This window comes from Candidatus Hydrogenedentota bacterium, from assembly GCA_018005585.1.
GTDB lineage: Bacteria > Hydrogenedentota > Hydrogenedentia > Hydrogenedentales > JAGMZX01 > JAGMZX01.
In genome coordinates this window covers 1-43,394 of sequence record JAGMZX010000020.1, presented here as the reverse complement: position 1 = coordinate 43,394, position 43,394 = coordinate 1, and the positions used below count along the sequence as shown (strand labels likewise).

Here is a 43,394-nt window from a genome sequence, read left to right as displayed (position 1 = left end):
CGCCGGTGCTGATATCGACAAGCAGCATGCTCTCCGCCCTGCCCGCGGCGATACGACGCACAGGCGCGGGCACGCTCATGGGGATGCGCCACGTGCGCCGCCGTTCCGCGCCGCTGATGTTCGGCGCCCGCATCAGAATCAAGGCGCCGCCCGGTTCCCGGGGCCGGATAATGACGCGCGTGTAGAAGGAGCATGCGCCTTGGGGCGTCGCGAATTCGAGGCTGACGCCCATCCCCTCGTCGGGGAAGGGTTCCGTGTCCATTGTCACGCCGACAGTGTCCTGCGCGACTGCCAGAATGCGCGACGGCACGCGCCGGCCCGGCAGGCACAAGGTCACCTCGCGTCCCGCTTGCAGGAACTGCGAATTCACCGCGTTTTCTCGCCTAACGTGCTATATCGGCCCGAAAAACGACAGGTACGGCTCATTGCCTATCAGCCGTTTCAGGTAGACGGCCAATTCCATCGCATGGTAATCCCCCCACATCGACGATTCGCCGCACGGCACGCGCCGGCCTTCGGGTACGTGGTCCCACCCGTTGGGGCGGTGGTACACCGAATGCAGGATCAGACCCTGATGTTGCGGGTCTTCCGACACGTATGGCGGCGCATAGAGCGTGTGCGCCACGTTTAATCCCGCGCGCCAGTAGCGGTCGCCCTGTTCCGGGCCCAGATAACGTCCAAGCCGCAATAGTCCTTGTGCGGCAATCACCGCGGCGGAGCTATCGACCGGCTCATAGTCGTTTTCCGGTTCCGATGCACGCTCTCGATAATTGCCCAAGTGCGCCAAACCCGGCGCGCCCGTGTCCCAGAAGGGGATGCCGTCTTGCGCTGTGTTCTCGATGTAGAAATCCCCCGTGGCGCAGGCGCCTTCGGTCAACAGGTCCAGCAGAGTCTCGTCCGGTTCGGATTCCTCCGCGAAGAACTCGATCTGCTCCGCGCAGCCCAGAAGCACCCACGCGAGGCCGCGCGTCCATGTAGAAAACGGGGAATACCCCTGCTGCGTGCTCGGGCAGCGATAAGCGCCGTCCTTGATGTTGAACAGGCCCTCGTGCGCGACGCGTCCGCGCTCGTCGTAGGCGTCGCGCCCTTTGCCGTAGAACACGTTGTACAGCAGCGTGTTGCGGATGTGCTCGATGGCGCGCGCGCGCAGCGAAATCTTCCGGTCACCCTCGCCCATGAGGCAGTGGCCGAGGGCATCCGCCAGTACCAGGCTGCGGCACGACCGGACCGTGTCGCTGAAAAGCGAGTGGGGGCCATTGAACGAGTGAATGAAGCCCGTGCCGTCCGCGATGGCCGTCCAGCGCGCGGCCTGCACGGCTCCGGAGACCTTCAGGGCGAGGTCGAAAAGGGCGCGCGCGTCCGCCTCTTCTTGGGTCTTGCCTTCGATGGCCAGCCGGCGCAGGTTGCCGTACGTCGAGATGTTGTTGAACCCGTGATCATGCACGCCGGTGTGGCTGACGTGGGACGCCATGTGTCGCAGTGTGTTTTCACGGCCCATGCGCAGGAAGGAGGCGTCGCCGGTTCCGTCGAACTGGAGCAGTTGTGCTCCGTAGAGGAACCCTTGCGTCCACTCGGTCCAGCCGCGCGTTGTGTACTTGCCTTCGCGCGTGAACACGGGTGCGCCCTGCGCCGGATCCCAGCGTTCCTGCAGATTTCTGGTCTTGTCGGCGCTCAGGCGGAAGAACGCATCGAGCGGCGCGCGCAACATGGATAACGTAATAGACGCGTCGATCCTCATGACTTGCCCATTTCCTGCGGCACCGGGCCGTGTTCGCGCCACATCAGGCGCGTTTCGCTTCCTTGAGTTCGTCGAGCTCGTACTCGATGCTTTGTGTCACCGGGAAACGGAACCCGGTCTTCGGGTCCAGGTCGAGGTCCAGCACTTTCAGGCTCACCGGATGCTGGTCGCGTTTCCACTGATTCAGTGCGAAACGGCGCCCGAAATCGGCGGTCCAGCGCCGTAATTGCTCGGGCTCGAAATCCGGATGGCGCAAGCAGACGATGCGCCAGCAGTCGGCCAGGGAGAGCCGCCGCTTCGCATAAAGGTACAGCAAGTCGTCCAGCACGATGTAAGGCATCAGGTCGCTCTCATCGGTCTGGTTTGGCGCGAGTTCCGCGCTGGGCGGGATCGCAAGCACCTTCTCCAGCGAGCGGATATGGTCGCGTTCCGCGATGTATTCGCACAGCCGCGCGACAAGCGTCTTCGGCACGTTATTGATCGGCGAATAGCCGCCTTCATTGTCGCCGCCGGTCGTTGTATAGCCAACGCCCGCCTCGCTCAGGTTCGAAGTCACCAGGAGCAGCCCGCCCGCGCTGTTCGCCCAATTCAGCATCATGTTCCCGCGCACGCGCGCCTGCAGGTTCTGGCGCGCCAGCGGCGTGACCGCGTCCGCGCCGCCGGCCAGTTCCGCCGCTTTCTCCAGCGCTATGCCCGCTTCCTCGCCAATACTCACGACCTGGAAGGGCACGCCCAGTTCCTCCGCGAGCGAACGGGCCGCGTCCCGCGTTGCGTTGCTGCTGTAGGCTTCGTTGGGCAAATAGACCGCGCTTACGTGTTCCGCAAAGCGCTCGGCATCGGCGCCGCCCTTCAACGCTTTTGCGGCCTTTACCGCGAGCAGCAGGCAGAGCGCGCTGTCGCGTCCGCCCGACAGAGCCACGAGGAAGCGCCGGAACGCGCCCACCTTCTCGAAATAGTCGCGCAGCCCGAGCGCGAGCCCGTCAAACAGTTCGTCCAAATAGCGGTCCCGGGCGCTGCCGTCGCCCGCCTCCGATTCCTGCCAGTAAAAACTCCTGGGAAGCTGCTGTACAAAAGACGCCAGCGGGGCGGGGCGAAACGGGCCTTCGCTCGCGTCCACCAGCAGCGTCTTTTCCGCATCGCTGCGGTCCGCCGCGCCGATCCGCCACGTTGTGTGCTCGGCGCGAACGCGCGCCACATCGTCCAGGTCGACCACGCCGTCCGTGAGTGTCCATGGCTCCCAGGAGAGCGTGGGGCCTTCGGCCACGATGCCCTCTGGCGTCGCGATCATGCCGCCGCCGTCGAATACGAGGCGGCTGTTGTCGCAGCCGAGCACGTTCGCGTAGGCATATACCGCCTTGAGGCTGGCCGCCGCGCCCAGAATGAGCCGGCGGCGTTCCTCGTTTTTGCGCGGCGTGAACGGCGACGCGCTAGGATTGCAGATGATCTCCGCGCCGGCCGCCACGCGCGCCCAGGCGGGCGAGTGGGCCGACCACAGGTCTTCGCAGATCTCCGCGCCGATGATGCCGAACGGCAGCCTGAATACGAGGTCGCCCGCGGGCACACCGTGGATCTGCGTCACGCCGCCCGACCAGGGTGTCCAATGGCGCATCTCATAGAAGATGCTGTACGTTGGCAGGTGTCTCTTCAGCACGAGCCCCAGCACGCGCCCATCGTGGATCAGCGCCGCCGCGTTGTAGAGCATGGCGTTGAAACGCACGGGCAACCCCGAAAACAGGGTCATCCCCGTGCAGGATTCCGCCAGCTCCATCAAGGCCGCCCAGCTGTGCCGCGTAATGTCCGGCCAGAATATCCGGTCTTCGAGGCTGTAGCCGGACAGGCACAGCTCCGGCATGACGAGGAGGTGCACGCCTTTCGCGCGCGCCGCTCCCACCAACTCGCGCAACCGGCTCAGATTCCCCGTGAAATCGCCCACCTTCACGGAAACCGCGCCAACTCCAATGCGCACCAGCCGCATGGTGCAACTCCCTTCCTTTTGGTCAGTATACCGCACGTGCGAGGGAGGAAAATAGCCGTTATGTGCGCCGGCCGGCGTCAGGCCAGGTCCGGATTGTCCAGCATCGCGTCCTTCATCGCCCCGATTTCGGGCGAAAGCAATACGTGGTAGATCTCCGGGTTGCGCAGGCGCTTGAACTCCTCGGGCAGCGCGCCGATCTGTTCCTGCGCCCTCGCGCGCGTCGCCTGGATGTCCGGCGTCTCGCCGATGCGGCGCCCGCCCTTGAAGACAGGCTGCAGCAGCGCCTCCGCGCGCGCCGCGGGCTCGGGCAGGTGCGCTTCGTGATGCGGGCGCATGCGATGCCGGCCGGCAATGATGCCGTCCTCGGCCCGGGGCTCGCCCGCGCGGCAGATGAGGTCGCCGACGGGCGCGCCGGCCGCGTTGTAGTAACGCACCAGTTCCTTGCGCGCGGGGTCCGTCGCCTTGTCCAGGTTGGACGATATCTTCATGCGCGGCGTCCAGTTCCCGTTTTCTCTCACTGCGACCAGCTTGTACACGCCGTTGAGCGAAGGGCATTCGAACGAAGTGATCAGGTGCGTGCCGACACCCCAGGCGTTGATTTTCGCGCCCTGCCGTTTCAGGTCCGCAATGATGTCTTCTTCCAGGTCGTTCGATGCGACGATGAGCGGGTTTTCGAAACCCGCCTCCCGAATCATGCGGTGCGCGATCTTGCTGAGTTTCGACAAGTCGCCCGAATCGAGCCGGATCGCCGGCCGCACCGGAACGCCGCGATCACGCATTTCCTGAAATGCCCGAATCGCGTTGGGCACGCCGCTCTTTACCGTGTCGTAGGTATCGACCAGCAGCACGCACCGGTCCGGATACAGCCGCGTGAACGCGCGGAACGCGTCCAGTTCGTTAGGATAACTCATCACCCAGCTATGTGCATGCGTGCCCGTCACTGGAATGCCGTATACCTTTCCGGCGAGCACGTTTGACGTCGCCGTGCACCCGCCGATATACGCCGCGCGCGAACCGCTCACGCCGCCGTCCGGGCCATGCGCGCGGCGCAGGCCGAACTCGATGACCGGCTCGCCGTTCGCCGCGAGACAGATGCGCGCCGCCTTGGTCGCGATCAGGGTCTGGTAGTTCATGAAATTCAGGAGCGCGGTCTCGATCAGCTGTGTCTCAAAGATGGTCCCGTCGACTTGAAGGACCGGCTCAAAGGGGAACACGAGCGTGCCTTCCGGCACGGCGCTGACCTCGCAGGCCGGGCGGAACCCGCGGAGGAATGCGAGGAATTCCGCCTCGAACAGATTCAGCGACGCGAGATAGGCTATGTCGTCATCGGTGAACCGCAGGTTTTCCAGGTATTCGAGAAACGGCCCGAGCCCCGCAGCGACGCCAAAGCCGGCGTGGGGGGGGAGACTGCGGAAGAAGTAGTTGAAGCACGCCTGCTGCTCGATGCGGCCTTCCTTCCAATAGCCCGCCATCATCGTGAGTTCGTAGAAATCCGTCAGCAGGGCGAGACCTTGGCGCGCGAACCAGGGGTCGGCGGGACGGCTCATTCGAAGTCTCCGGAATGCGTCATCCGGACGCCCGCCGCGCGGAGTTCTTCGAGCGCGGCCTCCGCCGTCTCGCGCGCGACGCCGCGGCATCCGTCTTGGAGCAGGCATGCCTGAAACCCGAAGCGGATGGCGTCGAGCGCCGTCGCTCTCACGCAATAATCCGTGGCCAGCCCCGCGATAAAGACCCGGTGGATGCCCCACGCGTGGAGCCGGTCCGCCAGGGGCGGCTCGCCGTCGAAGGCGCTGTAGGCCTCGCGCTCGTGGTCCATCCCCTTGCTTACGATGAGCGCGTCCATCGGCAGCATGAGGTCGCCAATGAATTCGGCGCCCGGCGAATCCGCCACGCAATGCTCCGGCCAGCTGCCGTCCCGGTATTCCGGCGTCTCGCTGAAACTGCAATGGTCGCGCGGGTGCCAGTCGCGCGACAATACGACCCGATGGAACTTGGGCATGATCCGGTTTATCGCGCGCGCCACGAGATGACCGTCGGTGACGGGTAGCGCGCCGCCCGGGCAGAAGTCATTCTGAACATCCACGACAATCAGCGCATCGGTGTCTTCCACTGTCATGACGCTCGCTCCGTGCTCCAGCACGCAAGAGCGTACTCCACTATGTGCGCATGGTCAAATGCCAGCGGCGGCAGCGCATCCACGGGAAACCAATGCGCCGCCGCGGCGTCGTCGCCCGCTTGCGGCTGCGCCTGCCGCGCGTCCGCCTCGCCCCAGAATGCCACTGCGATCGAGCGGCCGCGCGGGTCGCGTCCGGGGTCGCCGAAAGCCCCGAACTGGCGCAGTGCAACCCCTGAAAGCCCGGTTTCCTCCTTCAACTCGCGGGCTGCCGCCGCGGCGAGCGTCTCCGTCATCTCGACGAAGCCGCCCGGCAGCGCCCAGGTCCCCGCGAACGGCGGATTCCTGCGTTTGATGAGCAGCACCTCGCGGCGCCCGTCCCGCACGGTGAAAACTACCGAGTCCACGGTCACCATCGGCCTCGGATAGGGGTAGACGTATTTTGTCTGCGCATGTGCCATCAATGTTACTCCAGTCTTGATTCCGCCCGCACGGGACAAACGCCCGGGGTCACCCGGACGGGCCGGTTCCGTTTCAGGGCCGCCGCGGGCGTTGCCTGCCCGCGCTGTATCCTATCCGAACGCCCGATTTTATCCCAAAGCGCCCATTACGCTATGCTCGCGGCGCCGCCGCACAGCGAGGAACAAGAAATGCGCGCTCCCATCGGCATCGGCGTCCTGAGCTTCGCCCACGGACACGTCCAAACCTATGTCGACGTGATGAGGCACTTCGACGACGTGAGGCTCGTGAGCGCCTACGACGATAATGAGGCGCGGGGCAGCGCCGTTTGCGCAGGCGCGGGCATGCGCTACACGCCGCATGTCGAGGACGTGCTCAGCGACCCGTCGGTCCAGGCGGTCATGGTCGGCGTGGAAACGAGCCGCCATGAGGAACTCGCAGTCGCCGCCGCGCAAGCGGGCAAGCATATCCTGCTGCAGAAGCCGCTTGCTTTTACGCTCGAGGCCTGCGACGGCATCATCGCCGCCGCCCGCCGCGCGGGCATCCATTTCACGGTTGCGTTTCAGATGCGCCACGACCCGGCCAACCAGCGCATGCGTGAAATCCTGCGGTCCGGCGCGCTCGGGCCCATCGCGGTAGTGCGCCGCCGCCACTGCATTGGGTGCCTGCTCGATCCCGGCTTCGTATCGGGGTGGACCAAGTGGCATACGGAAGCGGCCAAGAACAAGGGCATGTTCATGGACGACGCCGTGCATGCGGCGGATTGGTTTCATTGGATGCTGGGCCGGCCAGTGAGCGTCATTGCGGAGATTGACAACGTGGTCACGCATGTCGCGCCGGACGACAACGGCGTGGCCGTGTTTCGCTTCCGGCGCGGGGAAATGGGCATCCTCCTCAACAGTTCCACGGTGCTGGCCGCGGAAAACACGACGGAAATCTATGGCGCGCGCGGGTGTCTTGTCCAGAACTACGGGGACGCGCCCTCCTGCGCCGTGCCGCGTTGCCCGGACGGACCCGCGCTCAAGATGTTCCGCTACGGTCAGGCCGCCTGGGAAGCGTTGGACGTGCCCGTGCCGCCCAATCACGGCGAACGCATCCGCGCCGTGGCGCGGCCTTGGGTGGACAGCCTGCTCCACGAGACGCCGCCGGTCGTTGGCGCGGAAGAGGGGCGCATCGCGACCGAGATGATTCTTGGAGCTTACCAGGCAGCCGCCGAAGGGCGGCGGGTCGCGTTCCCGTTATGACTGCGGCGTGGGCCGGGCCGTGACGACAGCCGTGAAATCGCCTTCCACCAGTACGGGCACGGAGCCCGTTGGCACCGTGAAATACCAGGTCCCTTCGAGCGTATCCATGAACCCGTCCTCGTCCGTGTCGGCGGTTGCGGCCTGCACGGTCGCGACGCTGGTGAACCCTTCCAGATTATCGGAACAGACCAGATTCACCGTGCCGTCCGGCTGCATCGAACCCACGACGATGTCGTAGGAAACCTGCTGCGGCAGCCCGAGCAGGAGCAAGAGCACCGACACCAACGGGCAACTGAAATCGAATGTGACCTTGCCTTGGATGTAGTGGTTGAGCGGATAGACGTTCAGCAGGGTTTCCTGTTCGAATTCGAGTTTGAGCGTGCAGACGACGGGCTCATCGCCGAGCACGGGGATGTAAGAGCTCCAGTCGCCTTCATAGGTGCCGCTCGCGTTGTAGGGGGGCACCGGATAGAGCGGGCAGCCCGCCAGCACACATGCCGCCGCGCCCGCGAGTGCGAGTATGAGTTTGTGCCCGAACATGACTTGTTCCTTTCTCTGGGCGGCGCTGCTCGCGCGGCGCGCCGCCCGTCCGCGGTCAGGAGCCAGCCGCTTCTGCCGTCAACACGCCGCGCAACATCACGATATCCGACGCGAACACCGCGCCGAACGCCCACGCGCCTTCCACGGTGTCCATGCGGCCGTCGTCGTCCGTATCCGCGCCAACGGCCGATAATACGATACCTTCGCACACCAATTCCGCGCAGTCGCCTGCCGCGAAGTACAGCCGCCCGTCCGGCAACTGCACGCCCTCGATCTCCAGATGGACGATGCCCGGAAAACCGAGACGCCCCAGTTCGCGCGACGCGTCCGGGCACGTCATATTCAGCGTGATTACGCCCCGGATGACATGGTCTTCCGGGAAGGCCAGGATGAGATTCTGTTCCAGGTCCAGTGCGCAGGTGCAACGGATTTCATCCGTGGAGCCTTCCAGCGCCGCTTCCCACGACCCTTCATAGGTCCCGGAACTGTCGAACGGCGGAATGACATAGCCCACCGGACACCCGGACAATGCCAGGAAGGGGGCCAGCGCCAATGCGGCCCGAAGCCCGCGCGCGGCGCGTTTGCAGGGCGCGCGCCCCGCCGCGCCGTCGCGCCGTGGTTGCGGCGTGGTCTCCAAAGCGCGTTGCGCCAAGCGCGCCTCGCCTCCTGTCACCATGATTCCATTCCTCTCGTTCCCGCTTCCCGTTGAAGAAGAAGCGGGTTACCGGCCGCGGGGGCCGGCAACCCGCGCTGTCATCCGGACTCTATTGCCCGATGCGGATACTACTTCCTCCGCCGCAGCGCCATCGCGCCGCCCAACGCGCTCAACGCGCTCAACACCGCCAGACCGAGGGCGCCCGCGGCCGGCACGCCCGCCGACGCCGTCAGCGTCGCGACGTTCGACGGTAACGACTCGTAGTTATCCGAGACGACCACCTGGTAGTCGCCCGCGTCGCCGGCGTTGAACGGGTCGATGGTTAACGTGGCCGTATCGGCGCCGGAGATATTGCCGCCGTTCAGCAGCAACTGCATCACCTTCAGGCCGTCGTCCTTGTACCACTCGTACGTCAGCGTGCCGAGGCCGCCGTCCACCACGATGGTCATGTCGTGGGACGACCCGATGACCACCTCCGCACTGTCGATGTCATCGGTGATGCTCATGTGGTTGGCGACCGCCACGTCGGCGGAATCCGACTGTGTCGTGCCGACTTCGTCGGTGACGCGCACGAAGTACTGGTACTGGCCAACACCCACCGTAGCCGGGTCGACCGTGATCGTGACCGTATTGCCCGTGACCGGCTGGACGCCGAGCGGGGTCGTCGTGGAGTCTTCCACGCGGGACCACTCGTACGTGGTCGCGTTGTAGCCGCCCGCGAACTCTGCCGACAGGTCGAAGGCCGGGTCGTCCACATAGGCCTCGTCATCCTGTGGCTGCACCGGGAACGCCAGCGGGTCATACACGTGGACCGTGAGATAAACCGTCGGCGCCGAGTTGCCGTAGCGGTCCGACAAGTCAAACGTGACGGTGTAATCGCCCAGGGTGTCCGTGGGTACCGGGTAATCGCCGCCGATGACCAGACTGAACAGGATGGTCGGGCCGTCGCAATCGTCAGACGCGGTGATTGCCGGCGCGGTCCACGTGGTACCCCTCACGACATAGAACGTGGTGGGCCCAATTACGCTGAAGACCGGCGCGACGCTGTCCACGACCTGGACAATGCGGGTTTCTTCGGTTGTGACGCCGAAGCTGTTCGTGACGCTGTAGACGACCGGGTAATTGCCCGTGTAGGTGGTGTCGACCGGCAGACCGGTTGTGATAATGCTAGCCGTGAGGTCGCCGTCCACATCGTCGAACGCCGTTGCCCCGTCGTCGTTGTAGACGCCCTTGCACTCCACCGTCGCCGGGTTGGAGCCGATGATGGTGATAACGGGCCTCGGCACCACGCGCACCGTGCGCGACACCGTCGTGGAGACGTTGCCGCTGCCGTCGGTGTAGTCGTAGTCCACCGTGTAGAAGCCGAGCGTGTTCACATCCACGACGTCGCCGCCGACGACTGCCGGCTGCTGCCCGTCGCAGGCGTCATCGGCAACGGCGCCCAGTTCGGTATACGCATCGCCCTTCGGAACTTCGACGTAGGCGTCGCCGTTCAGCGTGATCACCGCGGGCGTCACGTCATTGACCGTCACAATCGCGGAGCAGGTGTCGCTGTTTGCGTAATCGTCTTCGGCCGTCAACACGACGGTGTTCGGGCCCAGGTTGGCGCACGTGAACGAACTGACGTCGAGCGACAGGTCGAGGGCCGTGTCGCAATTATCCGCCGTCCCGTTGTCCACGTCTGCCGTCCCGATCGAAGCGTTGCCTGAGGCATCCAGGTCGACCGAGATGTCCTTGCACGCCATCACGGGAGCGAGCGTGTCTTCCACTGTAACCTGCGCCAGGCACGTATCGCTGTTGCCGTCCAGGTCGACGACCGTAAGCGTCACGGTGATCGGCGAATCCTCGATGTCGGCGCAAGCAAAGGTGTCGGGCACGGCCGTGCTCGAGCCCCAGTCGATGCCGCAGTTGTCGGTGCTGCCGTTGTCCACATCCTGCGGCGTGATCGACGCCGCGCCCGTGCCGTCCAACTGCACGGTGATGTCCTTGCACGCCGCGACAGGCGGCTCTTCATCCGTGATGGTTACCGTTGCCGTGCACGTGTCGGTCTGACCGTGATAATCGATCACGGTCAGCGTGACCGGCTGCGGGCCGAGGTCATCGCAACCGAACGTCAGCGAGTACCCCGGCGTGCCGCCATTGTCGATCTTGATGCGCCACTGACCGCCCGCGGGCACCGGCATGGCCGGGTCGCGAACCATCTGCGGCGTCACTACCGCCTGCGAGGACTCATCCAACGGCAGCGTAAGGTTCTGGCACATTGCCACGGGCCCCACAGGCACGTATTCATACGCGCCCATGTCGACGAGGGCCTGTTGCGGCCGCGGCGCGCCCGGCAGGTCGCGCAGCGGCGCCGGGTTGGCCGGGTCGCCCGCGTCGATGCACGGAGAGACCGCCGGAGTCAGTTCGAATTCCTGACCCGCGGGGGTCAGGAACACGGGGTCAACGCTGATGTTGCCCGGACCCGGGCCGACGGCCGGCGCCTGAGCATCCGTGTAGGTCACTATGGCGGCGTTGGTGCTGCCCAATGCGCCCTGGTCCTGGATGCCCCCGCCCGCGTTCGCCCAAACGATGCAGCTGTTCACCGCGGGTGCGGACTCCCAGTCGTAGATGCCGCCGCTCAGATTGCCGAACGGGGTGTAGGCCGGTGTGCCGAGCGAGTTCAGCGTGAGCGTGCAGTACGTGATCTTCGGCGCGGCGAAGTCGTTGAAGATGGCGCCGCCGCCGCGAATGGGATTCGGCGGCAAGTTGTCGTCGGCCTGCCGGTCCGCATGGTTGGTGAAGAACACGCAATTCACGATCTCGGGCGTCGGCGTAATTACGCCGTCGATGCCTTCGTTCGCGATGGCGCCGCCCGATATCGCTGCTGCGTTCCCGTAGAACGTGCAGTTCGCAATCGTCGGGCTGGACAGCCAGTTGTACACGCCGCCGCCGCGCCACGTGTGGTAAGCGCCCGCGGTGCCTGCCGCGTTGCCGCCGCTGATGTCGAAGCCATCGAGGCGCACGCCGCCACTCGGGTCGCTTTCTCTACCGATAACCACGACGTGATACGCGGGCACGCCGCCGCGCGCCACGGAGCCGTCGATGACGGTGATGGCGCGCCGTACGCCGCGCTGCGAGCGGGTCACTTCCTTGCGGCCCCAGTAGCCTTCGAAACCGCCATAGAGTTCGACGCCGTCCTTCAGCACGAGCGAACCCGTAACCGGCGGGTTGCCCCACGGTTCCGTGCGCACTTCGTCATACACGTAACCGCCGGGTTGCGGCCCGCCCGCCACCCAGACTTCGCCGCCGCCCGCGCCCCATGCGGCGTCGACGCCCTCCTGGATGGTTTTGAAGGCCGTATCCCACGATGTGCCGTCTTCCGTGCCTGGCGCGGCCGGGCTTTGCTGGTCCACGTAGAAGACCAAGGCCGTGCCCACGCGCACGAAGACCGTGTTGCTGTACGTCAAGTGGCCCGGGAAGGTGTCGGACGTAATGCGGCACCGGTAGTTGCCCTGGTCGTCGCCGCCCGCGTTCGTGATGCTGTAGGTCTTGCCGGCTGCGCCCGGTATGTCCGACCCGTTCAATTGCCACTGGTAGGTCAGGCCGCCGGTGGAGATGGTTGCGTCCGTCTGCAGGAGGTGCGAGCCGCCTTCCGGTATCGTGGCGCCCGACGGCTGCACGGTTACGGTAATCGGCGGCGCTTCGACGTCCACGAACGCCTGGTCCGAAATCCGCTGGTGGCCGGGGAACGTGTCCGAGGTGATGACGCAGCGATAGTAACCCTCATCGCCGAAATCGGCGTTGGTGATGGTGTAGCTGGCGCCGGTTGCGCTGGGGATATCACCGCCGTTCAATTGCCACTGATAGGTCAACCCGCCGACGGCGATGTTCGCCGCCACGCTCAGGCCGTAGTTGTTCCCGTAAGTCACGGTCGCGCCGTCCGGCTGGTCCGTGATATTGATTGGTGGCGGGACCACTTCCACGTTCGCGGCGCTGCTGGTTCCGGAACCGCACGCGCCGTTCGGCGCCGTCACGGTCACGCGGTAGCTGCGCGTGCCCAGGAAGTTGAGCGGCAGCGTCCAGCCGAGCGTCGTCGCGCCCGCGATGTTCTCCCATGCGCTGCCGTTCCACCACTGCCACTGATAATTGGTCGGTTGGGTCACGTCGGCAAGCCCCGACGGCGTCAGTTGCAGACTCGCGCCGAAGTTCCAGTTGGAGCCGCCGTAGTTGAGGGCGGAGACGGGGCTCTGCGGCTGCGGGTTGAACCCGAGGGCCGGGTACCCCGCCCATTCGTTCAAGAAGAACGAAGTGCGGTCGCGGCCATAATTCGTATAGGAAAGGACGTTTATCGCTCCGATCTCGTTCAGGCTGCCCGCCGCTGAGAGCCACCCCGGATACCCAACAAACCCGTTCCCGTTTGCTTGATAATTGCCCAACCAGCCTTCAAGCCCGTTTTCGACGCAACTCCCCAAAATCCTGCCTACGAAGCGGAGTATTCTGACGTACTCGTAGTCCGGGGAGCCGCACCCGTCCCCGATTTGAATCTGATAGCCCGGCGAGGGGAACGTGACGTCGATGTTTATGTCGCCTTGTGCGGGCAGGTCGTAATTCTTTGAATTAATGGTGTATGCAAGGGTCTCCTCGTCAATATCCCATCCTTGCTTCTCGCCGCTCTTGCCTATTGCGTCGAGAATAATGGTGGCGATGTTCGGAAGCACGCCCCGGGCGAAAACCTGCGCAATTACGGCCTGCATGTAGTCCACGTTATTCTGGTCGCCTATGGTCAGCCACGCCGCGAGCAGGTTCGCGATATCGCCGGAGAAACCCGTGTTCACTGCCTCCAGAATGCCGTCGCCGCCCCACAGACTGGGGATGTCGGCGGACTGATTCAGGGTGTAATTGCCGATAATCCCCGTATCCACGGTAATGCTTAAGGTTGCCGGCGCGCCCGTGGTGATATAGGTATTGCCCATCCATGCGGGCCGGTTGCTGAGGGATATGCAGCCGATGAAGGTAATACCGGAGTCAATGCGCGCGCTGATCCTGGTGGAGTTCAGGATTTCCAGGCAGATGCTCAACTCGAATTGCTGAACACGCGCAACATTGGCGGCGAAGGCCGCTTGGATGGCGTTCATCTTGGCGTCGCCAAGCAACGCCCGCGTGCACGCGTCATTATTCAGAATCTTGGCCAGCAGCGCGAGCTGGTCGTCGTCGTCGATGCCGTCGCCCGTATGGTCCTGGCCAACAAACGTTGCGCTGAGTTGTTGCCAAGTCCCCGACCCGTTGGGCACGACGTACTGCCAGACCTGCGCGCCGGCGGACCAGTTGTTGACCGTGGCCACATCTAGCCGCGCGGGCAGGTTCGTCAGTATGGCGTCGAAATCATACTGCGCGTAAGCCAGCCCCGGCGCCGCCGCTATCAGCGTCAAACACAGTACCAGAATGCGCTTCTTCATCGGCTGATTCCTTTTCCCGATACCCCGGACACCCGGTCGCCGAGGTCTCGGCACTGATGTTGCCTATGAACCATGATACCCTGAACACTATTATTCCCGGGGGACGTCACGGCCGCCCACCCAAGATACGAAACCAACATCCAACTACCCAACCCCGCGGACATATTCACAGACCGCACCACAAAGCGATACGATCACCTGCAGCCTGATGCCTCTAAATCTAAACCTTCACGGCTTCTATTGCGCCGTCAGCATCCTACATGAGCTCCGGAAGTTTGTCAATAACCGTACTTTCTACTGACCCGGACCGGTCTTTCCCGAGGACGCGTCATCGCCGGCGCGGCCCAGCCAGGGCATATGCGGCGTATCCGGCAGGGCGTGTTCCAGCAGCACCCAGACCGCCAGGACCGTCGGGTGGCCGTGTCCCGGGTCATCGCGGTTTTGCTCGGGATCGTAAACCCACCCGCCGCTTGGCAATTGTCGCGTGGCCAGGACTGCCACCCACGCCTCGTTCACGCGGTCCCCGAAACCCAGATAGAACAGGAATGCCATCGCTTCAAAAGCGAGGTCCGTACTTGCCTTCTCTTGCTCTACGATGCCGCACAGCACGTCCGCGAAGCTGTCTCGCGCCGCGAGAATCTGGGGAAACGCGCCTGCGCAGCCGTTTTCCGCGAGCCATTGAAGACTCATGATGAAATGGGTCTTCACGTAACCGGCGAGCTGATTGTCGGGCGGAGTTGCCTGGGCAATAATGGACAGAGTCCGGTCCACGAAAGCGGCATCGACCGGATACAAGTCGCAGTACATCGTGCGCGCCATCGTCTCCGTGATTGGGTCGCCGGCCGCGTCAAGGTCTGCCTGTTCGATACGGTGCGCCGGGTCCACGAATCGGCCAAGCAGGTGCGCTGTCTTGCGGTCCTCCACCTCCAGCAACTCCGGAGGGCACGTATTCGCTATCTCGTATTTATCATCCAGCCCGAATTTCCGCCGCAAAAAGTCCAGGATACAGTAGATCTGCCAATCCCGGCGATGGTAAAGATGATGTTCCGCGGCAAAGGTCAATCCGTCTTCTATCGCGGCCGCATACTCGCTCTTGCCATAGGGAGCGGTGATTACGCGAGGCGCCTCGGCCGCGGGCTGTTCCTCAATGACAGGCGCGGGCGCGGACGGCGCGGATGGTGGGGGCGGGGTCTCCCGGGCGGGTTCACGGAAAAGGATAAGGCCGACGGCCAGTGCGACCACTCCCGCGCCTATCACCACGATGAGCAGGGCCTTCAGCGCAGACCCTCTGTCACCCTTCGAAGTCGCCGCGCGCGTCATGGCAAAACACTCCTTCTAGCCTTCCCGCAGCCTTCACCTTGATTGTAGCATCATGGCGGGCTGCGATGGAAATCGCAAACGGCGCAGGCCCGGCGTTGCCGGCTCATGGAAACCCCGTCTCACGGCGGCGGTGGGGCGAAGTGGGGGAAACGTGCGCGCGGGTGCAGGAATTGTCCCCACGATCAACCACTTTCCTTTCCAGTATTCAGGTGCATGAAATGTGCAAGAATAGCAACTTCCGCAATTTCGACATATTGCGTTACTATAAACTGCTTTCGCCCAATCGAACACTACATATTGTGGTCATAATCTTCTCAAGGATGTGCGATTTCGAGTACGGCGAACAAGCGGTCCCATCGTGATGAAAAAAAGACTCTTGACAATGAGCAGCAGAATTGCTACAAGAAGTCCTATGAAGTGGGTTGTCGTGGGGAAAGATGGTTAGCCCCATGTATTACGGCGAGACGAAAACAACAATAGACGACAAGGCAAGGATTACGATCCCGGCGCGCCTGCGGCAAACCATGCGTGTGCTGAAGCACTCGGACTGGTATATGGCTTGCGGTTATGACCACTGCATTTTCCTTTACCCACATCAAGAGTGGCAGAAGGTCGTGGACCATTTCGGCCACTACGCGCCGATGGACCCGTACGCGCTCGATTTCCGGCGGCTTCTCTTCGGTAGTGTAACAGAAGTTGCGCTGGATGGCCAGGGCAGGATGCCTCTCGCGCCCTACCTGCGCGACCACGCGGGTCTGCAGCCGCGCACGGAAGCGGTGGTTGTCGGCGTTGGAGAGCATATAGAAATCTGGAATCTGGAGGCATGGCGCGCCTTCCGGGAGGTTCGTGAACCCCAGCTGAAGGATATGGCTCGGGGTATTAGCGCCGTGCCCAGCGATCAGGGGCGTGCCGTCGTCGCGGTAGGCGCCGGCACTGACAATACCTCAGACCTGTAACGCGAGGGAGAAAGGGCGCCAACATGAACGTGCACAGACTGGAATCGGGAGCGGTGACGGTATTGCGGCCGGTGGGCGACCTCGACGAGGAAGGCGCGAAGGACTTGCGCCTCAGCCTTGGCGGGTGCCTGCAAGACCAGCGCGCGCGGCTGGTCGTGAACCTGACGGATGTAAACTTTGTTAGTTATCTAGGACTGGGTCTTCTGGTCGAGTGCCTGCGCCAGTTCCGCGCCTGCCGCGGCGACTTGAGGCTTGCGGGCGTGAATCTCTACACCCGGCGCATCATGCGCATGGCGGGGATTCTGCACCTTTTCGAGATTTACGAAGACGAGACCGTCGCCATCGACTCGTATCGCAAGGCGGCGTAGCGGCCGGTTCCCCGGCCGCCGCGCCTCGGAGAACGCCCCATGCCGGGCAAGGCCGATTTGCCGCACGTGCCCGTCATGGCCGGCCCCGCCATCGAATGGCTGCGGGTCCGGCCCGAGGGGACATACGTGGACGGCACCGCCGGCGCCGGCGGGCATGCCGCGCTCATCGCGCAGCGCCTGACTACCGGCCGGCTGGTCGCCATTGACCGGGACCCGCTCGCCGTGGCCCTGGCGCGGGAGCGGCTCAAGACATTTGAATGCGTGACCGTCGTGCATGGCAATTACGGCCTGCTCCGCGAAATCCTCGACGGGCAGGGCGTGGCACAGGCCGATGGCGTGCTTCTGGATTGCGGCCTGAGCAGCATGCAGATCGCCGGGGAGGCCCGGGGCTTCTCGTGGACCGTCGACGCCCCGCTGGACATGCGGATGGACACCACGGCCGGGCGGACCGCCGCTGATTATCTCGGGGCGGTCTCATTCGACGAACTGGTGCGCGACCTGAAGGCCTTCGGCGACGTGCGCCCGGCCCGCCGGGTCGCCAAGGCCATCCTGCGGCGCCGCGAGGCGGGCTCGCTGCGGACCACCGGCGACCTTGCCGCGGCCGTGCGCGAAGCGCTGCCGTTCGCGGGCCGCGAACCGGACGAACTGAGAACAGTATTTCAAAGTCTGAGGATGAGCACGAACTCTGAGCTGGAATTTCTCGATGCGGGCCTGCGCCAGGCGATTGACGCGCTGCGGCCTGGCGGCAGGCTGTGCGTCATCGCTTTTCACAGCGCGGAAGACAGGGTCAGCAAGACCGTGCTGCGCGATGCCGCCCGGGAACAGCGCCTGCTATGGCCCGATGGCCGCGTGCGCGAATGCGTCCCGCCGCGGATACGGTTGTTGACGCCCGCGCCGCTCCGCCCCGCTGAGGAAGAGATACGGGACAACCCGCGCGCCAAGAGCGCGCGGCTGCGAGTAGGGGAACGACTATGAGCGACCATGTAAGAGCCGTGCGTATGCGCGATAAGCGCGCGCGCCATGCCACGCTGTACGGCTGGGTCCGGTGGGCGCCTCTGTTCATTGCGCCGTTCGCATCCGCCTTTTACGAGGTATGGCTGAACACGCAGATCTGGCGGTCCGACTACCAGATTCTCGAGGCGACGACGGAGATTGGCCGGGTCAAGGAGCGGCTGCGGGACTTGTATGTCGAGCAGGCCCGCTGGCTTGCCATCGAGAAGCTCCAGAACCGCGCGCCCGACCTCGGGCTTGTCGAGCCGCAGCCCGACCAGGTGGCGACGATCCTGGTCGACCCCCTCGAGGAGGCGCTGTACGAGAAGCCGCCCAAACTCGAAATCGCGAGCAGCTCATCGTCCGCGCCGGACGCTCCGGCCGCGCCCGCGCTCCCTGCCCGGTCATCGGGTCCCGGGCGCGCGGCTGCCGGCCCTGTCGCACCCTGGATGCTCGACGAATCGCCGGAAAGCCAGCTCGGCTCGTTCTGACCGCCGGCTGCTGGAGGACACATTATGTCTTCGTTGCATGGAATTCCCGGAAGACAGCGTGCGCGACGCGACGACGACGTGTTTCACGCGGCCATGCCCGATAAATGGCGCCGCGCGCGTGTTTACGCGACCATGGGCTTCTTCGCCTTCGCTTTCGGCGCCATCATCGTCAAGGTCCTGTTCGCGCACCTGTTGCCAGCCGCGTATCTGAGCAAGGAAGGCGACGTGCACAAGGGGCTGGTCTCCGTCCATGTTTCCCGGGGCAACATCTACGACTCCAACGGCATTCTCCTCGCCACCGACGACAAGATCCCGGCGCTGTGCGCCGACCCCAAGACGGTCGAGGAGCCGGAACGCGTCGCCTTGCTCCTGAACCTGGAATTGGGCATCGACGAGGACGAAACGATCGCCAATCTCTCAAAGCGCACCAAGGATGGCAAACCGCGCCGGTTTGTCTACCTGCGCCGCTGGGTCACCGAGGTTTCCGGCGAGGAACTCAAGCAGATAGCCGCGGTCGCGGGCAAGGGCGTCTTTGTCGTTTACGAGCCCATGCGCTATTACCCCCAGGAGATGGTGGCCGCGCCGCTCCTGGGCTTTGTCAACCGCATCGGCAACGCTTGCGAAGGTATCGAACTCGAATTTGACAAGTGGCTGCGCTCGGTTCCCGGCGAACACCGGGGCCGAAAAGACGGGCGCAGCAACCTGCTTTCTTCTCTTACACTCGAATCCAGGCCGCCGGAAGGGGGAGACCACGTCTATCTGACCATCGACGCGGTCATCCAGCGCGCGCTCGAGCAGGCCATCGAGGCGAACATGGCGCGCTGCAACGCCGCGCGCGGCATGGGCATGATTATGGATGCGCGCACCGGCGCTATCCTGGCCCTTGCCTACCGTCCCGCGTTCGACCCCAATCATTTTGAAGAGTACGACGAAAAACTGTGGAAGAACGGCGCGCTTCGCGACGTGTTCGAGCCCGGCTCCGTCTTCAAGATTGTCACGGCTTCCGCCGCGCTCGAACAGGGCATTGTTACGCCCGGAACCCCCGTCTTCTGCGAGTGGGGCCGGTACAATCCCTATGGCCACTGGATCCGCGACGTCCATAAGATGGGCGAGGCGACCTTCGCGGAGGTGTTCGCCGAGTCGAGCAACATCGGCCACGTGAAAGTGGCGCGGGACTTGGGCCCGGACGCGTTGTCCGAATGGATTCATCGGTTCGGGTTCGGCGTGCGCTGCACGCAGGACCTGCAGCCCTTCGAAGAACCCGGCATCGTCCATCCGCGGGAAAGCTGGACCCGCCTCACCATGGGCGCATTGCCCATCGGCCAGGAAATCGCCGTGACCATGCCTCAAATCGCCCGTGCCATGGCCGTGATTGCCAACGGCGGCTTTCTCATCCAGCCGTACATGCTGGACCGTGTGGAAAGCCGGGACGGCGAGGTCCTGTATCGCGGGGGCGGCGCGCCGGCGCACCCGATCCTCTCGCCGGAAACATCGGCCACCATGCGCGACTTGTGCCATCAGGTGGTCATGCACGGCACCGGCACCATGGCGAGCATCCCCGAATACCGTGTCGGCGGCAAAACCGGGACCGCGCAGATAGCTTACAAAGACCGTCGCGGCTTCGACAAAGACCGGTTTACGGCCATTTTTGCGGGTTTCGCGCCGGTGCGCGACCCGCGTCTCGTCGGCGTGATCATCATTCACGAACCTATGATCAAGCGGCATTTCGGCGGCTACGTGTGCGGGCCGGCTTTCCGGGAAGTGATGCGGGAAGCACTTATCCGCCTTCAGGTCGAGCCTGACCCCGTCCAGGAAGACATCGACACGGAAGCGGGCACCGAGGAGGACATCGATGTCATGGGGCCCCGCGTCGTGCTCGCCAAGGAAGAGAGGGCGCGCACCCTTTTCCTGGATTCCTTCGACGACGTGGAACTTGTCACGCGCGAGCGGGATGGTACGGAGTGGGTTCAAGGACTGCCTGATTTCACCGGCATGACGAAAGCAGAAGCGCATCAACGGTTGATGGAACTGGGCTTGGATTGGACCCCTCAGGGCATGGGGCGCGTGATCGCCCAACAGCCCCCTGCCGGCACCCCGATTACTCAGGTGGGGGTGTGCCGGCTCCTGTTCTCGAACCGCCATATGGGGCCCCAGCATGACCAGACAACAACTATGTGAGACGCTAGGTCTCGGCCCCTCGCCGGGGCGTGACTTCACGTTTGACGCTGTCACCGAGGATTCCCGCAAGGTTCGGCCCGGCAGCCTTTTTATAGCGGTGCAGGGCGAAACCGCCGATGGCCACGCATTTGCACCCCAGGCCGCGACCGCCGGCGCCGTGGCCATCCTGGGCAACAGAACGGAACTTGCGGAACTGTGCGGGCTGCCCTACGTTGGGTGTTCCGCGCCGCGCGCAGCCGCGGGGATTATCGCCCATGCGCTGCATGGAAATCCGTCGGAGCATCTTGTCGTCATCGGGGTGACCGGCACCAACGGCAAGTCCAGCACGGTTTTCCTTATTCATTCCATCCTCCAGGCCGCGGGATTGCGCGCGGCCAAATTCGGCACGCTGGGCTATGAGGTCGCGGGCCAAGCCAGCCCCGCGCCGCACACGACGCCCTTCGCCGAAACTCTGGCCGAGCACTTTGCGCTGGCGCGCGGAAAGGGGATGACGCACGTCGTGATGGAGGTCAGCTCCCACGCGCTGGACCAGGACCGCGTCGCCGGCATCGAATTTCAGGCCGCCGCTTTCACCAATCTGACCCAGGACCATCTCGATTACCACCAGGACATGGACACCTACCGGCACGCCAAATTGAAGCTCTTTCACCGCCTGCACGGCCCGGGGCGGTTTGCCGTGGTCAACCGCGATGACCCTTCTGCGGACTGTTTCCTCGCGGCATCCCAGGTTCCCTGCTACACCTTCGGGAAACGCGGCGATTGCCGCGCCACGCGCGTACGGGCGGAACTGCGCCGGACCACGTTTCACATGGAATCCCCCTGGGGCGAAGCGGAAGTCGCGATGGCGCTGCTGGGCGAGCACAACGTAAGCAACGCGTTGTGCGCCGCCGCCGTTTGCGGCGGTTTCGGTATCCCCGTTGGCGTGGTGGCCGAGGGCATCGCGGCGATGCCCTGCGTGCCCGGGCGTTTCGAGCCCATAGACGCCGGACAGGACTTCCAGGTCGTGGTGGATTACGCGCACACGGATGACGCGCTGCGTAACGTGCTCACCGCGGCGCGCGCCTTATGCAACGAGCGCGTAATCCTCGTCTTCGGATGCGGCGGCGACCGGGACCGTGGCAAACGTCCGAAGATGGGCCGCGTCGCCGCCGAACTGGCGACCTACGCGGTGGTCACCTCCGACAATCCCCGCACGGAAGACCCGCTGCGCATCTTGCTCGATGTCGAGGCGGGCATCCAGTCTGCGAACAAGCGAAAAGGCGAGGACTACGCCGTCATCGAGAATCGCGCCGAGGCTATCGCGCATGCGCTGGGCATGGCGGAGACCGGCGACCTGGTCCTTATCGCCGGCAAGGGGCATGAAGACTACCAGATCATCGGAAAGACGAAGCATCACTTCGATGACCGTGAGGTGGCGCGCAAACTGCTCGAGGAGCGTTGCTGATGCCTTGGGAATACACAGTGACTCGCCTCGCGCAGACCGTCGGCGCGCCCACCCCCGCGGCGGATGCCGCCTTTTCGTCCGTGTCCACCGATACCCGCCAATTGCGCCCCGGCGACCTGTTCGTGGCCTTGCGCGGGCCGAATTTCGACGCGGAAGCGTTCGTGCCGGAAGCGTTCCGGAAGGGCGCGGCGGGGGCCTTGTGCCGCGGGGTCCATCCGGAAGGCCCCTGCGTGGTCGTGGACGAGCCGCTGCGCGCGCTTCAGGCATTCGCCGCGTATCACCGCGCGCAATTGGACATTCCGGTGCTCGCCATAACCGGATCCTGCGGCAAGACCACGGCGAAGGACCTCACCGTTTCCGTGCTCGGCTCGCGTTTTCTCGTTGCCGGAACGGAAGGCAACCTCAACAACGAGATCGGCTGCCCAATTTCACTGCTGCGCATGGACGCCGCCACGGAATTCGGCGTGCTCGAACTGGGCGCCAACCACCCGGGCGAGATTGCGGGCTTGTGCATGCTGGTTCAGCCCGACGAATCCGCCATCACCCTCATCGCGCCCGCCCATCTCGAAGGATTCGGCAGTATCGAAGCCGTGGCACGCGCCAAGGGCGAAATCGTCGATGCGCTGCCCTCGGACGGCTGCTTCTATGTCAACACGGACGACACACGTTGCATGGAAATTGCAGGCCGATTTCCCGGCGAGAAGGTGCGTTTCGGCGGTTCGGGCGATGTCGTGCTGCGCTCGTGCGGCTTCGCCCCCTCCGGCGAAATGGCGCTCGAGATCGAGCCGGTGGGCCGGTTGCGCCTGCCGCTGGCCGTGCGCGCTCATGCCGTCAACGTACTGCTGGCCGTCGCGGTGGGATTGCGCCACGGCATAGACGAATTCGAAGGCCCCTTGCGCGAAGCCTGCGCCCGGATGGCGCATTTCCGTGTCGTGCGCATGGGCCCGCTGGAAATCCTGGATGATTCGTACAACGCGAATCCCGCGAGCATGGCCGCCGCGCTCCAGGCGCTGGCCGACAGGCCTTCGGCTGGCGCGCGCTTCGCGGCGCTCGGGGAGATGCTTGAATTGGGCGGCGCCGCCCGCGAACTCCATGGCGAGGCCGGCGCGCGCGCGGCCGCGGCACGGGTCGCGCACCTTTACGCGCGCGGTCCTCACGCCCCCGATATGACTGGCGCGGCCCGTGCGGCGGGCGTCCCGGACGCGGCCGTCATAGACGAACACCGGGCCATGGCCGAGGCGATCGCGGCGCAGGCGCGGCCCGGCGACGTGCTTCTGGTGAAAGGTTCGCGCGGCATGCGCATGGAGAAGGTGATTGAGGCGCTACGCGTCATCTACGCGGAGCAGCCCGGGGAGAACGCGCTATGAACAGCTTGGTAATGGCCTTCTTGACGATGGCGGGGGTGGTGGCCGTAGTCTGGCACCGGCAGATCAGGAACGTTGCCGCCCAGGTGCGGCGGCTCGCGCAGGGCATGCACAAGGAATTTCACCAGTAATTTCGAGGCGGTAACAGCGGTTATGCTCTATTATCTGGCGATGCAACTCGTGCCCCTTTTCGGGCCGTTCAACGTTTTCGCCTATCACACCGTTCGCGCGGGCGGCGCGGCCGTCACCGCCTTCCTGTTCTGCATCTTTTTTGGCCCCGCCATTATCCGCCTGCTGACCTCGCTCAAGATCGGCCAGTACATCCGCAAGGAGCACGTTTCGGACCTGCACGAACTCCACAAGGGCAAAGCCGGCACCCCCACGATGGGCGGCGCCATGATTATCCTGGCAACCCTGCTCGCGCTGCTGCTGTGGAGCACTCTGGCGAATCGTCTGTTGTGGCTTGCGGTTTTTGTATTTTGCGCCCTGGGCGTCGTGGGCTTCATCGACGACTATACCAAGCTGCGCCGCAAACGCAACGAGGGGCTCAGCGCCCGCGCCAAATTTATCGGCCAGATTGCGACCGGCGCCGTCCTCGGCGTGTACCTCGTGGTGAAACCGATTACCGTCGGAGCCATGGACGTTGCCCCGAACGACGTTCGGGACTGGCCCGGCCTCGTGAACGCCCTCGCTGCTGGCGCGGCGGCCCCGGCGGACTCGCCGAACGGGCGTGTCTGGGAATGGCTCGACGAGGAAGCACAGCAGGCCGTCCGCGGGGCGCTGGGCCAATTGCGCATGACCGATACGCAGGAACGGGCGATCATCCGCGGCCTGGACCGGCTCCTCGACCAGCCGGATTTCTACGAGCCGACGGTCTGGGCGGGCCGGGAGATGTCGGAGGAACTGGCCAGCCTGGCCGGGCGCGATGCAGCGTCCCTGGAGCGCCCCGAGCTGCTGCGGCGGAACCGGATGCTTCTCGAAACCGCGCTTCCGGCTCAGCTTGTCGGCAGCGGTTCCGACCTGCACACGAAGATCAACGTGCCCGGTTTCAAGAACCTGCTCATTCCACTTGGCTTCTTCTATCTGTTCTTTGTCATCTTCGTGATAGTGTCAATCTCGAACGCGGTGAATCTCACGGACGGGCTGGACGGTCTCGCAGCGGGCGTTTCCATCATTTCGCTCATGGCTTATACAGGCATCGCGTACATCGTCAGCCGTTCTGACTGGTCGCACTACTTGTACCTTACCTACGTGCCCGAGGCGGTGGAACTGTTCGTTTTCGGCGCCGCTATTCTCGGCGCGGGTCTCGGGTTTCTCTGGTTCAATGCGCATCCGGCCGAGATCTTCATGGGCGACACCGGTTCGCTGGCCCTCGGCGGCGCTCTCGGCACCATGGCTATCCTCACCAAGCAGGAATTGCTTCTCCCTATTGTCGCGGGCCTCTTCGTGCTAGAGGCGCTCAGCGTGTTGGTCCAGGTTGCGTCGTTCAAGCTCACGGGCCGCCGTGTCTTCCGGATGGCCCCGTTGCACCATCACTTCGAACTTCTAGGCTGGTCCGAAACCAAAGTCACCATGCGCTTCTACATCATCGCGATCCTCTTCGCGATTATGAGCATGGGCACACTGAAACTGCGTTAGGAAGCCGCGTTGGAGCTGCGAGGAAACAGAGTCGTCATTATCGGCCTGGGCGAAACGGCCGTGGCGCTCGCGCGGCTGCTGCTCCAGTGCGGCGCGCGGCCTTTTGTGAGCGAGTCTGGTCCGGGGAAGCCCGCGTTGTGCGCGGCCCTCGACGGCTTGGGCGTCGCCTACGAAACCGGGCGGCACACCGACCGGGCCATAGACGGCGCGGACCTCTGTGTGCCCAGCCCCGGCGTGCCTCTTGATGCGATACCGCTGCGTGAAATCCGGGCGCGCGGCGTGCCCGTCCTTGGAGAACTGGAAGTTGCCTCGTGGCACTGCCACTCCCGCGTGCTCGCCGTCACGGGCACCAACGGCAAGACGACCACAACTGAACTCCTGCGGGCCATGGTCTCGGCCTGCCGTCTCTCCGTGCTGCTCGCGGGCAACAACGCCCTGCCCTTTTCCGCCGCCGTCATGGCGGAGCCCATTCCCGAATTCATTGTGCTCGAGGTGAGCAGCTATCAGCTCGAAGCCGCCGCGTCGTTCCGTCCCTGGATCGGTTGCGTGCTTAACCTGACGCCGGACCATCTTGCCCGGCATAAGACGATGGAGGGCTACGCCGCCGCGAAAGCGCGCCTGTTCGCGTTCCAGCGCGAAGGCGATATTGCCGTTCTGAACGAAGACGACCCCTGGGTCGCACCGATGCAGACGCGCCCGGGCGTCGAGCGGGCGGGGTTCAGTCTGGAACGCCCCGTTGCCGCGGGGGTCTGGTTTGACGGGCGGGTGTACCGCTGGGGCTCTGAACAGGTGGCTGCGGCGGCCGATTCGCCTCTTCCCGGACGCCACAACGCCCAGAATATCGCCGCGGCGCTTGCCATGATGCGGGCGGGAGCCTTTCCGCAGGAGGATGTGCTTGCCGGACTGCGCGCGTTCCAGGGGGTCGAGCATCGTATCGAGTACGTAGCGACTGTTGACGGCGTAGATTATTTTAACGACTCGAAGTCCACCAATATCGACAGTCTGCGGGTCGCGCTCGAGAGTTTTGCGCGGCCTGTGGTCCTGATCGCCGGGGGGCGGGGCAAGGGGAGCAGTTACAGCGTCCTGGGGCCGCTGGTGCAGGCGCGCGTTAAGGCGATTATTACGCTGGGCGAAGACGCGGCGCGCATCGAGGACGAACTTGGCCCGTTCGCGCCTACGACACGCGCGGCGGACATGGAAGATGCCGTGGCGCGCGCGCGCGCGCGCGCCGCCGCGGGGGATGCGCTGCTGCTATCGCCCGCGTGCGCGAGTTTTGACAGGTACAAGAGTTTCGAGGAACGGGGCCGCCACTTCAAAGCCTGCGTGCGGGCCATCGCATCCCGGGCTCATACCGAGGAGGTCTAGTCATGCAACGGGAAACCACAGCCCTCATATTGATCGTTTTGATCCTGGTCGCCTGCGGGGTGCTCATGGTTTACAGCGCCACCGGCGCCAGCGACGGCTACGGCCTGCTGCACCGCCAGATTGCCTATGCCGGCGTCGGCCTGCTGGTGTTCTTTCTGCTCGCCCGATTTGACTATCACCGGCTGGGCGAAGCGAAGTTCTACAGCGTCATCAACCTTGCTGCTCTCGTCATGCTGGTGCTGGTGCTCTTTCCGCCTTTCGGCGTCGAGGTTGACGGTGCGCGCCGTTGGCTCAAAATAGGAGCGTTCCAGTTCCAGCCCTCGGAGATAGCCAAGTTCGCGCTCCTGCTCTGGCTCGCCGTCAAGCTCACCATGAACCGCATGCATGCCAAGGAACTCTTCCGGGGCTTTGTTCCGCCCTTCTTCATGACCGGCCTGTACGCATATCTCATTTACAAGGAGAATGACCTGGGTCTGCCCGCCGTGCTGCTCGGCGTTTCCCTGATTGTGATGTGGAACGCGGGCATCCATTTCATCTATCTTGTGCTGACCGGCGTGGCCGGCGTGGCCGGCGTGATTTATATCGCGATCAAGACGCCGTACCGTTTCGACCGGCTGCTCGCGTTCCTGGACCCGGCCGCGCATCGCGATGACGCGAGCTTCCAGTTGGTCCAGTCGCTGCGCGGGTTTGCGCAGGGAGAGCTCTGGGGGCAGGGGCTCGGGGCCGGGGAACAAAAATTGGACTACCTTTTCGCCGCTCACACGGACTTTATCTTCTCGGTGATTGGCGAAGAGCGGGGCCTCTTCGGTTCGCTCTTTATTGTGGCCCTGTTCATGGGGTTTGCGTTAGCGGCATTCCGGATTGTACTGAAAGCGCCGGACATGTTCGGCAGCATGCTTGCCTGCGGCTGCGCCGTCTGGACCACCTTTCAGGCGGCGTTCATCATGGCCGTCACCGTCGGGCTCCTGCCGACCAAGGGCATGCCGCTGCCGTTCATCAGTTACGGCGGCACGGCTTTGGTCGTGTTTCTGGCCTGTGCGGGTGTGCTGGTGAACATCGGGGCCCAGGTCCATCAGGAGGAAACGGGCGGCCGTTCCATCGTGCCGGGTCAACAGCCGCTTCCGGCCTACTAATTCGAGAGGCCAAATTGGTATCCTGCGAGAGAAGGCAGCAGATGTCATAAACGCAATTGGCCGGCATTGAGTCTGTTGCTCACGCGGAGGCGGCCCCATGAAAGTCATGATTACCGGCGGCGGCACGGGCGGCCACACTTCGCCCGCGCTCGCTATTGTCGAGGAACTGCGCAAGCGGGACCCCCAACTGCTCTTGCAGTGGGTCGGACGCGAGGGCGGGCTGGAACAACGGATTGCGGCGGCCAACGAGATTCCCTTTCGCACCGTGCCTGTCGAGGGTTGGCCGCGCAAAGCCATTGTGCGTCGCGCCTGGGTCGCCGTAAAACTTGCCGCGGGACTCGCCCGCGCCACAACGCTGCTTCGCAAGTTCGACCCGCACGTCGTTATCGGAGTCGGCGGCTACGTCTCGCTGCCGCTGTTGTGGGCGGCCCAGCGTTTCGGCGCGCCCACCGTGCTGCACGAACAGAACAAGCGCATTGGCATGGCCAACCACATGCTGGCGGGGAAAGCCCGGCGCATTTATCTCAGCTTTCCCGATACGCTCGGCGACTACCCGCGTGAAAACGCGCGCGTGGTCGGCAATCCCGTGCGCGCGGGCTTTGTCCAGCCGCCCGGCGCGGCCGAGGCCAAGCGCCGCCTTGAACTCGACCCCGGCAGGCCGGTCGTGCTCGTGACAGGCGGCAGCCAGGGCGCGGGCGCCATCAACCGAGCCATGACCGGCGCACTGCCTGCCTTCGCGCCCGAGGATGCTCAATTCCTCTGGATGACGGGCGCCGAGGACGCCTCCGCCGCGCGCGAACTTGCCGCGGAACTCAAGGCGACCGTGCGTGTCTTCCATTTTATTGAGGACATGGTGACCGCATCAGCCGCGGCGGACCTCATCGTCGGCCGCGCGGGCGCGTCGACCACCGCCGAAATCGCCGTCCTCGGCAAGCCGTCCATTCTCATCCCGTATCCGCACGCCACCGACAACCACCAGGAAGAGAACGCGCGCGCCTTTGCCGAAACCGGCGCCGCGCTCATGCTGCTCAACGACGACTGCACGGGCCCGCGCCTGGCGGAGGAAATCCGGCGGCTGCTCGCCAGTCCGGAAGACCGTGAGCGAATGGGCCGCGCCGCGAGAAGCCTGGGGCATCCTGACGCCGCGGAAGCCCTGGTCGACGACTTGTTTGACCTGCTCTTCAGCGCCGGGAAGCCCGCCGGTTCCTGACTATCCGGTCGCGGTCGGGGCACCAGGCCCGCGCGGCCATGCGGACGCAACCGGTTCCGAACTCGGCGACAAAGGCAGATTCATTGTTCCCCTGTCTGTTCTTCGACGGGTTCGCCGAAGAAGAGCATGAGCGTAAAGAGCAGGCCGACAACCAGCGCAAACAACGCCTGGATTCCGAGAATGAGCTCCAGCAGCGCTTTCGAAGCGTCTAATCCCCGGTTGGTCATTGGGGCGCCTCCCTGAAGTTCTGGCGTGTTCAGCGCGATTGCAGTATAAACCCGTCCAGGCCGAAGTAATACCCGTCGCTTTCCTTGTTCTTGCCCTTGTTCTCGAATTTCAGCACGTGGGGACCCGCGGTGAGCGTCCCGGCGGCGAAAATGTGTTCCTCCGTCTTGACGCTTTCGCTCCAAAGGTCCATGGGCACGCCGGCGGGTTTGCCGTCGATCAGCGCCTGGTATATGCCGTAGTCCCAGGAGTGGGTCATGAGCAGCGTCAATTCGTAGTCGCCGTCTTCCTGCACCGACACAGGTAGTTCGAGCGACTCGCCCTCAGCCTGCGGCTGCCACCAGAACTGCTTGCCGCCGCTCCAACTGCCGTCTTGTGTCAGAACGGGGCCCTCGCTCGCCTTGGCCTGCTCAACAAGCGATTCGCCCTCCACCAGGTTCGCGTAGTCCACGTACAAGCGGTCATACGCGGGCGGCAGCGGCTCGAACGGTTTGTGCGGCTCGACCTGATACCAGAACGCCACCGACGAGAAGTCGTCCGCGCGTTCCTCGAAGCCCGATTTCACCGACCCGTCTTCATTGAAAGTGACGCCTTTGTGCTCGATTTCGACCCGCAAAGACCGCTCGAAGGAGACCGAATCGGTCAGGTGCCAGCGATACGCCGTGATCCTGCCCATTTCCTTGAAATTGTCCCACACGGGCACGCCATAGTACGGTCCGTCGAACTTGCGGAAACCCCACGCGTCGCAGAAGTAGTCCTCGCTGCCCGTGCCGCGCAGGCTCGGCTCCGTCTCGCCGTCGATGAACCAGAAGTCGTCGCCCTCGCCGTACCAGCTGCCCGTGTGCTGCCGCACGTTCATGACCGTACCGACATAGTGGCCCCGGCCCGCGATATCCGCGATCTGGTAGTTGCGCGCCGGTACCGCCGGGTGCTCCTGCCGGTACATGGCGTGGAAATACGCCGCATCGCCGGGCAGCTCCGGCAGCTTGCGCCAATCGACATACCAGTAGAGGGCGCTGACCGCCTTGCGGCCCTCGTTGGTCACGGTGATCTTTGCCGATTTCCGGAACGGCATTGGCCAGTAGCAGTTGCGCGCGCGCCCGTCCGACGAGACCGTTACCGGCAACGACTCGAAGGGAACGTCGATCCCGTGACCGATCACGAAGAAATCGCCGATCGGCGCCTGGACCGACGGCGCCTCCTCGCCGTCCCAGTACATGCGTATTACCAGCAGCCGCGAATAGCCCGGTTCCTGCGCGGCAATCGTGTTCCAGATATGCGTGATGATGCCGGGGCCTTCCAGGTCCGCGATGACCAGCGAGCCGCCCGGCAGGATAGGCCGCGCATCGCCGTTGCCGTTCACCCAATCCGGGTCGGAAGAGGACGAACGCATGGACCGCCCTTCCTTCAGCCGTTCCAACCCGTCCAGCGGCGTGCCCGGTGATTGCGCCAGACTCGCGCCCTGCACAAGCAGGGCGGCAACCATACACAAACAGGTCGTCACAACCGGTCTTGTTCTTGATTTCATGGTTTCACCCTATCTTCCGTTGTTCTCCCTTCGCCAGCGACGCTGTACCGGGAAAGAAAGTATGCCAAGGGCGCTTTGCCGGTCAACTTATTGAAAGGGAATTGACGGGGTGTTAACCGCGTTGTCTCCGCATCTGGAGGCTGTCCCGAAACTTGGTTCCCGCTTCTTGCGGGGGCGAGGCATGCCCCGCCTTTGTGGGTCGCGGGGAGGAGCCCTCATGGTCCTTCCAGTCGCATCCTCATATCGAATACGCGGTTTCCCGCGTCACACGGGTATTGGGCTAGCCTCTGGTGTCCGTATTCCTCCCGAGTATGTTCCTGGCGGTGGCGTTAACTCGTGCAAAAACGCTACCATGTTCCTGGAGACCACGAGATGAGCCTTGCACAATTAGAACCGATCCTTGCTCTGCTCCGCGAACGCGCGCGCAATCTGCCGGCGACGCTGGAAGGCATGCGCGCCGACTTTGAAACCTTCGCCAGCGCCATGCCGGTTCCGGAGGGGCTGCAGTGCCAGGCCGTGGACCTGAACGGGCTGCCGGGCGAGTGGCTTGCATTCCCTGACACGGCGGGCAAGACCAGGCTCTTGTATCTGCACGGGGGCGGATACGTCATCGGGTCGATTGACTCGCACCGCGCGCTAATGGCGCGCTTGACCAAAGTGGCGTGCGCCCGGACGTGCGCCATCAATTACCGCCTGGCGCCGGAACACCCTTTCCCCGCCGCGCTTGGGGACGCCGTCGCCGCATACCGCTGGTTGCTGAGCCACGGCAATGACCCGAAGCGCGTCGTTCTCGCGGGGGATTCCGCGGGCGGCGGACTTGTTCTCGCCGCGCTCGTCGCCATTCGTGGTCAGGGTCTGCCACTTCCTGCCGCGGCCGTGTGCATCTCGCCATGGACGGACCTCGCCTGCACGGGTGAATCGATGCGGGCCAAAGCTTCCGTGGACCCCCTGATTCAGAAAGCGGGCGCCTTGCTGTATGCGCAGGCATATCTGGGCAGTCACGACGCAAAGACTCCCCTGGCATCGCCGCTGTACGCGGACGTGCGCCATTTGCCGCCCGTGCTGATCCAGGTCGGAGGCCGCGAGACGCTCCTGGACGACGCCACGCGGATGGCGGAGCGCCTGCGCGCCGCGGGGGTGGACGCGCGCATCGATATCTGGGATGACATGATCCACGTGTGGCATTTTTTCGCCCATCAACTGGACGAAGGAAAGAGGGCCCTCGACGCCGCAGGCGCGTTCATCCGCGAGAAAGTCCGCGCGGCGGGACGCTGACCTCCGTCTCAGCCGCGCCCTTTGACGACGGCTATAGCCAGCACGAGCGGGATGGCCACGAGGAACCACCACTTGTTCGCGGCCACGAACGCGGCCACACTATCCACGATTTCCATTGCTGCCGTCTCCGTCGCGTGTGCGTCAGCCGGTTGCCGCCGGGGTTCGGACCAGGAACGCGACCAAGGCCGCCGCTAATCCGATAGCCGCGCCCATAAGGCACAGCCAGCGCTCTTTTCGCGGACCCTGCCCCAGCGTTCCGGCGCCGGCCCACAGCATGGTGCCCAGCCCGAGGAATACAATACAATACGACATCCAGGGTTGCGCTGCGTGAAAGATGTTGCTGCGGGATGTGAACGGAACCAGAGGTATCAGCAACACCCAGGACATCCCGCCCGTGAATAGACTCGAAACCCACATGGGCGTCGGTTTTGGGGAACTCCCCGTGAGCGCCTTTGCCGAGATTTCCTTCTGTCTAGGGCCCCGGTCTGCGGTTTCCGGGTAGTCCCGTTCCACTTCCGGCAGCGTCTCGTGAAGCGCGGCGAAACTCGTTGAGGCCGGCGCCGGCTCGCGTTTTGCGGGCGGCGGCTCCGGCCGCGGAACACGATTCTTCTCCGCGCACTTCTTACACAACGCCTGCCCGGACGTGGTCCATTGTGCGTGACCGCCGCACGAGGGCCGCCCACAGGCCTCGCATAGCGTTCCACACATCTCGCACAGCGGCCGCCCACAAACCGGGCACCTCCCGGCGGCCAGCCGTACCTCACAAACCACGCACTCCATGGGGGAACTCCCTCTCTTCCCAACGTCTTCACTCTATCAGAGCGGGGAAAAGACCGCAACGCAGTTCTTGGAGGTCTCGGCGGTACGTTTCCGTGCAGGCGGTCTAATATACGAAAAATGATAATAAGCCGTTTAGCATGTTGCCAACGCTCCGCTGTTCCTGCAATAAGCGGAATGTGCGTGGTGTGTTTTCCTCGATTTTGTGGTAGGCTATAGACAGCGGAGCGTGCGTTTTCGGGCCGTTGAGGGCTAAGATGCATGGAGAGGTCGTGGTCAGGAGAGGGTTGGCGTGAGCATTCTTGAGAATCGTTCGATAAAGGTCAAGCTCATTTTCATCGTCATGGTATGCACCTTGGTTGTGCTGCTGTTGGCGTGCGCGTTGCTTGTCCGCTTCGAAATCTCCTTCCTGGGCCAATCCCTGAAAAATGAAATCGTCCTGAGCGCTACCTATGCCGGTTCCGAGATGGTGCGGCCCTTCACGCCGGAGTTCCACGGATTCGCCCAGGACAAGCTGCACAAGCTCGAATCGAATCCGCGGATCGAGGCCGCGTGCCTGTACGATGAGAAGGGCGCGCCATATGCTCACTACTCGCGGATGCAGGCACGCGAAGTGTTTCCGGAACGGCCCCCGCTCGAAGCGCGTTCCTATTTCCAGACCGGCCACCTCCACGTTTTTGAGCCGATCCGAGACCACCTCGAACGGGTCAAGGGCACGCTCTACATCCGGGCGGACGCATCTTTCCTGCGTTCCACGATTTTGACGTATGTCGTCAGCGCGTTTGTGATTGTCGTCATGTGCGCGCTTCTCGCCTTCGCGCTGTCCTTGAGTATGCAGAAGATGATCACGCGGCCCCTCGCGCACCTCACGCTGCTGTCTGAACTGGTGTCGCGCGAGAAAGACTTCGCGATGCGGGCCGTGAAGCAGAGCAACGACGAAATCGGCGAGCTTGCGGACAAGTTCAACGACATGCTGGCCGAGATTGAGCGCCGCGAGCATGCATTGATGGACGCGCGCTCCGAATTGGAGGACCGGGTCGAACAGCGCACGCACCAGTTGCGGCAGGAAATCGAACAGCACAAGCGGACGGAGGCGGAATTGGGCCGCGAGGTGCAGGAACGCAAGAAGGCCGAAGCGGAACTGCAGGCGGCCAAGGACGCCGCTGAAGCCGCGAGCCGGTCCAAGAGTGATTTTCTTGCCACCATGAGCCACGAAATCCGCACGCCCATGAACGGCGTCATCGGCATGACGGAATTGATGCTCTCGACGTCGCTCACGGCGCGGCAACGCAAGTTCGCCGAAGCCATCCAGCGCTCCGGGCGCGACGTGCTCAAGGTCATCGGCGACATTCTCGATTACTCCCGGGTCGAGGTGGGCCAACTCGTGATTGAACCGATCGCGCTCGACCTTCAGGTGGCTTGCGAAGACATCATCGAACTTCTGTCGCCGCGCGCCGAAGAGAAAGGCCTCTCGCTGATCCTGCGCTATCCCCCGAGCGCGCCGCGCCGCCTGGTCGGCGACGCCGGGCGCATCCGCCAGGTGCTGACCAACCTCGTGGGGAACGCCATCAAGTTCACGCATGAGGGATACGTGCTCATCAACGTGGAATGCACGGGCCTGACGAGCACCACGGCCTCCATGCGTTTTGTCGTCGAAGACACCGGCATCGGCACGCCCGAAGACAAGCTGAACGAGATCTTCGGCCGCTTTGCCCAGGCCAGTCCCGAGGTTGCGCGTGAATACGGCGGCACGGGGCTCGGTCTGGCTATCTCGAAACATCTGGTGGAGTTGATGGGCGGCACGATTGGCGTCCAGAGCCGCGAAGGGGTCGGTTCCCGCTTCTATTTCACGCTGTTCCTCGAACTCGATAAGGGCATCCCTGCCGCGTCCGAGCCGCGCGCCGACCTCGCGGGCATCCGCGTGCTGATAGTGGATCCCAGCGCGGTGAACCGGCGCGTCTTTTACGAGCAGGTTACCGCGTGGTCCATGGAAGCGAAGACGGTCGCGTCCAGCACGGACGCGATCAAGGCGATGCGCTCGGCCGTGGAGGAAGGCAAGCCGTTTCACGTGGCTCTCATTGACGACCAGATGCCCAGTGTCGGGGGGGAATCGCTCGGGCGCACCATCAAGTCCGACCCCATCCTGTCTGATACGCTGCTGATTCTCGTCACGGCCTTTGGCCAGCGGGGCGATGCGCAACGCATGCAGGAACTCGGATATGCCGCTTATCTCACCCGGCCCATCCGCCAGAGCGAACTGATGGACGCCATTGCCATGCTGTGGTCCGCACGCTTGCGCGGCGAGGATATCGGGCTTATCACGCGCCACACCATCGCCGAGAACCGGGGCGCCTTGGCACAGGCGCGGGAAAAGCTGACTCCGGTCATCAATGCGCGCGTGCTTGTCGCGGAAGACAACTTCGTGAATCAGCAGGTAGCCCGCGAGATTCTGCAGAGTTTCGGGTGTCTCGTCACCGTGGCGTGCGATGGAGAGCAGGCCATGATCCTGCAGCGCAGCGAGAAGTACGATATCATCTTCATGGACTGTCAGATGCCGAAGATGGACGGGTTCGAAAGCACGGCGGAAATCCGCAAAGTAGAAGGCGAAGAGCGGCACACGCCCATCATAGCCATGACCGCCCACGCGATGAAGGGCGATCGCGAGCGCTGTCTCGCCGCGGGCATGGACGACTACATCAGCAAGCCGGTGGACCCGCAGAATGTCTTGAAAGTCCTGCACCGTTGGCTGCCCGAGCGCGGCGCTCAACCGGAAGGCGATACGGGCCCGGGCAAGGATGCTACTGCACCGGAGCAGGGCGAATCGCTGGTGCTGAATACGAAGCAGGCGATCTGGGTGACGGGCGGCAAGCTGGGCATGTTCAAACGCATTTCGAGCGTATTCCTGCAACATATGCCGGCGCGTCTGAGCGAATTGCGGGATGCCATTGTCAATCGCGATGCGGAAGGCGTGCACAGGCTCGCGCACTCGATTCAGGGCGCCGCTTCGTCCGTAGGCGGCACGCGCGTTCACGAGATAGCGCTCGAAATCGAGAAGCGCGCGCAGACGAATGGCATGGACGCGGTTTCCGTGCTGGCGGAGGACCTGGACCGTGAGTTTCACGAACTGCGCCAGGTGCTTGAAGGCAATGCCTGGGAAGGCGAATTCCTCAAGGCCGTAATTGCGGAAACCGCCAGCGAATAAGACTTCCGCGTGCAACCCGCCGCTGACGAGAGGCACCGCCTTGAACGCGCGGTGAGATTGAAAAGCGCCGTGCGCTCCATTACCCTTGCCGCCAGCAGTGCGACTCGATGTGTCCGGCCCTTTTGGAAACAGGGCCAAGTGGGTTGTCTTGCAGGTTCGCTAACGTATTGCTGCGTTTCATGGGAAGTGCCCCGGCTTGCCGCCCGGAGACCTGCTTGCCGCGGAGCGTGTTTCGCGAAGGACAAGGCGCCAGCGGGCTTGCACACACACGTGAGCGCATTCCTGAAATGGAGTATTTGATGCCGGCTCTTGACGATGTCCGCGTGACCTGTATCGCAACCAACATCCCCGGTCCCGTCACTGCGGCGCGACTGCGGGATCTGGGCGCTCACGTGACGAAGATTGAGCCCCCTTCAGGAGACCCCCTCGCCTACGCGTGTCCCGCGTGGTATGCCGAAATGACCCGGGGCATGCGCGTCGTGACGCTCGACCTCAAGGACCCGGAACAGCGCGTACAACTAGGGGAGTACCTGGCGGCCGCCGACCTGCTCCTGACCTCGAGCCGTCCCGCCGCGCTGGAGAATCTCCGCCTCGACTGGGGAACGCTGCACGCTGCATATCCCAAGCTGTGTCACGTCGCCATCGTCGGTCACCTAGCGCCTGAAGAGAATCGAGCGGGGCATGACCTTACCTATGTTGCCGCACACGGCCTCGTGGCGCCGCCGCGCCTGCCACCCACGCTGATTGCGGACCTTGCCGGGGCGGAACGAGCCGCGCTCGCGGGTCTCGCGCTGCTCCACGCGCGCGACCGCGGTTGCGGCAGCGGACAGTGCCTTGTGGCGTTGGCGGACGCCGCGGAGGCGTTTGCAGCGCCGCTGCGGCATCGCGTCACGACTCCTCAAGGACTGCTGGGCGGCGGATTGCCAAATTACAACTTGTACAAGACGAAGGACGGTTGGCTGGCCGTGGCGGCGCTCGAAACGCACTTTCTTGAGCGCCTCAAACGTGAATTGAGCCTCGCGCGTGCGGAGCACGAAGACCTTCAGGCGGTATTTGCCACGCGCACCGCCGCGGAGTGGCAGGCATGGGCTGCCGCGCGCGACTTGCCGATCGCGGCCGTCCAGGCCGCGCCACCAGCCGGAATCTCATAGAGTCTGAAGGAACCAAGATGGGAGGAAGACGTCATGGAATTGCAGGGCAAGACCTTTATCGTCACGGGCGGCGGGTCCGGACTCGGCGAGGGCGCGGCGCGCGTTTTCGCGCAGGCCGGCGCGAACTTGGTCATCGCGGATGTCAATGAGGGGAATGGACGGGCTGTCGCGGACGCATTGGGCGCGCAGGCGCGTTTCGCGATGTGCAACGTGACCGAGGAGGCTCAGGTTCGCGCCACGGTCGCCGCCGCGCTCGAGACGTTCGGCGCACTTCACGGCGCGGTGAACTGCGCGGGCATCGGCGCCGCGCAACGCGTTTGCAGCAAGGCGGGCCCGCACCCGCTTGACCTGTTCAAGATCGTCATCGAGATTAATCTGGTCGGGACGTTCAACGTCATCCGTCTCGCGGCCGATGCCATGCTCAAACTCGAGCCCGACCGCAACGGCGAGCGTGGCGTCTTCATCAATACCGCATCGGTTGCCGCGTTCGACGGCCAGATCGGGCAGGCGGCGTACGCGGCGTCGAAGGGCGGCGTAGTAAGCATGACGCTGCCCGCGGCGCGCGAGTTTGCGCGCAGCGGCATCCGTGTTGTCACCATTGCGCCGGGCTTGTTTGATACGCCCATGTTCGACCAATTGCCGCCAGAAGCCAAGCAAGCGCTCGCTGCTTCCATACCTTTCCCGTCCCGGCTGGGCCGCCCGGACGAGTTTGGCGCGCTGGCGCGGCACGTGGTTGAGAATGCCATGCTGAACGGCGAAACGGTTCGCCTCGATGGCGCTCTCCGTATGCCGCCCAAGTGACAAGCTGCGGGCACGGGAGAGGGGGTGGAAGATGCCTTCGGAACGGTTCTGGTATACGCCCAATTCCCAGGATACGGCGTTCCCCCGGCGCGCGCATGGGGATAGATGGTGATTTACTGATAATCCTCTTGTTGAAGTTATTGTATGTAAAACATTAAAACAAAACCATTTAAACAAAAGAAGACCGGACGGTCTGTTTTTCCAAACTACTGATAAGCGGGGTGTTTCCGGCGGCAAAATCCCGGCAATTGCAGCTTGGAATAGGCAAGTTTCTGCGCTTACTCCACAAGATCAGGTATGTCAATGGGTTACAAAGCGCAAAATCTTGCGTTTTTGCTTGTTTTGCGGGTCTCGTTTTGCTATAATATAGCCACTTCCAGGAAGCCTCTCCGAGGCTACACATATATGCCGAGGTAACTCTAATGAGTGAAAAAGGTTACGATGCAAAGTCCATCCAGGTCTTGAAGGGCCTGGAGGCGGTGCGCAGGCGGCCGGCGATGTATATCGGCGACACGAGCACGCGGGGTCTGCACCACCTCGTGTATGAGGTCGTCGACAACAGCATCGACGAGGCGCTGGCGGGCTATTGCGACCAGATCAACGTAATCATCCACATTGATAATAGTGTGACGGTCGCGGATAACGGACGCGGCATCCCCGTCGACAATCATCCCGAGTACCGTGGCAAGTCCGCCCTGGAGATTGTGCTCACCATGCTGCACGCGGGCGGCAAGTTCGACAACTCATCGTACAAGGTTTCCGGTGGCCTGCACGGCGTGGGCGTGTCGTGCGTGAATGCGCTTTCGAAATGGCTGGAAGTCGAGGTCAAGCGCGACGGAAACACCTACTTCATGGAGTTCGAGCGCGGCAGACCGAAAGGGCCGCTCGAGCGCCGGGGCCGGGCGCGGTCGACTGGCACGCGCGTCACGTTCCTCCCCGACGCCGAGGTTTTCGAGGACACCGTCTTCAACTCGGAGACGGTTCTGACCCGTCTCCGCGAATTGGCGTTCTTGAACGCGGGGCTCAAGATCACGCTGGAAGACCAGCGCGTCGACACCGAACCGGTGGTGATGCAGTACAAGGGCGGCATCGTTGAGTATGTCCAATACTTAAACCGCAGCCGCGAACCGCTCCACCGGAAACCAATCTACCTGGAGCTCAAGCGCGACGAACTCGAGTGTGAGGTCGCGCTCCAGTACACGACCGCGTACTCCGAGAGCGTCTACAGCTTCGCGAACAACATCAACACGCACGAAGGCGGGACGCATCTCAGCGGGTTCCGCGGCGCGCTGACCAAGAGCCTGAACGATTACGCCAAGAAGAACAATCTCTTCAAGAAGGCGAACATGTCGATTACGGGCGATGATGCCCGCGAAGGGCTCACGGCCATCGTGTCCGTGCGCGTGCGCGACCCTCAGTTCGAAGGCCAGACGAAGATGAAACTCGGCAATAGCGAAGTGCAGGGTGTCGTCAGTTCGCTGGTCTATGAGGGGCTCCAGACCGGATTCGAGGAAAACCCAACGATCGCCAACCGGATCGTCGGTAAGGTGTTCGAGGCGGCCCGGGCGCGCGAGGCCGCTCGCAAGGCGCGCGACCTGACCCGGCGCAAGAGCCCGCTCGAGTCGCTGGGCCAGGCGGCGAAGCTGGCGGATTGCTCCGAGCGCGACCCCGCGCATTGCGAGTTGTTCATCGTCGAGGGCGACAGCGCGGGCGGTTCCGCGAAACAGGGGCGGGACCGGAAATTCCAGGCCGTGCTGCCCTTGCGCGGCAAGGTGCTCAACGTTGAGAAGGCGCGCGCCGACAAGATCCTGAACAACAACGAAATCCGCGCGCTCATCACGGCCCTTGGCGCGGGGTTCGGCGAAGAGGACTTCCAGGCGGAAAAGCTGCGCTACCACAAGGTCATCATCATGACCGACGCCGACGTGGACGGCGCGCACATCCGCACGTTGCTGCTGACGTTCTTCTTCCGGCAGATGCCCGAGATCATCCGCCGGGGCCATCTCTACATCGCGCAGCCGCCCCTCTATCTCATTCGCAAGGGCAAGAAGGCGCGGTACGTCAATACGGAAACGGAATTCGAGAGCTTTATCTTTGACACGGTCTTCGACGCGATCAAGGTAATCGCCAGCAATGGCGAGGGCAAGCGCACCGATATCGACGCAAAGGCGCTTGCCCGTTCCATCCGGACCGCGCAGGAACGGGAAAAGATGCTGTCCCGGCTTCAGCGGGTATACGGCGTGCCCCGCGATTCTATCGAGAAATGCCTGCGGCTCGACCGCGAAAAGTACCTGAATCCCGCGCTGTTGTCGGAAGCCGAACGGCACGCGTTGTTCGGCGAGGGCGTCCCGTTTATCAACACCGCGGAACGCCAACTGGAAATCGCGGACGGCTCGGAGTCCAGCGGGCGTGGCAACGGCAATGGGAACGGCAACGGGCGCGAGCAGCGCACGCGCAGGAAAGGCGAGATCGACCTGGCCTTTTTCCGGAGTCATGAGTTCTCGGCCCTGCTCAGCCACGCCGACCCGCTGGCCGAGATTGGCCAGCCGCCGTTCCGCGTGCGTGACGCCGAAATGACCCAGGTCCTCTTTGAGTCGGACGACCTGCTGGCATTGCGCGACTACCTCATGGAAGTGGGGCGGAAGGGCCTGCAAATTCAACGGTACAAGGGACTCGGCGAAATGAACCCGGAGCAATTGCAGGAAACGACGATGGACCCGGGCAAGCGGACGATTCTACAGGTCAAGGCCGAGGACGAGGCTGTCGCCCGCGAGCTGTTCGAGCAGTTGATGGGCGATATTGTCGAGCCGCGCAAGGAATTCATCGAGCGCCACGCGCCCGAAGTGCAGAACCTGGACGTCTGACCCGGGCCCGTTGCGGCTGTGCGGGCCGATGGAAAACGCGGGCAGGGTGTCCGCGCCGTTTCGTTGGACCAAGTGAAGGAAAGTGGGAATGGCTTCGTCTCATGAACGAGTGAAGGCAGTCGCCATCGAGCAGGAACTCAAGACCGCGTTCCTGGATTATTCGATGAGCGTCATCGTGAGCCGCGCGCTGCCCGACGTGCGCGACGGTCTCAAGCCGGTGCACCGGCGCATCCTTTACGTGATGCAGCAGATCGGCTTGCAGCACAACCGGCCCTACCGCAAATGCGCGGCCATCGTCGGCGAAGCCCTTGGCAAGTTCCATCCCCACGGCGATCAGTCCGTCTATGACGCCCTCGTGCGCATGGCGCAGGACTGGAACATGCGCTACCCCCTGGTGGACGGGCAGGGCAACTTCGGGTCCATCGACGGCGATAACCCCGCGGCTTACCGGTACACCGAAGCGCGCATGACGTCCATCGCGGCGGAAATGCTGGCCGATATCGACAAAGAAACCGTCGACATGCAGGACAACTTCGACGGCAGCCAGCAGGAGCCCAAGGTGCTGCCCTCGGCGATCCCGAATCTGCTCGTAAACGGTTCCTACGGCATTGCCGTGGGCATGGCCACGAGCCTGCCCCCGCACAACCTGACCGAGGTGTGCGATGCGGTCATCCACTTCATCGGGCGCCCCGACGCCACGTCCGACGACCTGATGCGCTTTGTGCGCGGGCCCGATTTTCCGACCGGCGGCATCATCTGCGGCGTAGAGGGCATCGTCGAAGCCTACCGCACCGGGCGCGGCCGCTGCACGGTCCGCGCGCGCGTCCTGACCGAACAGGACAAGAAGTCGGGCAAGGAAAGCCTCATCGTCACCGAGATTCCCTACCAGGTGAACAAGACGACGCTCATCGAGAAGATCGCCCTGCTCGTGCACAACAAGGTCATCGAGGGCATCACGGACCTGCGCGACGAGTCCGACAAGGACGGCATGCGGCTCGTGATCGAACTGCGCAAGGGCGAAGAGCCGCAGGTGGTCCTGAACCAGCTTTACAAGCATACGCAGCTTCAGAGCAACCAGAGCATCATCATGCTCGCGCTGGTGAACAACGCGCCGCGCGTGCTGCCGCTGCGCGAGATCATTTACTTCTACGTCGAGCACCGGGCCGAGATCGTCGAGCGCAGGACGCGCTTTCTTCTGCAGAAGGCCGAGGATCGCGCGCATATCCTCGAGGGGCTGCTCAAGGCCATCGACTTCATCGACGAAGTCATCCACATCATCCGTAGTTCGGCGGACGTGGACGAGGCGCGCGCCCGGCTGATCCAGCGCTTCGAATTCAGCGAAGCCCAGGCCAATGCGATCCTGGCCATGCGCCTGCGCCAGCTGACCGGCCTCGAACGCGACGAACTGCTCAAGGAATACCGGGAACTGCTCAAGGAAATCGAGCGCCTGCGGCATATCCTTTCCGGGCGCGACACGGTCCTGGCGGAGGTTCGCAAGGAAATCGAGGAAGTGAAAAAGAAATACGGCGACGCCCGGCGCACCGTTATCGAGGGGAGCGCGGAAGACCTCTCGATTGAAGACCTGATCGCCGATGAAAACATGGTGGTTACCGTTTCGAGCCAGGGCTATATCAAGCGGCTACCGGTCGATACCTACCGCAAGCAGCGGCGGGGCGGGCGCGGTGTCGCCGGCATGGAGACGAAGGAAGAGGACTTCGTCAAGGACATATTCATCGCGAGCGCGCACCAGTACATCTTGTTTTTCACGAACAAGGGCAAGGTGTACTGGCGCAAGGTGCACGAGCTGCCCAAGGCCAGCCGCACGGCGCGGGGCCGCGCGATCGTCAACCTGCTCGAACTCACCGAAGGCGAGCAGGTGACGGCTTATCTGGCCGTGCGCGACCTGAGCGAAGAGGGCAAGCATGTCTTCATGGTCACGCGCAAGGGCGTTGTCAAGAAAACGGCGCTCAAGTACTTCAGCAACGTGCGGGCCATCGGCATTATCGCCATCGAACTCGACCCCGACGACCAGTTGATCGACGTGCAAATCACCTCGGGCAAAGACAACATCCTCATCGCCACGCACGCGGGCATGGCTATCCGCTTCCCCGAAAAGGACGTGCGGTCCATGGGCAGAAAGACGCGCGGCGTCATCGGAATCAAGCTTGCCCGTAAAGAGGACTACGTCATCGGCATGTCGCTCGCCCACGACGAACGCACCGTGCTCAGCGTGTCCGAGAACGGCTACGGCAAGCGCACGACCGTCGGCGAGTACCGCATGCAACATCGCGGCGGCCAGGGCATCATCAACATGAAGACCACGGAGCGCAACGGCAAGGTGGTCGAAATGCTCACGGTGGATGACGAGGACGACATCGTCATTGTCGCCACGGACGGCGTCGTCATTCGCACGCCCGTGCGCGATATCCGCGCCATCGGGCGCAACACGCAGGGCGTGCGCATCATGCGCCTGGACGAGGGCGCAAAGGTCAGCGCCGTGGCCCGCGCCGTCGCCGAGGAACAGGAAGAAGCCGTCACGGAGTCTGCCCCCGCCATGGCCGAGCCGCTGCCGCCGCCGCGCCCGGTGGACGATGACGCCGAACCCGACGACCAGCCCGGCGACGAGGAGGAATAAACGCTATCCGTGGCATGGGCGTCCCGCCCATGTTCCTCAATCACGGGCAAGACGCCCATGCCACGATATGTTTGGCTGGCGCGCCGGCTATTTGGCCGTGGTTGCGCCGGGAGGCAGCGTAACGCCGTTGGAATACACCCCTCCCGTCGTCATCATGCGCCACTCTTTCATGATTCCCTGCACGTCCGTCGGCTCGCCGTTCCAGCGTATGGCAATGGCCCCGTTCTTCTTGTTATCGTTGCCGCCTTCCGTGCCCATGGGCCGGTCCGGCACGGCGTTGCCTACCGGGTCCTCCTGCCCGCCGGGAGTCGTGGAGG

At 63.8% G+C, this 43,394-nt stretch carries 32 protein-coding genes; 18 read left to right on the top strand and 14 right to left on the bottom strand.

Annotated elements, in window-relative coordinates; genetic code table 11:
* From KA184_05420 to KA184_05395, 6 genes are all read right to left on the bottom strand, one after another.
* Nucleotides 1-370 (bottom strand): hypothetical protein (locus KA184_05420; GenBank protein MBP8129000.1); only part of this gene is annotated, 370 nt, incomplete at its 3' end.
* A gap of 21 nt (nucleotides 371-391) precedes the next feature.
* Nucleotides 392-1,738, bottom strand: a complete 1,347-nt coding sequence (locus KA184_05415) for a glycoside hydrolase family 88 protein (protein ID MBP8128999.1) — start codon at nucleotides 1,736-1,738, stop codon at nucleotides 392-394.
* 43 nt (nucleotides 1,739-1,781) lie between these two features.
* The gene (gene nadE / locus KA184_05410; protein ID MBP8128998.1) at nucleotides 1,782-3,713 is read right to left on the bottom strand and encodes an NAD(+) synthase; all 1,932 of its coding nucleotides are present in this window, start codon (nucleotides 3,711-3,713) and stop codon (nucleotides 1,782-1,784) included.
* Between the two features lie 77 nt (nucleotides 3,714-3,790).
* Nucleotides 3,791-5,260: a nicotinate phosphoribosyltransferase gene (locus KA184_05405; GenBank protein ID MBP8128997.1), complete on the bottom strand. Its 1,470-nt coding sequence runs from the start codon at nucleotides 5,258-5,260 to the stop codon at nucleotides 3,791-3,793.
* Complete coding sequence (locus KA184_05400; GenBank protein ID MBP8128996.1) at nucleotides 5,257-5,829, bottom strand: nicotinamidase; 573 nt, start codon at nucleotides 5,827-5,829, stop codon at nucleotides 5,257-5,259. The genes KA184_05405 and KA184_05400 overlap by 4 nt, the downstream gene beginning before the upstream one ends.
* On the bottom strand, nucleotides 5,826-6,287 hold the full coding sequence (locus KA184_05395) for an NUDIX hydrolase (GenBank protein ID MBP8128995.1): 462 nt from the start codon (nucleotides 6,285-6,287) through the stop codon (nucleotides 5,826-5,828). Before KA184_05395 ends, KA184_05400 begins: the two co-directional genes overlap by 4 nt.
* A 189-nt stretch (nucleotides 6,288-6,476) precedes the next feature.
* Here KA184_05395 and KA184_05390 point away from each other — a divergent pair, with 189 nt between their 5' ends.
* Nucleotides 6,477-7,529: a Gfo/Idh/MocA family oxidoreductase gene (locus KA184_05390; protein MBP8128994.1), complete on the top strand. Its 1,053-nt coding sequence runs from the start codon at nucleotides 6,477-6,479 to the stop codon at nucleotides 7,527-7,529.
* Here KA184_05390 and KA184_05385 read toward each other — a convergent pair.
* From KA184_05385 to KA184_05370, 4 genes are all read right to left on the bottom strand, one after another.
* Nucleotides 7,524-8,069: a hypothetical protein gene (locus tag KA184_05385; GenBank protein ID MBP8128993.1), complete on the bottom strand. Its 546-nt coding sequence runs from the start codon at nucleotides 8,067-8,069 to the stop codon at nucleotides 7,524-7,526. The genes KA184_05390 and KA184_05385 overlap by 6 nt on opposite strands.
* 55 nt (nucleotides 8,070-8,124) lie before the next feature.
* A complete protein-coding gene (locus KA184_05380) occupies nucleotides 8,125-8,745 on the bottom strand; it encodes a hypothetical protein (protein ID MBP8128992.1) in 621 nt (206 codons plus the stop codon).
* 107 nt (nucleotides 8,746-8,852) lie between these two features.
* The gene (locus tag KA184_05375) at nucleotides 8,853-14,162 is read right to left on the bottom strand and encodes a DUF5011 domain-containing protein (GenBank protein MBP8128991.1); all 5,310 of its coding nucleotides are present in this window, start codon (nucleotides 14,160-14,162) and stop codon (nucleotides 8,853-8,855) included.
* Between the two features lie 294 nt (nucleotides 14,163-14,456).
* A complete protein-coding gene (locus KA184_05370) occupies nucleotides 14,457-15,482 on the bottom strand; it encodes a hypothetical protein (protein ID MBP8128990.1) in 1,026 nt (341 codons plus the stop codon).
* Between the two features lie 449 nt (nucleotides 15,483-15,931).
* On the opposite strand from KA184_05370, the gene mraZ reads away from it, so the two are divergent.
* The 11 genes from mraZ to murG all read left to right on the top strand — a co-directional run bounded on the left by mraZ (nucleotide 15,932) and on the right by murG (nucleotide 28,619).
* A complete protein-coding gene (gene mraZ / locus KA184_05365) occupies nucleotides 15,932-16,438 on the top strand; it encodes a division/cell wall cluster transcriptional repressor MraZ (protein MBP8128989.1) in 507 nt (168 codons plus the stop codon).
* A 23-nt stretch (nucleotides 16,439-16,461) separates the two neighbouring features.
* Nucleotides 16,462-16,806, top strand: a complete 345-nt coding sequence (locus KA184_05360) for an STAS domain-containing protein (GenBank protein MBP8128988.1) — start codon at nucleotides 16,462-16,464, stop codon at nucleotides 16,804-16,806.
* Nucleotides 16,807-16,845: 39 nt separating this feature from the next.
* Nucleotides 16,846-17,781, top strand: coding sequence for a 16S rRNA (cytosine(1402)-N(4))-methyltransferase RsmH (rsmH, locus tag KA184_05355; protein MBP8128987.1), 936 nt, complete (start codon nucleotides 16,846-16,848; stop codon nucleotides 17,779-17,781).
* The gene (locus tag KA184_05350; GenBank protein MBP8128986.1) at nucleotides 17,778-18,287 is read left to right on the top strand and encodes a hypothetical protein; all 510 of its coding nucleotides are present in this window, start codon (nucleotides 17,778-17,780) and stop codon (nucleotides 18,285-18,287) included. The genes rsmH and KA184_05350 overlap by 4 nt, the downstream gene beginning before the upstream one ends.
* Before the next feature lie 24 nt (nucleotides 18,288-18,311).
* Nucleotides 18,312-20,465 carry a transpeptidase family protein gene (locus KA184_05345; protein ID MBP8128985.1) on the top strand — a complete coding sequence of 718 codons (2,154 nt, stop codon included), beginning with the start codon at nucleotides 18,312-18,314 and terminating at the stop codon, nucleotides 20,463-20,465.
* A complete protein-coding gene (locus KA184_05340; protein ID MBP8128984.1) occupies nucleotides 20,443-21,909 on the top strand; it encodes a UDP-N-acetylmuramoyl-L-alanyl-D-glutamate--2,6-diaminopimelate ligase in 1,467 nt (488 codons plus the stop codon). Before KA184_05345 ends, KA184_05340 begins: the two co-directional genes overlap by 23 nt.
* On the top strand, nucleotides 21,909-23,276 hold the full coding sequence (gene murF, locus KA184_05335) for a UDP-N-acetylmuramoyl-tripeptide--D-alanyl-D-alanine ligase (GenBank protein MBP8128983.1): 1,368 nt from the start codon (nucleotides 21,909-21,911) through the stop codon (nucleotides 23,274-23,276). Before KA184_05340 ends, murF begins: the two co-directional genes overlap by 1 nt.
* 150 nt (nucleotides 23,277-23,426) lie before the next feature.
* On the top strand, nucleotides 23,427-24,911 hold the full coding sequence (mraY, locus tag KA184_05330) for a phospho-N-acetylmuramoyl-pentapeptide-transferase (protein MBP8128982.1): 1,485 nt from the start codon (nucleotides 23,427-23,429) through the stop codon (nucleotides 24,909-24,911).
* 9 nt (nucleotides 24,912-24,920) lie between these two features.
* Entirely contained in the window at nucleotides 24,921-26,276 is a 1,356-nt protein-coding gene (gene murD / locus KA184_05325; protein MBP8128981.1) for a UDP-N-acetylmuramoyl-L-alanine--D-glutamate ligase, read from the top strand.
* A gap of 2 nt (nucleotides 26,277-26,278) precedes the next feature.
* Nucleotides 26,279-27,409 carry a cell division protein FtsW gene (locus KA184_05320; GenBank protein ID MBP8128980.1) on the top strand — a complete coding sequence of 377 codons (1,131 nt, stop codon included), beginning with the start codon at nucleotides 26,279-26,281 and terminating at the stop codon, nucleotides 27,407-27,409.
* 97 nt (nucleotides 27,410-27,506) lie between these two features.
* On the top strand, nucleotides 27,507-28,619 hold the full coding sequence (gene murG, locus KA184_05315) for an undecaprenyldiphospho-muramoylpentapeptide beta-N-acetylglucosaminyltransferase (GenBank protein ID MBP8128979.1): 1,113 nt from the start codon (nucleotides 27,507-27,509) through the stop codon (nucleotides 28,617-28,619).
* An 80-nt stretch (nucleotides 28,620-28,699) separates the two neighbouring features.
* Here murG and KA184_05310 read toward each other — a convergent pair whose 3' ends face one another.
* Nucleotides 28,700-28,846, bottom strand: a complete 147-nt coding sequence (locus KA184_05310; protein MBP8128978.1) for a hypothetical protein — start codon at nucleotides 28,844-28,846, stop codon at nucleotides 28,700-28,702.
* A 29-nt stretch (nucleotides 28,847-28,875) separates the two neighbouring features.
* A complete protein-coding gene (locus tag KA184_05305; GenBank protein ID MBP8128977.1) occupies nucleotides 28,876-30,372 on the bottom strand; it encodes a DUF2961 domain-containing protein in 1,497 nt (498 codons plus the stop codon).
* A gap of 372 nt (nucleotides 30,373-30,744) precedes the next feature.
* On the opposite strand from KA184_05305, the gene KA184_05300 reads away from it, so the two are divergent.
* A complete protein-coding gene (locus KA184_05300) occupies nucleotides 30,745-31,647 on the top strand; it encodes an alpha/beta hydrolase (GenBank protein MBP8128976.1) in 903 nt (300 codons plus the stop codon).
* Between the two features lie 141 nt (nucleotides 31,648-31,788).
* On the opposite strand, the gene KA184_05295 is transcribed toward KA184_05300, so the two are convergent.
* On the bottom strand, nucleotides 31,789-32,160 hold the full coding sequence (locus KA184_05295; GenBank protein MBP8128975.1) for a hypothetical protein: 372 nt from the start codon (nucleotides 32,158-32,160) through the stop codon (nucleotides 31,789-31,791).
* A 556-nt stretch (nucleotides 32,161-32,716) separates the two neighbouring features.
* Here KA184_05295 and KA184_05290 point away from each other — a divergent pair.
* The 5 genes from KA184_05290 (at nucleotide 32,717) to gyrA (ending at nucleotide 43,077) form a co-directional block, all read left to right on the top strand.
* On the top strand, nucleotides 32,717-35,626 hold the full coding sequence (locus tag KA184_05290; protein MBP8128974.1) for a response regulator: 2,910 nt from the start codon (nucleotides 32,717-32,719) through the stop codon (nucleotides 35,624-35,626).
* 299 nt (nucleotides 35,627-35,925) lie between these two features.
* Complete coding sequence (locus KA184_05285) at nucleotides 35,926-36,777, top strand: CoA transferase (GenBank protein MBP8128973.1); 852 nt, start codon at nucleotides 35,926-35,928, stop codon at nucleotides 36,775-36,777.
* Nucleotides 36,778-36,810: 33 nt separating this feature from the next.
* Nucleotides 36,811-37,578, top strand: coding sequence for an SDR family NAD(P)-dependent oxidoreductase (locus KA184_05280; protein ID MBP8128972.1), 768 nt, complete (start codon nucleotides 36,811-36,813; stop codon nucleotides 37,576-37,578).
* A gap of 422 nt (nucleotides 37,579-38,000) precedes the next feature.
* Nucleotides 38,001-40,442, top strand: a complete 2,442-nt coding sequence (gene gyrB / locus KA184_05275) for a DNA topoisomerase (ATP-hydrolyzing) subunit B (GenBank protein ID MBP8128971.1) — start codon at nucleotides 38,001-38,003, stop codon at nucleotides 40,440-40,442.
* An 88-nt stretch (nucleotides 40,443-40,530) separates the two neighbouring features.
* A complete protein-coding gene (gene gyrA, locus KA184_05270; GenBank protein MBP8128970.1) occupies nucleotides 40,531-43,077 on the top strand; it encodes a DNA gyrase subunit A in 2,547 nt (848 codons plus the stop codon).
* Between the two features lie 87 nt (nucleotides 43,078-43,164).
* Here gyrA and KA184_05265 read toward each other — a convergent pair.
* A partial coding sequence (locus KA184_05265) for a hypothetical protein (GenBank protein MBP8128969.1) occupies nucleotides 43,165-43,394 on the bottom strand: 230 nt, incomplete at its 5' end.

What these genes read in the sequence shown, in the direction of transcription:
- nadE (MBP8128998.1), bottom strand. Translation starts at nt 3,713, where the DNA reads ATGCGGCTGGTGCGCATTGGAGTTGGCGCGGTTTCCGTGAAGGTGGGC.
- KA184_05345 (MBP8128985.1), top strand. Translation starts at nt 18,312, where the DNA reads ATGTCTTCGTTGCATGGAATTCCCGGAAGACAGCGTGCGCGACGCGAC.
- KA184_05310 (MBP8128978.1), bottom strand. Translation starts at nt 28,846, where the DNA reads ATGACCAACCGGGGATTAGACGCTTCGAAAGCGCTGCTGGAGCTCATT.
- KA184_05415 (MBP8128999.1), bottom strand. Translation starts at nt 1,738, where the DNA reads ATGAGGATCGACGCGTCTATTACGTTATCCATGTTGCGCGCGCCGCTC.
- KA184_05385 (MBP8128993.1), bottom strand. Translation starts at nt 8,069, where the DNA reads ATGTTCGGGCACAAACTCATACTCGCACTCGCGGGCGCGGCGGCATGT.
- mraY (MBP8128982.1), top strand. Translation starts at nt 23,427, where the DNA reads ATGCTCTATTATCTGGCGATGCAACTCGTGCCCCTTTTCGGGCCGTTC.
- KA184_05370 (MBP8128990.1), bottom strand. Translation starts at nt 15,482, where the DNA reads ATGACGCGCGCGGCGACTTCGAAGGGTGACAGAGGGTCTGCGCTGAAG.
- gyrA (MBP8128970.1), top strand. Translation starts at nt 40,531, where the DNA reads ATGGCTTCGTCTCATGAACGAGTGAAGGCAGTCGCCATCGAGCAGGAA.
- KA184_05350 (MBP8128986.1), top strand. Translation starts at nt 17,778, where the DNA reads ATGAGCGACCATGTAAGAGCCGTGCGTATGCGCGATAAGCGCGCGCGC.
- KA184_05380 (MBP8128992.1), bottom strand. Translation starts at nt 8,745, where the DNA reads ATGGTGACAGGAGGCGAGGCGCGCTTGGCGCAACGCGCTTTGGAGACC.
- KA184_05285 (MBP8128973.1), top strand. Translation starts at nt 35,926, where the DNA reads ATGCCGGCTCTTGACGATGTCCGCGTGACCTGTATCGCAACCAACATC.
- murG (MBP8128979.1), top strand. Translation starts at nt 27,507, where the DNA reads ATGAAAGTCATGATTACCGGCGGCGGCACGGGCGGCCACACTTCGCCC.
- KA184_05320 (MBP8128980.1), top strand. Translation starts at nt 26,279, where the DNA reads ATGCAACGGGAAACCACAGCCCTCATATTGATCGTTTTGATCCTGGTC.
- gyrB (MBP8128971.1), top strand. Translation starts at nt 38,001, where the DNA reads ATGAGTGAAAAAGGTTACGATGCAAAGTCCATCCAGGTCTTGAAGGGC.
- KA184_05280 (MBP8128972.1), top strand. Translation starts at nt 36,811, where the DNA reads ATGGAATTGCAGGGCAAGACCTTTATCGTCACGGGCGGCGGGTCCGGA.
- rsmH (MBP8128987.1), top strand. Translation starts at nt 16,846, where the DNA reads ATGCCGGGCAAGGCCGATTTGCCGCACGTGCCCGTCATGGCCGGCCCC.
- murF (MBP8128983.1), top strand. Translation starts at nt 21,909, where the DNA reads ATGCCTTGGGAATACACAGTGACTCGCCTCGCGCAGACCGTCGGCGCG.
- KA184_05400 (MBP8128996.1), bottom strand. Translation starts at nt 5,829, where the DNA reads ATGACAGTGGAAGACACCGATGCGCTGATTGTCGTGGATGTTCAGAAT.
- KA184_05340 (MBP8128984.1), top strand. Translation starts at nt 20,443, where the DNA reads ATGACCAGACAACAACTATGTGAGACGCTAGGTCTCGGCCCCTCGCCG.
- KA184_05305 (MBP8128977.1), bottom strand. Translation starts at nt 30,372, where the DNA reads ATGAAATCAAGAACAAGACCGGTTGTGACGACCTGTTTGTGTATGGTT.
- mraZ (MBP8128989.1), top strand. Translation starts at nt 15,932, where the DNA reads ATGTATTACGGCGAGACGAAAACAACAATAGACGACAAGGCAAGGATT.
- KA184_05300 (MBP8128976.1), top strand. Translation starts at nt 30,745, where the DNA reads ATGAGCCTTGCACAATTAGAACCGATCCTTGCTCTGCTCCGCGAACGC.
- KA184_05375 (MBP8128991.1), bottom strand. Translation starts at nt 14,162, where the DNA reads ATGAAGAAGCGCATTCTGGTACTGTGTTTGACGCTGATAGCGGCGGCG.
- KA184_05390 (MBP8128994.1), top strand. Translation starts at nt 6,477, where the DNA reads ATGCGCGCTCCCATCGGCATCGGCGTCCTGAGCTTCGCCCACGGACAC.
- KA184_05360 (MBP8128988.1), top strand. Translation starts at nt 16,462, where the DNA reads ATGAACGTGCACAGACTGGAATCGGGAGCGGTGACGGTATTGCGGCCG.
- KA184_05405 (MBP8128997.1), bottom strand. Translation starts at nt 5,260, where the DNA reads ATGAGCCGTCCCGCCGACCCCTGGTTCGCGCGCCAAGGTCTCGCCCTG.
- KA184_05395 (MBP8128995.1), bottom strand. Translation starts at nt 6,287, where the DNA reads ATGGCACATGCGCAGACAAAATACGTCTACCCCTATCCGAGGCCGATG.